A 57,671-nucleotide genomic window follows, 5' to 3' on the forward strand; every position below is an offset into this window, starting at 1 on the left:
GAGCCGGAATCCTGAGGCTCAGGTGACGCTGGGCGACCACCTCTCCCACGAGGCGGACCTGTGAGGTAACCACTGCGACAGAGCATGCCCCAAGTCGGCTACGCGTAGTAAGCGCTTCACTTTTCAAGAGTGAAATGACTCATGTGCAGTACTGCGTCGCATTCCTGACACCCCTCAAATACGTGGATACAAAAAGACAAGCCCAGTTACATAATGACATTGAAGAGACGCTTTTCAGTATTAGATATGTGGTACCTTTGAACCAGTGAAAAGCTTGGTAAAAAAAGCGCAAAGGTCTGGTTTTCATTGCACTCTCGAGAAGGGTCATCATGACCAGCGCTATTTTCATCAGGTTTACGTACTGTTTTTCCTATTCTTTTTCTGGGTCAAATCAGAACTGGAGGGGAAGGATAAACTGGTTATTTTAGCAAGTACTGATTAGAGGTTGCCTTATCCCCACTATCGCGCAATCCTATAAAGGTGCTCAGCGCGTAATGCCCGACGTGAATGAGTGCAGTGCTACACGACTCACCCAACCACACTTCAGATATGGCTCCGCCAAGAAAATCGGTACGACAACTCAGAGGTCTCGCACCATGATTACAGGGAACGCAATGGTGCTGCTGGTGACTGACTGCAATCCGCAGTCAGCGCTTTTCATGGATTACATTCGCCAGCAGCTTGAGTGTCAGGTGGCTTCCGCAAGCCCCGACGAGGATTACACACCCGGGCAGGCAGAAAGAACGATAGTGCTGCTGGACACCGACCACGTCGATGAAGGCACGATGCAACGCTGGGATGCAGATGCCAGCCAGGATGCCAGCGCAGAGCTGGCCGCTATCAACATCAGTGATGAAGAGGAAGCTGCCAGCCTGCTGGTCAGCACCCATCTTCAAGGCGTGTTCTACCGACAGGACAGCCTCTCACTGATCAGCAAGGGCATCGCGAAACTGCTGGAAGGCGACATGTGGATGTCCCGACCGCTGATGACCCGCCTGCTGGATTTCTATCGCCGTCAGCAGCTCAACGCCTATCGCCCGGTCTGTGGTCTGACCCAGCGTGAGGTGGAAATCATCGGCTTGCTGGGCACGGGTGCCTCGAATACCGAGATTGCTGACCAGCTGTTCGTCAGTGAACACACGGTCAAGTCACATCTCTACAACATCTTCCGCAAGATCAAGGTGCATAACCGCATTCAAGCCATGAACTGGGCACGTCAGAACCTGGCAATGCCTGTCTCGCGCACCCCACGCATCGCTCGCAGAGCACAGATGTCGTGAACGGTCGGGGCATGACAAGCCGCCAGGTGGTCGCCTGGGGACTGACATGCTTCAGTCTGTCGCCCGCCTTCGCGCAATCCGCGCCGGAGGCGGTGCGACCCGAGGTATCCGTTGCCAGTGAAGAGCAGCAGGCTCGCCGTCAGGGGGAAGATGGGGTCGCCATCCAGCACGCTCGCCCCACGCTTTCCGACGGTCTAAGTGGGGTGATGATCGATCGCACCATGACCATGATCGGCAAGACCTTCTTCCGCCAGTTCAGTCAGCAACGCCTCGATAGCCCAGCCATCCGCAACACATCCCTCAGTATCCATGAACGCCCCTCAGCACGCTGGGGCAGCCTCATCTGGATCACCGAAGGCAACAACGTTCTGTATGAAGCGACGCTCCCTCCGCGCCTTAATGACGTGGATATGTACGCCAGCGCCGCTGTATCAAACGTCTCCGACCAGTTCCTGCGTCGCAAGGTCATGGAAGCCCTGCGCAATGACCCGGACATGGCCGGTGACGAATTCTGATGTATTGAAGACCGACATAATAAATGGGCTCCGGACACGGAGACCCTGACAATACGCAAGGGAACAGGGGAACATCATGAAGCATCAGACACTCGCGGTGTCGTTGCTGTTATCGGCGATGCCGCTATATGCCGGTGAACTCATCTATCAGCCCATCAACCCGAGTTTTGGTGGCAACCCTCTCAATGGCAGCTATCTGCTTGGCAAGGCCCAGGCCCAGGACACCCACGAGGATCCTGATGCCTACTCCTTCGATAGTCTTTCCGAAACAGAACTTTTCATCAGCGACCTGCGCAATAGCCTGGTATCCGATGCCATCACCGATGCTGTCGATTCCACAGAACCCGGCCGCTCCAGCGTGATCGACAGCGCTCAGCTGCGTGTCGAAGTCATCAGTAACGGCAATGGCGGTTTCTCCATGCAGGTGCTTGATCGCGCCACAGGTGAAACCACCGTCATCAACCTCGGCACATCAGGCAATACATTCTGATCCGCTACTGATGAAAGGTTTCGCTCAATGAAGACACTCACTTCCATGCTGGCCGTCGCCAGCCTGGCGCTTGCTGGCTGTGCACCGATGGTCGCCAATACCCAGGGTCTTGAAGGGGTGCCCAGCACCTTGATGCCAAGAACCTCCACCTATCAGGATCTGATCAGTCTACCGCCTCCTGCCGGCCGTATCCCGGTCGCCATCTACGACTTCCGTGACCAGACGGGCCAGTACCGGCCTGCCCCTGCCAGTACCTTCTCTACGGCGGTCACCCAGGGCGGAGCCGCCATGCTGAGCGCCGCATTGTCGGACTCCGGCTGGTTCATCCCCCTCGAGCGCGTGGGACTGCAGAACCTGCTGACAGAGCGCAAGATCATCCGTGCCAACATGGAGCGCACAGGCCAGAATGATCTTGCCGCGCTGCAAGCTGCCAACCTGCTGTTCGAGGGTGGCATCATTGCCTTCGACTCCAATGTCAGAACAGGCGGGGCAGGCGCGGAATACTTCGGCATCGGCGCCTCTGGTCAGTATCAGGTAGATCAGGTGACGGTCAACCTACGCGCTGTCGATATCACCACAGGGCAGGTCATCGCCAACGTCAATACCAGCAAGACGATCTACTCCCGGGAGCTGAGAGCGGGCGTCTATCGCTTCATCGATTTCAGTCGCTTGCTGGAGATGGAGGCGGGGTATACCAGCAATGAACCCGTACAGATGGCGGTCATGTCCGCCATCGAATCCGCCGTGATTCACTTGATTGCGCAAGGCGTCGAACGCCAGCTCTGGGTTCTCCAGGACCCGGACAGCCTTCAGACATCAGAACTGATGGAGTATCTGCAAGCCCCGACTCCGATGTTGTAGAGCCGACCCACATTCAAGACCCCGAAGAGAGCATCGTGGTATTCGCGGTGTTTATCTCTCCCTTGAAAGGCAGTCACCTCACAAGAGGTGGCTGCCTTTTTCGTATCGGCATAAATATAAGAGATAAATAAAACAACAAAGCATGAAATAGCATGCGTCTAATACCGTCAACAGTAATACCTCCCTGAACGGTGCTGAAAATCTGGCCACCCTTTGTCATTACACACCGCTAATGGGCAAGACATTATGAGTAGCAATCTCTAGCCCTCATAAACCCGAAAATGACTGATGGCGATGGCCTCGATAAAGACCAATAGTTAGTGCACTTAGACGGTCACCTGGATGGACTCACGCCATGGCTTCGGCAAAGCATCAACAAATAAGAATGCTACAGGCCTGCCTTTTCTTTTCATCACTGACACTCAGCTTATGGGTGTTGGCCAATGACCTGGCGACCACCTCCGAATTGGGAAGCAGCCACTCAGTGGCAGTCATCGAGCAATCTGGCACATACAACACAGCGATGATCGCTCAGCATGGCAATGGCAACGCCTCATTGATTGGCCAGAGCGGTGCCCTGAATGAAGCAGGTGTCGACCAATATGGCAATGGAAACACGGCATACACACTGCAAGAGGGTGCCCTGCATGAGGCCAGCATTCTTCAGCATGGCCAATATCATGATGCGCTGATCATTCAGCAAGGTGTTGGGCAAAGCGCCAGCATTCAGCAGACAGGCATCGGGGGAAGCGCCACGCTTCTACAACAGGCCAGTAGCCAGATACCGGCAAGTATCACTCAATATTCACGGGGCCATATGCGTGTCCAGGTCATACAACAGTGATCTTTATCACGATGGCTCGCATGACATCGCTCCATGACAATGATGCTTGTGAAGGTGATGGCTGAACAGCCGCTTTCATCGAATCGCCAATACGAATTTTGCCTGGCCAGGAGAGGTTCTCAGTTACATGTAGTCAAGAGACCTGCATGACGAATACAACCTCCTGGCAAGGCCATAAAAGAGCAGTAGCAGTACAACATGATGTCGCGGATCACGAAAAACCAGACTGTCATCATGTCAGGGGATGCATGACCAGAAGCAAGTCAATAATAAAAACACAACTCAAAAAATGATCTACACAAGGGAACAAACCATGAAAATCCAAATGAGCCTGCTGGCTGTCGCGATTGCCTTTTCCTCTCAGGCCATGGCAGACAACAACACCGCAGATGTCGATCAAACTGGCTTCATGAACATGGCCAATGTTGGCCAGACATCACGTGATGGTGGGTCTCTCGACAGCTCCCACGATAGTGATATTGATCAGGTCGGCCTCTACAACAAGGCGAACAGCTATCAGAACGGCGTCAATCATACGATTCGCATCAATCAGCTGGGTGGCGCCAACAAGGTAGAATCAACCCAATACAGCAGCACCAATACTGGTATCGTCAACCAGACTGGCGTCTACAATTCCGTTGACCTGAACCAGAAAAGCTACAAGCATCTCACCCGTGTCACTCAGGATGGCTTTGCCAACCATTCTGAATCGTGGCAGGGCGCTAGTGGCTCTCCGGCGGGGCGTGAAAATACTCTTGTCGTGACTCAGACAGGAGCATTCAATGACTCCATGGCCACCCAGCAAGGCAGTTACGCCATTGCCCGAGTGACCCAAGGCGGCTATCAGCACGCCTCGGATGTTATGCAGACCGGCGAATACAACCGTGCACGTGTCACTCAGGAAGGCCGCTTCAACAACTCCACAGTGACGCAGACTGGTGAGCTGGGTCTTGCCGTCGTGACCCAGACCGGATCACGTATCGATTCCACCGTCACCCAGGCTGGCGCCAATCAAGTCGCACGGGTCACGCAGGATGGCAGCTCTCATGACTCGCTCGTCAACCAGAGCGATGCGAACAATACCGCGCTGGTGAACCAGTCCGACATGCTGCAGTACTCCGATATCAGCCAGACAGGCAGCGAGAACCTGGCCATCAACAATCAGAGTGGCTACTCCAACTACGCCATCGTCGAACAGGGCGGTACCAACAGTGACTCACTGATTACCCAGACCGGCCTCAACGACCATGCTCGCGTCCAGCAGACGGGATCTGGTCACACCTCTGATGTCCTTCAGCAGTCTGGGGGGTTCCTGAGCTTCGTCGCCAACCGTGCTCACGTCGTTCAATCAGGCGCCATGAACGCTTCCAGCGTGACCCAGACTGGCGGTGGCAACGTAGCCAACGTGATGCAGTATTGATCACGCGCCAGCCAGGATGTCTTACAGAACCCCGCGCAAGCGGGGTTTTCGTTTTTTCGCCCGGTGGATCCCCATAATGAAAAAGGCCGCTGACAGGGTCGTCAGCGGCCTTCCAGTACCAGCCGCGAAACATCTATCGCAGCGGCAAGTTACTTCTTTGGCGCTGTCACGGCACCCTCCGGGAAGGGCTTGCGATAACTCTCAAGGCTTTCATCCACCATCTGGCGGCCCTTGCTGACCTGCCTGTTGCCGCTGGCGAACCCCGCCTTGCCCCATGACAACGATCGCTCACCTCAATGCAGCCTGAGCTGCTCACGAATCAGACGAGCCAAGGTGACATTGGCGTTGGGTGCTGTCGTGTCGATATGGACCAGCTGACCATGCTCTTCTGGCGCAAATGGCTCGCGATTGGCCAATTGCTTGTCGAGCACTTCCAGTCCCGCTTCGGAAGCCTCGCCACTGCGCTGACTACGCTTGATGATGCGCTTGCGCAGCGTCTCGTCATCGGCCTCGAAGCTGATCATCAGTACCGGCAGGCCACGGGCTTCTGCCTCATGACGCAGGCGATCACGCTGCACCTTCTTCAGGCAGGTGGCGTCGATGCAGACGGGGATACCCGATTCCAGCAGCGTGGCTGACAGATTCGAGAGTCGCTCGTAGGTCGCATGGGTAGCCTGGGGGGTATAGATGCCACTATTGAGCCCGGACTCGGTATCGGCATCCGCCGCAAAGCCATACAGGCGCTTGCGCTCCACATCACTGCGAATACGCACGCCGCCCAGCTCGCGCACCATCTCTTCCGTGAAGCGACTCTTGCCACTGCCGGAGACACCCACACCGATGATCATGTAAGGGAAGCGGATCTCGCTATAACGCTCCGCCAGCCCGATATAGCGCTCGTACTCGGCCAGCACATCGGCGCGATCCGCCTCACACAGGTCCGGTTGGTGATAGCGAATCATCGCCACCTTGGCCCGGATCAGTGCGCGATAGATCTTGTAGTACGGCAGCAGACGCACCAGCGAGTAATCACCGGAGAGCTCGAGATAACGGTTGAGTGCATGATGGGCAAAGGCCTGCTCATCACGCGCTTCGAGATCCATCACCAGGAAGGCCAGGTCACAACCGACATCGTTCCAGCGCAATTCTTCATTGAACTCGATGCCGTCAAACAACAGAGCACGGCCTTCATGGCGCACGGCGTTACCCAGGTGGATATCACCGTGAGTCTCACGCACGAAGCCTTCCTGCCAGCGACGCTCGAACTCGGGATTGAGGCGCTGGAAGGTCTCTTCTGTCCACTGCTTGAGCAGCGCGAGTCGCTTGATGGCCTCGGCATCATCGCCGAGGCGGGGACGAATCAGTTCGAACTCGTTGTCGATGGTACGACTGACCATCTGCGGGCTACCCAGCTCGCTATCGCCCTGGATGCGCTCGGCCTGCTCATGGAAGGCCACCAGCTGGTCGACCAGATCATCCAGCAATTCCAGCGACAGCTCGCCACTGGCCTGCAGGGCGCTGAACAGATGGCGATTGGAGAACTGGCGCATCTTGACCGCGTACTCGAAGACAGCACTGTCGTCTCCGATGCGCGGAGCCTCGGGCGTGCCCGAGATCGCCACGGTATCCAGATACAGCGTCGGTGCCAGACGGCGGTTGAGGCGCACTTCCTGTTCGCACAGGAGCTTGCGGCGCTCAAGGGTCGAGAAATCCAGGAAGCTGCCGAAATCCAGCGGCTTCTTGATCTTGTAGGCGTAGTCGCCGGTCAGCACGATCCACGAGATATGCGTCTCGTGCACTTCGATATCCTTCACGGGGTGATCGAAGCAATCGGCTGTGTGAAGGGCTCGAATCAAGGCCTGGCTCAAGGTCGTCTCCGCTAAGGCAAGCTGGCTATAAGGTCATTAGCGCAATCGCTATCGTTGGCGACAAGTGTACCGGATGGCAGCCCGCCCGGCAGCCTGCCGAGCGGGTTCCTGTCTGCGTTGGCCAACCCGCGGACTCAGGTACTGTATTACGTCGCACTCAGTTCGATGAGGACATCTGCGCAAAGACCCGCTCAGCCGCATCCAGCGTGGCCTGGATATCCGCATCGGTGTGCGCCGCGGACATGAAGCCGGCTTCATAGGCGGAGGGTGCCAGATAGACGCCTTCGGCGAGCATCGCGTTGAAGAAGGTCACGAAATCCTGCTGACGGCAGCGCGTGGCGGAGGCGAAATTGCTGACTTCTGCGTCATCGGTGAAGAAGACACCGAACATGCCACCGGCATGCTGGGTGATCAGACGGATGCCTGCCGCCTTGGCACGGCTTTCCAGGCCTTCACACAGCATCTCGACCTTGCGTGAAAGCTCGGCGTGGAAGCCGGGCGCCTTGAGCTTGCGCAGCAGCGCGACGCCAGCGGCCATCGCCAGCGGATTGCCTGCCAGCGTCCCGGCCTGGTAGACCGGCCCCAGCGGCGAGAGGTGGTGCATGATCTCGCGCTTGCCGCCGAAGGCACCCACCGGCATGCCGCCGCCGACGATCTTTCCCAGGCAGGTCAGGTCCGGCGTGATGCCGTAATGCGCCTGAGCGCCACCCAGGGCGACACGGAAGCCCGTCATCACCTCATCGAGGATCAGCACGCTGCCATGGGCATCGCACACTTCACGCAGGCTTTCCAGGAAGCCCGGAACCGGCGGAATGCAGTTCATGTTGCCGGCGACCGGCTCGACGATGATGCAGGCGATCTCGTCACCCAGCTCGGCGAAGCAACGACGCACGCCCTCGGCATCGTTGTAGTCCAGCGTGATGGTGTGCTCGGCCAGCGACGCCGGCACGCCCGGGGAGCTGGGCTCGCCATGGGTCAGCGCGCCGGAACCGGCCTTGACCAGCAGCGAGTCGGAGTGACCGTGATAGTTACCCTCGAACTTGACGATCTTGTCACGACCGGTGAAACCACGCGCCAGGCGAATCGCCGACATGGTGGCTTCGGTGCCGGAGTTGGTCATGCGCACCATGTCGAGGCTCGGCAGCATCTCGCAGATCAGCTCGGCCATCTCGGACTCGATCTCGGTGGGCGCGCCGAAGGACAGGCCACTCTCGAGACGCTCGCGCACGGCGCTAAGCACATCTTCATCGGCGTGACCGGTGATCATCGGCCCCCAGGAACCGACGTAATCGATATAGCGCGTATTTTCCACATCGAACAGATACGCGCCCTTGGCATGGTCGATGAACACCGGCGGACGATGCAGTCCCTTGAAGGCGCGGACCGGCGAGTTGACGCCACCGGGAATATGACGGCTGGCGCGTTCGAACTGGGCAGCGGACGTGGTCATGACATACCTCTTGATAAGCGGCGGGCGGCACATCGGCCGCGAAAATGGAGAAAGGGTGATCAGACACAAAGAGGCTGTGGATAACGTGAGTGCAGCTTGTCCACAGCAAAAAAAACGGCCCGATAGCCTCGGGGCGGCAAAGGGGGGTGTGGATAATCCGAATGCCGTCGATGGCGACAGCTTAACGCGACTCACGGGTGAGTTGCAGCCGCGCGAGCGCAAGGGGTGCCGGCATCGAAAGAGGCAATAGCGCTATCGCCAGGGCAGAAACTGGGCCTCGGGCAACGCACCTTTCCGCCCACGCTGCTGGCCATCGACGAGACTCTGCCAGGTGGCCTGCTGGGCAGCCTGCCATGCCGATGGCAATGTCATACCGCGCGCCAGACGCACCGCCAGGTGCGAAGCCAGCGTGCAGCCGCTGCCATGGAAGCTGCCAGTCAGTCGCGGGCAGTCCAGTGCGAGTGTGGCATGATCTCGGCGATACAGACGATGGATCACCGACGGCTCAGCCAGCGAATCAGCGCCATTTCCCAGCGGGTCAGCATCGCGCTCGACAGGATCAGTACCGGTGACCAGCACGGCCCCGGCGCCTGCCGCCAGTAGATGCTCGGCGAGTTGACCGTCGCCCGTCCCCGCGGGGCAGGCCGCCAGCCGCGCAAGCTCCGCGCGGTTGGGCGTGAGCACATCCACGTGCGGCAGCAAGCTCTCACGCGCCTGATGGATGAGCGACTCGGTGGAAAGCTCCAGCCCGCCGCCCGCTTTCAACACCGGGTCCCATACCACGGGTAGCCCCGGCCAGCGCTGCTGGAGTTCCTCGATCAGCGTCACACACGCCGTGAGCGCCGCTTCGCTGGCGAGCAGACCGATCTTGAGCGCGCCCGGGCGGAAGTCCTCACACAGGGTGCGGGCCATGGCGAGCATCGACTCGCCCGATTGCGGAATCACCGCCTGTACATTGCAGGAGTTCTGCACCGTCAGTGCCGTCGGCACTGTCAGCGCCCAGCCACCACCGGCACGGATCGCCTCGCTGTCGGCGACCAGACCCGCGCCGCCGCTGGGATCATGCCCCGCCAATACCAGCACGTAGGGCAGTTGCGCTGAGCACTCGGTCATGGCTGAACCATCCCTCAGAACGGTTTGACGATGACGCAGATGACGATCACCACCAGCATCAGTACCGGCACTTCATTGAAGAAGCGGAAGTAGCGCGAGGTTCTCTTGCAGGTATCGGCGGCGAACTGCTTCAGATACAGGCCACAGGCATGGTGATAGCCGACCAGCAGCACGACCATGGTCAGCTTGAGGTGCATCCAGCCCATGCTCATGAAGCTCGGCACCAGCGCCAGCAGCCAGATTCCCAGCACCAGGGTCGCGATCATCGACGGCATCATGATGCCGCGATAAAGCTTGCGCTCCATGGTCTTGAAGTACTCGATGGCCTTGTGGTCGCCGGCATCACGCGCCTGGGCGTGATAGACGTACAGCCGCGGCAAATAGAAGAGGGCAGCAAACCAGCACACTACGGCAATCAGATGGAAAGCCTTGATCCACAGATACATGAGGGAGCTCCGTCAGTCAGGGTCGGGAAGGTCAGAAAGTGGACGCGCGGATGAAGCAATCGGATCGCCACGATGGCATGTGACACCGCCAAGGCCCATGCGGTATGCGGTCGCGGCCAGGCGTGCGCAAAGTGAATTCACGCCTGAGAAGCAGGTGCCACGAGGTGCTTCAGGGCGTATAGCGATAGTAGCTCTCTATTGCATCCCGCGTGATGATACCTGAAATCTTGCGAATCATCGGTGCGGTGGTGTGCTCGACATAGAGGGCATCGACATCGCTGGGCAGCAGCCGCTCATAGGCCTCGGACAAGGTAGCCTGCAGGTGGATGGGCGCGAGATCCAGACGCTGCGCGGGGATCTCGAGCAGGTCGAGCTCTTCCTGCTCCCGCCAATGCTCATCCATCAGCACACGCACCAGATCCGCCGCCGGCAGTGCGACCATCGGCTTTTCCGGCGTCGAGCGCGTGACCACCAGCCAGACCGGCTTGCTGTCGAGCAGGGCGCGAGCACGTTCACGCGTGATGCGGCGCGGCACGCTGACCAGCGAGCGCTCCATCACCGCCGGCACCGCCACCCGCGACAGCGCCTGCATCAATGGCTGCTGGAGCGGATGCAGTCCCTGCGCCGTCAGCGTCGAGATGAAGAAGCCCTGGCAGTGACACAGCTGGCGACAGGTCAGGCCTGCCACCACCACCGCCAGCATGCCGGGCAGGATGATATTCGGCGAATGCGTCAATTCGAGCAGTGCCATCAGGGCGGCCAGTGGCGCCTGAAGCACCGCACCCATCATCGCCGCCATGCCGAGCAGGGCGTAAAGCGCGATGTCCGAGGCCTGGTCCGGCAACAGCCAGCCGCCCAGCATGCCCATCAATGCCCCGGCCGCGGCGCCCGCCACCACCACCGGGCCGATGATGCCGATCGGCACGCCACAGGCCACGCACAGTGCCGACAGCACCAGCTTGCCGACCACCAGCGCCAACAGGATATCCAGCGCCAGCTGGCCGTCGAGCAACTGAGCCAGACTGTCATAGCCGATGCCTTGTACCTGGGGATACCACCACGCCACGACGGCCGTCGAGACCCCGACCAGCGCCATGCGCATCCCCCATGACAGGTGTGCCACGCGCGCCTGCTGACGCGCCAGATGCACGAAGCCCCCCGCCAGCAGGCCGATGACCAGCGCCGTGACGATGACCCAGGGCAGATCGAGCAGGGAATGCAGCAGCAGAGACGGCACCGCGAAGGCCGGTGCCGAGCCGTAGACCATCTGCGTGACCACCGCGCCGGTGGTCGAGGCCAGAATCACCGGCATGAACCCCATCAGGGTGTACTCCATCATCACCACTTCCATGGCGAAGATGACCCCGGCGATCGGCGTATTGAAGGAGGCGGAGATGCCCGCCGCCGTACCACAGGCGACCAGCACGCGCAGACTGTTGTTGGGCAGCTTGAGGCGCTCGCCGATCCAGCTCGAGGCACCGGCACCCAGGTGGATCGCCGGGCCTTCACGCCCCGCCGACAAGCCGCCGAGCACGCTCGCGACCCCGACCACGACCTGATTGAGCCAGGCACGCAGCGGCATCTTGCCCTGATGGTAGGTCAGGCGCTCGATGACATGACCGATGCCTAGCTTGCGCTGCGCCGGATGCTGTCGCCCCAGCACGATGCCGATCACCAGCACCGCCAGCAGCGGCAGCGACGCGCGCACCCAGGGGGCAAGTCCCTCGAAGTTCTCCGGGTTGTCATCGGGCATGAAGCCCAGAGCACCGGCACTCAACAGCAGGCGGAAACCGACCATCAATGAGCCGGTCAGCAGCCCTGCCACCAGCCCCAGCAGACACAGTTGCGGGAGTGCATCGACCGCCGCCAGCTTGCGCCGAAAATTGTCGAGACTGGGACGAGGCAGATGCGGACGCGTCAGGCGTGACACTCACGACTCCTTGAAGGCACTGGCAATGACAGAGGACATCCATGTCGGCAGCGCATTACTGCCCGCCTGACACCTGTGTATCATATCGATTGCGAACCGTCGCGACCGTGCGCAATCCGACAACCTCGGCACAGCATGGCGCAACGCCTGTCTCGCGCACAGGCCACCAAAGGTCGCAGCAGCAGATCGGACACAAGATTACATCTCGCATCAACAGGACACCGCCCGAAGGCGGGGAGGCAGCATGATCAAGGTAGGTATCGTCGGCGGCACCGGTTACACCGGAGTGGAACTCCTCAGGCTCCTGGCCAGCCATCCGCAGGTGGAAGTGACCGTGATCACCTCGCGAAGCGAGAAAGGCGTGCGTGTCGACGAGATGTACCCCAATCTGCGCGGCCACTACGACACTCTCGCATTCAGCGAGCCGGATGCCGACGTGCTGGCCGCCTGTGACGCCGTATTCTTCGCCACGCCTCACGGTGTCGCTCACGCCCTAGCTGGCGATCTGCTGGCACGCGGCACGCGTGTCATCGACCTGTCCGCGGACTTCCGCATCAAGGACGCCGACGTCTGGGCCGAGTGGTATGGCCAGCCGCATGGCGCGCCGGAGCTGCTCGGCGAAGCCGTCTACGGCCTGCCGGAAGTCAATCGCGATGCCATCCGCGAAGCACGCCTGATCGCGGTGCCGGGCTGCTACCCGACCTCCGTGCAGCTGGGCCTGATCCCGCTGCTGGAAGCCGGCCTGATCGAGACCGACAACATCATCGCCGACTGCAAGTCCGCCGTCTCCGGCGCGGGTCGCGGTGCCAAGGTCGGCTCTCTGCTGTGTGAAGCCGGCGAGTCCATGAAGGCCTACGGCGCCTCCGGCCACCGTCATCTGCCGGAAATCACCCAGGGGCTGGACCTGGCAGCCGGCAGCGCGGTCGGTCTGACCTTCGTCCCGCACCTGACGCCGATGATTCGCGGCATCCACTCCACCCTCTATCCGCGTCTGAGCGGCTTCAGCGGCACGCTGGAAGATCTGCAGACGCTGTTCGAACAGCGCTACGCCGACCACCCCGCCGTCGATGTCATGCCGCTGGGCAGCCATCCGGAGACGCGCAGTGTGCGGGGCACCAACCTGTGCCGCATCGCCCTGCATCGTCCGGGCAACGGCGACACCCTGGTGGTGCTGTCGGTGATCGACAACCTGGTAAAGGGCGCGTCAGGCCAGGCCATCCAGAACCTCAATCTGATGTTCGGTCTCGATGAGATGATGGGGATCGGTGCGCCGGCGATGATGCCCTGAACCGCCAGCGTACGCCCGCAAGGCTGCACGTCAGACAAAGTTGACCCTTTTGCTCGGATATAGGGATAATAGCCGTCATTCCGTTCTCTATACCGTGCCGGGCGCTGTCTTCAGCGTCCGGCCTCCGACTCCTTCCAGGAGGCCCGCATGAGCGAAGCACAAAGCTTCATCCCCACGCCGTTGTACCTGTCCGAGCGCGCCAGTGCCCGGATTGCAGCGCTGCGCGCGGAAGAAGCCAACCCGGAGCTGCGTCTCAGGGTCTACGTCACTGGCGGCGGCTGTTCCGGCTTCCAGTACGGTTTCGATATCGCCACCGATCTGGCCGATGACGACACCGTGGTCGAGCTGGGCGAAGCCGCCATCGTGATCGACCCGCTGTCCTACCAGTATCTGGTCGGCTCGACGATCGACTATGAGGAAGGTCTGGCAGGCGCCCGCTTCATTATCCAGAACCCCAATGCCACCAGCACCTGTGGCTGCGGATCTTCCTTCATGGTCTGATCATTGAGGATCTGACCGTGAGGATCTGACACGCCCCGCACACGACATTGGCGCCTTGCTGGCGCCTGATCGCCCCCTACCGGTTCCTGGTAGGGGGCGATTTTTTTGTCATCTCAGTGGCTTGCGAGCTTCCCTTCGCGGTATGGCAGCGGCGGCAGACTTGACGGGGCCCGGTGCGCTCGTCAATCTAAAAACGCTATACATCCTAAAATCTAAATATAAAGAGAAATGTAAAATGCGCAGATCCCACCTGCTGGCCTCCCTCTCTGGCCTTGCGGCCGCCACCTTCATGGCCAGCGCTGCCCATGCCGTCACCCTCAAGGCGGCGACCGACCCGAGCTTCGTGCCCTTCGAGATGCTCGATCAGGAAAGTGGCGAGATGGTCGGCTTCGATATCGACATCCTCAATGCCATCGGCGAGCGCGCCGGCTTCGATATCGACCTCAAGACCATGGACTTCAATGGCATCATCCCGGCCGTGCAGACTGGTAGCGTCGATGTCGCCATCGCCGGCATCACCATCACCGAAGCACGCGAGAAGATCGTCGACTTCACCGATCCCTACTATGACTCCGGCCTGCAGATTCTGACCTCGACCAACAACGGCGACATCGAGGATATCGAGGGCCTGGAAGGCAAGAAGGTCGGTACCAAGATCGGATCCACCAGTTACGACTATCTCACCGCCAACCTCGGTGACTCCACCATCACGCCTTATCCGGGCAGCGCCGACATGTACATGGCCCTGATGTCCGGCAGCGTCGATGCCGTCTTCTACGATGCCCCCAACGTCGGCTACTTCGCCAAGACCAAGGGCAATGGACGCGTCAAGACGGTGGGGCCGCTCTATGAAGGCCAGCAATACGGTATCGCCTTCACCGAAGGCAGCGAGTGGACCGAGGCCGCCAACAAGGCGCTGGCCGAGATGAAGTCCGATGGCAGCTATGCCGAGATTTACCAGAAGTGGTTCGGCGCCATGCCCGGCGACAGCCAGTAAGCCGCTTTCGACTCGCCTCGGACGCCCCACATCGCGTAGTGCAGAACGTAGTACAGATCATCATCACGACATTTCGGCAGCGACAGCCTGCCGGAATGTCGGTCGTCTCGAACCTCCGGCGCGCCCAGCGGTGCATGAGAGGTTCGTGCCAAGGAGCCCCCCGTGGACGTTCAGTTCCAGTTTGATTGGCAGGCCGCACTCAATTCGGTGCCCTACCTGCTCGAGGGCATTCCCTGGACCCTCGCCATATCCTTCGGTGGCCTCGCCATCGGCTTCGTGCTCGGCATCCTGTTCGGACTGCTGAGCCTGTCTCCCAGCCGGATCCTGCGCTGGGTCGCCACCGCCTATATCGAGATCTTCCGTGGCACCCCGGTACTCGTCCAGGTGCTCTTCATCTTCTATGGCCTGCCACAGATCATCGGTGGCCCCATCGATGCCCTGACCGCCGGCATCGCCGCGATCGCCTTGAACTCGGCGGCCTATATCTCGGAAATCGTGCGCGGTGGCGTGCAGTCCATCGCCCGGGGCCAGCGGGAAGCCGGCCTGTCACTCGGCCTTTCCACCCCGCAGACCTTCCGCTATGTCATCTGGCCCCAGGCGCTGCGCCGCATGATCCCTGCGCTTGGCAACCAGGGCATCGTCTCGATCAAGGACACCTCGCTGTTCTCGGTGATCGGCGTCGGTGAGCTGGTGCGTCAGGGGCAGATCTACATCGCCACGACCTTCAATGCGCTGGAAACCTACTTCATGGTTGCGCTGCTGTATCTGGTGATCACCCTCAGCCTGTCATTTGGCTTGCGGATGCTCGAGCGCCGCGGGTTGGTGGGCCAATGATGTCTCTCTGCCCCCCAAACGTGACGGATATCGCCGCGCCACCTCTCCTTCTGCCTGATCTCATTTCTCTGACGACCATCCGGCATGCAGCGCCGGTTCGGAGCGCCCCATGACTGCCATCGTGAAGATGCACAAGCTCAACAAGCATTTCGGCAGCCTGCATGTCCTCAAGGACATCGAGCTCGAGGTCGCCCAGGGGGAGGTGGTGGTGATCATCGGGGCCAGTGGCTCCGGCAAGTCGACACTGATTCGCTGCGTGAACGGCCTGGAGGAGTTTCAGGACGGCAACATCGAGGTGGATGGGCACTCGCTGATCCCCCACGGCAAGAGCCACAGGGCGCTCAAGGCGATACGCACCGAAGTCGGCATGGTCTTCCAGCAGTTCAATCTCTTTCCGCACATGAGCGTGCGTGACAACGTCAGCCTGGCCCCCATCAAGGTCCGCGGCACCTCGCGTCCGGCGGCCGAGCAGCAAGCCGATACGCTGCTCGAGCGGGTCAATATCCTCGAGCAGGCCGACAAGTACCCGGGGCAACTCTCCGGTGGCCAGCAGCAACGCGTGGCCATTGCCCGCTCACTGGCGATGGAACCGCGCCTGATGCTGTTCGATGAGCCCACCTCGGCACTGGACCCGGAAATGATCGGTGAGGTGCTCGATGTCATGCGCAAGCTGGCCCGCGAAGGCATGACGATGATGATCGTCACCCATGAAATGAGTTTTGCCCGTGAAGTGGCAGACCGGGTGGTGTTCATCCATCAGGGCAGCATCGTCGAGGAAGGCACGCCAGAGCAGGTCTTCGATACGCCGCAACATCCACGCACCCAGAGCTTCCTGGCCCGCGTACTGTCTCACTGAGCGTCTTCCGGAAAGCTAGCTGAGCCACTGTCCGGACACGCGTTGAGCATGTGATGTCCCACCCGCTGCACGCATGGCAGCGGGCATGCCCCGACCGTCAGGTAGGGGCATTTTTTTGTCCTCAGAGAGGCTTGCGAGCCCTGCGGATCGCCAAACGATGAAAAATCTTCTCCCTCCACGCCTACTGTCGGCATTTCGAGAAGAAAAAAACGAATTTTTTGGCCCCGGCCACCCCCTTGCCAGGTCACGCAAACACGCCTCGACGCTCGAACGAATGTCGCTTTCCCCGCCTGGCAGCCCTCACTCAAGCGTCGCTTTAGCGTGTGAAAAGCAGGGATAAATCAGGGGCCTAGTCGGAAAACCACACGAGGATAACGTGCACCGTGAGCCGCCGGGACAGCGTTCAGGCAATCTCAGCGGCCGATACGGGCAAGACAAGCGAAAAAGTATCCACAGGCTGGGACGCATCGCGTCATTGGCACCATTGGCGAGGGCTGTAGGCATTCACGCACCACTTATCCCATGACTGTCTACAGCTTTGGCCAGCGCAGGAAATCGACATTTGCCTCTGTGGACATTTTCCGGCATTATCCGCGGCCTTCTTGCCGTCAGGCCATGCAGCACTAGGGGTTGTGGGTAACAACGCAACTTGTGCACAGCAGGGCAGAAAAGTCGGGTACCAGCTCGGTATGAATCAGGGGATAATCGGGGCTGTGGACAAGGGCGCATTTCATCCACAGGAAGCGACCGGTGACGTCCTCAGGTACTCCGCATTTTCTCCCCAACTATATCAACATCGTAAGCTTTTGATTTGTAACGGATAAAGTCGATTTCCCACTGATTTTGTCCACAACAGTAGTTACAACATCAACAGAACCCCTTTTTCTTTTCTTTATATAATCTTGTTATCCGGAAACCCGAAGGACGGACCGAGACCTCACGATCGACCTGACGTGAACTCACCGAACCCGAAGTGTTCGGGATAACGAACGGCTGTCGGTCAGCACATCCCTCGGCGGAAAATCGACGTGTCGTATCCGCAAGACTCGTGAATCGTCACGGTGTGGATTGATGCCTGAGTAGAAACAACCCGGGCATTCATTCATGACCTGCCAGGGCACGGCGCTGTGGAAAACTCCTGACGCTTACCCACAGGCGGTTTATACTGTGCGGCCCGGACGTCATCCTGCTGGCTTGCAAGCTCCCTCACCGGTCGAGCACATGCCTTCGGCGACGGACATCATTCGCCATGCCGTCTGGCAGACCTTGATTCATCCAGGCATCGATTCATCGCCCTGCCTGGCCGATTTGCCTGCTTCGCCAACCAGCGAACAGCGCTTCACCCAAGTTTCGTGATACCCCGAGGTGCCAACGTGGATTACCCGAACCGCTTTGACGTGATCGTCATCGGCGGCGGTCATGCCGGTACGGAAGCCGCACTGGCTGCTGCCCGCATGGGCCGTCAGACCCTGCTGCTGACCCATAACATCGAGACGCTGGGCCAGATGTCCTGCAATCCCGCCATCGGTGGGATCGGCAAGAGCCATCTGGTCAAGGAGATCGATGCGCTGGGCGGCGCCATGGGCCTGGCCACCGACATGGCGGGTATCCAGTTCCGTACCCTGAATGCCCGCAAGGGGCCGGCAGTGCGTGCCACTCGCGCCCAGGCTGACCGGGCGCTGTACAAGGCCGCGATCCGCAACGTGCTGGAAAACCAGCCGAACCTGACGCTGTTCCAGCAGGGTGCGGAAGACCTGATCGTCGACGGCGAGACCGTGCGGGGTGTCGTCACCCAGACCGGGATCCGCTTCCACGCCACCACGGTGGTGCTGGCGACCGGGACCTTCCTCGGCGGCGTGATTCACATCGGTCTGGACAACCATGCCGGTGGTCGCGCCGGTGATCCGCCCGCCAATGGGCTGGCGTCACGTCTGCGTGAACTGCCGTTCCGGGTAGATCGCCTCAAGACCGGCACCCCGCCGCGCATCGATGCCAAGAGCGTCGACTTCAGCAAGATGGAAGCCCAGCCGGGTGACACGCCGCGACCGGTGATGTCCTACATGGGCAGCCGTGAGATGCAGCCGGAGCAGGTCAACTGCTACATCACGCACACCAACGAGCGCACTCACGAGATCATCTTCGCCAATCTCGACCGCTCGCCGATGTACTCCGGCGTCATCGATGGCATCGGGCCGCGTTACTGTCCGTCCATCGAGGACAAGGTGCATCGCTTCGCCGACAAGAACAGCCACCAGGTCTTCATCGAGCCGGAAGGCCTGAATACCCATGAGCTGTATCCCAACGGCATCTCCACCTCGCTGCCCTTCGATACGCAGCTCGAGGTGGTGCGCTCGATCCGTGGCATGGAGAACGCGCACATCACGCGTCCCGGCTACGCCATCGAGTACGATTTCTTCAATCCCCAGGACCTGCATCACTCCCTGGAGACCCGTTTCATCAAGAACCTCTACTTCGCCGGTCAGATCAATGGCACCACCGGCTATGAAGAAGCCGGTGCCCAGGGGCTGCTGGCGGGCGTCAATGCCGCCTTGCGCGCCACTGACGACGAGTCCTGGCATCCGCTGCGTGACGAGGCCTACACCGGTGTGATGGTCGATGACCTGATCACCCTCGGCACGCGCGAGCCGTACCGCATGTTCACCTCGCGCGCCGAATATCGCCTGTTGCTGCGTGAGGACAATGCCGATCTGCGCCTGACCGCCAAGGGGCGCGAGCTGGGCCTGATCGATGACGCCCGTTGGGAAGCCTTCGATCGCAAGCGTGAAGCCATCGCCCGCGAGACCGCACGTCTCGAGAGCACCTGGCTGACGCCGAAGAGTCCGGAGCTGGCCCCGTTGAGTGACAAGCTCAGCTCGCCGCTCAAGCGCGAAGCCAGCCTGATGGAGCTGCTCAAGCGTCCGGAGCTCGAGTATCCGGATGTGGCAGACCTGAAAGGGGAAGGGGTCGACGACTGGCGCATCGCCGAACAGGTACAGATCACTGCCAAGTACGCAGGCTATATCCAGCGTCAGCAGGAGGAGATCGACCGCCTGCGCCGTCACGAGCACACCGAACTGCCGACCAGCCTCGACTATGATTCCGTCGATGGTCTCTCCAACGAGATCAAGCAGAAGCTCAACGAAGCGCGCCCGGCGACGCTGGCCCAGGCCGGCCGTATTTCCGGTGTCACGCCGGCAGCCGTCTCCATCCTGTTGATTCACTTGAAGAAGCGTCAGCTGATCAAGGCGGAGACACCCGCAGATGCCGCAACAACTGACACGGGAGTCGCGCAATGAGCCAGACGCTCAACGAGACCCAGCGTGAACGTTGCGCTCAGCTGCTCAGCCGCGGTGCCAGCGCCATGGGCGTAGAGTTGAGCGAGGAACAACATGCTCAGCTGATGACACTGCTGGTGCTGTTGCACAAGTGGAATCGCGCCTATAACCTCACCGCGGTACGTGAGCCGGAGGCGATGGTGACTCGCCATCTGCTCGATAGCCTCAGTGTGCTGCCTTATATCAGCGGGCCACGCCTTCTGGATGTCGGCGCCGGCCCGGGCCTGCCCAGCATCGTGATCGCGATCATGCGTCCCGACATCGCCGTCGTGCCGCTGGATTCGAATGGCAAGAAGGTGCGCTTCCAGATTCAGGCCGGCCATGAACTGGGCCTCAAGAATCTGAGCCCGACCCAGGTCCGTATCGAAGCCTATGATGGCGCGCCGTTCGAACAGATCATCTCGCGTGCCTTCGCCGATACCGATGCCTTCGTCAATCTGTCAGCGGCCGTGCTCGCCGAGGGCGGCGAATGGTTGGCCATGAAAGGGCGCATCCCCAGTGATGAGATTGCCCGCCTGCCGATGGGTGTCTCGCTGGTCGAGACATTGGTGCTGGAAGTGCCAGGCGAGGAAGGGGAGCGCCACCTTCTGCGCCTCAAGCGCGACTGATAAAGCGCCTCAAGGTGTGCGCAGGGATTGTGCCGGGCGCAAAAGGCAGGCAGCCTGATGTTTTCACGAGGGCAGATCATTGATCTGTCCTCGTGAGCATGTGGCTGGTGCCAATGGCCCCGCTTCTCAAGGAACCAAGGAAGTCACTCGTGACCAAGATCATCGCGCTGACCAACCAGAAGGGTGGCGTCGGCAAGACCACCACTGCCGTCAATCTGGCGGCGTCGCTGGCGGCACTCGATCGCCGCGTTCTGCTGATCGATCTCGACCCGCAGGGCCATGCCACCATGGGCAGCGGCATCGACAAGCACGACCTCGAAGGTAGCGTGTTGGATGTGCTGCTGGGCGAGCTGCGTGCCAGTGACGTGATTCTCGATTGTCCCGATGCCGGCTACGCCCTGTTGCCCGGCAATGGCGACCTTACCGCCGCCGAGGTCGATCTTCTCGGTGTCGAGGGGCGTGAGCGCCGCCTCACGGAAGCTCTGGCGCCGATCGCCGCGGAATATGACGTGGTACTGATCGACTGCCCGCCCTCGCTCAACATGTTGACCGTCAATGCCCTGACCGCCGCCCATGGCGTGCTGATCCCGCTGCAGTGCGAGTTCTACGCGCTGGAAGGTCTGTCAGCGCTGCTCGATACCATCGAGCAGATTCAAGGCAACGTGAATCCGGCCCTCGACGTGTTCGGGATCGTGCGTACCATGTACGACGCTCGCAACAGTCTGACCCGCGATGTCAGCAAGCAACTTTCCGATTACTTTGGCGATACCCTGATCAAGGCGACCATTCCGCGCAACGTGCGGGTGGCGGAAGCGCCGAGCCACGGCCTGCCGGTGACCAAGTATGCGCGTCTGTCGCGTGGCAGCCAGGCCTATCGGGTGCTCGCCAAGGAATTGATTCGTCGTCTCTCGCTGTAACTTCACCGAGGAAGGTCCATGACGCGTAAGCGTGCCCTGGGAAGGGGCCTGGATGCCCTGATTGGCGCCGGAAGCCGCCGCCGCCATGTCGAAGCCGATATAGAAACTGTCGATGGCGACGCCATCGATGCGTCACCGGATGCCGCGCTGGCCGCGAATCCGGCCGCTGCCACGGCGGAATTGCCTAGCGAGCGCCTCGAGCGCCTGCCGCTCGGGCAGTTGCAGCGTGGCAAGTATCAGCCACGGCGTGACATTCAGCCGGAAGCGCTCGAGGAGCTGGCGGATTCCATCCGGGCTCAGGGCGTGATGCAGCCCATCGTGGTGCGTCCGGTGGGGGAGGGGCGCTACGAGATCATCGCCGGCGAGCGCCGCTGGCGTGCCTCGCAGCTGGCGGAGCTGGATACCATTCCTGCCGTCATCCGCGAAGGCATCAGCGATGAGATCGCGCTTGCGCTGGCATTGATCGAGAACATCCAGCGCGAGAACCTCAATCCGGTCGAGGAAGCCCTGGCGCTCAAGCGTCTGCTTGAGGAATTCGAGCTGACCCAGCAGCAGGTGGGCGACGCCGTCGGGCGTTCACGCGCCCAGGTCACCAACCTGCTGCGGCTGCTGACGCTGGAACAGGAAGTGCAGACCCTGCTGGAGCGCGGTGAGCTCGACATGGGGCACGCGCGTGCCCTGATCGGCCTGACCCCGGCACGCCAGCGCAAGCTGGCCCATGAAGTGGTCGAGCGCGAGCTGACCGTGCGCCAGACCGAAGCACTGGTGAAAAGCGTGCAAAAGGGTGAACAGTCCAAGCCGGCGCCGGCACGACCGGACGCCGACATCCAGCGTCTGGAAACGCGCCTCTCGGAGCAGCTGGGCGCCGCCGTCAACATCCGTCATGGCAAGAGCGGCAAGGGCAAGGTCACCATCTCCTACACCAGTCTGGATGAGCTGGACGGCATTCTCGGCCATATCCACTAATGGGTGAGCAGGGGAGGGCTGACCGTGCGTCACACCTTCCCTGGCGGCAATTTTCTGCGTGACGGATCACGATCTTCTTTCGCGCCCCTGTGACTCATTGTCGCAGGGGCGCGAAATGCATCTGACATTCAAGATATTGAAGGATGTTGCTGACGTCAGGTTGTGATTCATGCAACCCTGTGTCGCTCGCACCGCAAGCGACTGTCAACGTAAGCAAACTGTCATCGGTTTCCCGCAAGATAGTGAGGCTTTGGTCGTAAGCTTGCGAAAGATCAAGGAATTTAGCTTGTCGTTTGGTTGATGGCGGTGAAGCGCTCCCCTATAATCCGGCGAGTTTGCTCCCGGGCTGTGTCCAGCGCAGCGCCAGAAATGGCGAAGGCCATCATTGCGAGACACAGGTCCAAGATGCACAAGACGACACCCGCTGCTCTACAACGCCCTCAGGTAGCTCGATTGCTCTGGGGCCAGGCGCTGGTCATCGTGATTGCCGTCTTGCTGGCGGGAGTGATGAAAGGCAGTGGTGCGGCGCTTTCCGCGCTGTGTGGTGGGCTGGTCTGCCTGCTGCCCAATCTGTTTTTCGCCTGGCGTTCACTGCGTGTGACCGGTGCACGCTACGCCCAGGCAATGGTCAAGGCCTTCTATCAGGCCGAGGCCGGTAAGTTCGGTTTGACGGCCGTATTGTTTGCGTTCTTCTTCATTGCAGTGCCGCCCTCAAACCCCGCTTTATTTTTTTGCGCTTACGTGGCGGCAATGGCGGTTCACTGGCTGGGCCCCTGGCTGGTGAAGCGAACACCGTACACACGAACCTGAGGCAGAGTCATGGCAGGCACCAACCCGAGTCCCTCCGAATATATTCAGCACCACCTGCAGAATCTGACGTACGGCAACCACCCGGAACACGGATGGTCACTGGCGCACAGCGCTCAGGAAGCGGCCGACATGGGATTCTGGGCCATCCACCTGGACACCATGGGCTGGTCCATCGGTCTGGGCCTGATCTTCCTGTGCCTGTTCCGCAAGGTCGCCAAGTCCGCCACCACTGGCGTTCCCAGCGGTCTGCAGAACTTCGTCGAATTGATGGTCGAGTTCGTCGATCAGTCCGTGCGTGAGACCTTCCACGGCCGTTCACGCCTGATCGCACCGCTGTCACTGACGATCTTCTGCTGGATCTTCCTGATGAACCTGATGGACTTGATCCCCGTCGACTGGCTGCCTGGCGTTGCTGCCAAGGTCGGTGAGATGTTCGGCGCCGATCCGGCTCACGTGTTCTTCAAGGTGGTGCCGTCCACTGACATCAATGCCACGCTGGGCATGTCACTGTCCGTGTTCGCGTTGATCATCTTCTATTCCATTCGCGTCAAGGGCCTCAAGGGCTTCCTGGCCGAACTGACGCTGCACCCGTTCAACACTCCGAACAAGCTGGCACAGATCGCGCTGATTCCGGTCAACTTCCTGCTTGAGTTCGTGACGCTGATCGCCAAGCCGATCTCTCTGGCGCTGCGTCTGTTCGGTAACATGTATGCAGGCGAGCTGATCTTCATCCTGATCTCGCTGGTCGGTATCTGGCAGCTGCCCCTGCACTTCCCGTGGGCGGTCTTCCATATCCTGGTCATTACCCTGCAGGCATTCATCTTCATGATGCTGACCATCGTCTACCTGAGCATGGCCAGCGAAGACCACTGATGCATTTCGCCCCACGCCATCCGTGGCGTGGGGCAAGATTTCCGAGCTCTGCTCACACCCTCAACCCCTTGACTTAAACTTGACTAAAACTGGAGTTCCACAATGGAAGCACAAGTTCTTGGCATGACCGCTATCGCCGTCTCCCTGCTGATCGGCCTGGGCGCCCTGGGCACCGCCATCGGTTTCGGTATCCTGGGTGGCAAGTTCCTGGAAGGCGCAGCGCGTCAGCCGGAAATGATCCCGCAGCTGCAGGTCAAGATGTTCATCGTCGCTGGTCTGCTGGATGCCGTGACCATGATCGGTGTTGGTATCGCGCTGTTCTTCACCTTCGCCAACCCGTTTGTCGGTTAAACATCGGCTGGCCTCCGGCCTACCGTGTTTTTGACCCAACAATCGTGAAGCGAGAGGTGCTGGCGTGAATCTGAACTTAACCCTGATTGGTCAGGCCATCGCCTTTGCGGTCTTCGTTTATTTCTGCATGAAGTATGTCTGGCCGCCGGTCACACAGGCTCTGGCAGAACGTCAGAAGAAGATTGCAGATGGTCTGGATGCTGCCAGCCGTGCTACCCGTGACCTCGAACTGGCGCAGGAAAAAGCCACCGAGACTCTGCGGGAAAGCAAGGATGAAGCAGCACGCATCATTGAGCAGACCCATAAGCGCTCCAACCAGATGATCGAGGAAGCACGTGAAACTGCACGTGCGGAAGGCGAGCGTCTCGTTGCGCAGGCCCGTGCCGAAATCTCCCAGGAGATCAACCAGGCCAAGGACGAGCTCCGTGGTCAGGTCGCTGCTCTTGCAGTGATCGGCGCCGAGCGCATCCTGGAATCCTCCATCGACGAAGCCAAGCACCGCGAGCTGATTGACAAGCTCGCTGCCGAGCTCTGAGGAGACTGATTCCATGGCTGAAACGTCTACCTCCACCGCGGCTCGCCCGTACGCCAAGGCGGCGTTCGAGTTTGCACGCGGCCAGCAGGCGCTAGAGGCCTGGTCCGGCATGTTGTCGACAGCGGCGCTCGTCGCTGTCGACGCAAACGTCAAGGCGGTGCTCGACAACCCCAAGCTCTCCACCGAGCACAAGGTTGGCACCTTCCTGGACGTGTGCGGTGAGGCGCTGGATGACAGCGCCCGCAACTTCATCCGGACTCTCGGTGAGCAGGACCGCCTTGCGGCCCTGCCCTCCGTGGCCGAATTGTTCGAGGCCCAGAAGGCCGAGCAGGAACAGCGTGTCGAGGTGACCCTGGTGTCTGCCTTTGCACTGGAGAGTGAGCAGGAAGAAAAGCTCGCCACTGCCCTGCGCAAGCGTCTGAACCGCGACATCTCCATTACCACTCAGGTGGATAGTACGCTGCTCGGCGGCGTCATCATCCGTGCCGGAGATACCGTCATTGACGGCTCCGTGCGCGGCAAGCTGGCCCGGCTTTCCGAAGCACTGAACTCCTGAGTCCGAGGGACATGGCATGCAGCAACTGAATCCTTCCGAGATCAGCGACATCATCAAGCAGCGTATCGAAAAGCTTGACGTCGCATCCGAAGCCCGTAATCAGGGCACCATCGTCAGCGTCTCCGACGGCATCGTGCAGATCCACGGCCTCGCAGACGTCATGTTCGGTGAGATGATTGAATTCCCGGGTGGCGTCTTTGGTATGGCGCTCAACCTTGAGCGCGACAGCGTCGGTGCTGTCGTTCTGGGTGACTACCTCCAGCTCGAAGAGGGCATGACCGCGCAGTGCACCGGTCGTATCCTCGAAGTGCCGGTAGGCCCGGAAATGGTCGGCCGTGTGGTCGACGCGCTGGGTAATCCGATTGACGGCAAAGGCCCGATCGACGCCAAGCTGACTGATGCGGTTGAGAAGGTCGCTCCGGGCGTCATCGCCCGTGAGCCGGTCGACCAGCCGGTGCAGACAGGTCTGAAGTCCATCGATGCCATGGTGCCGATCGGCCGTGGTCAGCGCGAGCTGATCATCGGTGACCGTCAGATTGGTAAGTCCGCCATCGCGATTGATGCCATCATCAATCAGAAGGGCAAGGGCATTACCTGTGTCTACGTCGCCGTCGGCCAGAAGCAGTCCACCATTGCCAACGTCGTGCGCAAGCTCGAAGAGCACGGCGCGATGGAACACACCATCATCGTCGCGGCTGGCGCTTCCGACCCGGCTGCCATGCTGTTCCTGGCACCGTACGCCGGTTGCACCATGGGTGAATACTTCCGCGACCGCGGTGAAGACGCGATGATCGTCTATGACGATCTGACCAAGCAGGCATGGGCGTACCGTCAGATCTCCCTGCTGCTCAAGCGTCCGCCGGGCCGTGAAGCCTACCCGGGCGACGTCTTCTATCTCCACTCCCGTCTGCTTGAGCGTTCCGCACGCGTCAACGCCGAATATGTCGAGCAGTTCACCAACGGTGAAGTGAAAGGCAAGACCGGCTCCCTGACTGCGCTGCCGATCATCGAGACCCAGGGTGGCGACGTGTCTGCGTTCGTTCCGACCAACGTGATCTCCATCACCGACGGTCAGATCTTCCTCGAGACCAGCCTGTTCAACTCCGGTATCCGTCCGTCCATCAACGCGGGTCTGTCTGTTTCCCGTGTCGGTGGTGCTGCTCAGACCAAGATCATCAAGAAGTTGGGTGGTGGTGTGCGTCTGGCACTGGCTCAGTACCGTGAGCTGGCAGCTTTCTCCCAGTTCGCCTCTGATCTGGACGAAGCGACCCGCAAGCAGCTCGAGCATGGTCAGCGTGTCACCGAGCTGATGAAGCAGAAGCAGTACTCTCCGATGTCCGTGGCCGACATGGCGATCTCGCTGTTCGCGGCCAACGAAGGCTACCTGGATGACGTCGAAGTCGCCAAGGTGCTGGGCTTCGAGAAGGCGCTGCTGGACTTCATGCGCTCCGAGCACGCGGATCTTCTGGACAAGATCAATCAGTCCGGCGGCTACGATGACGAGATCAAGAATGGTCTCAAGGCTGGCGTCGAGAAGTTCAAGGCGACTCAAAGCTGGTAAGTGGCATGGCCCGGCTAGGCCGGGCCCTGTCGTTTCCCTTCGGGTGGCATGAATAAGGCAGATCGCTATGGCAGCTGCAAAAGAGATTCGCTCCCAGATCGGGAGCATCAAAAATACGCAAAAGATCACCAGCGCCATGGAAATGGTGGCTGCGTCCAAGATGCGTAAAGCGCAGGATCGCATGGCGGCCAGCCAGCCTTATGCTCATCAGATCCGCAAAGTTGTAGGACACATCGCCCGGGCCAACCCGGAATATCGCCATCCCTATCTGATGGAACGCGATGTGAAGCGTGTCGGTTATATTGTGGTCTCCAGTGATCGCGGCCTGTGTGGTGGCCTGAACGCCAATCTGTTCAAGGCTGTCACCAAGCATGCGAAGAGCTGGCGCGATCAGGGTGTCGAGGTGGACTTCTGTGCCCTCGGCTCCAAGGCCGGTACCTTCTTCCGCAACTACGGTGGCAACCTGCTTGCCGCCAAGTCCGGTCTCGGGGATTCCCCGGGTACCCAGGATCTGATCGGTAGCGTCAAGGCCATGCTGGACGCATTCGACGAGGGCAGCCTCGACCGTCTGTACGTGGTGTTCAACGAGTTCGTCAACACCATGACGCAGAAGCCGGTCGTGCGTCAGCTGCTTCCTCTCGAAGCTGATCTGAATGACGAAGAAACCGGTCCCACTACATGGGACTACCTGTATGAGCCGGATGCCGTCTCGTTGCTCGACAAGCTGCTCAAGCGCTATGTCGAGGCCCAGGTCTACCAGGCCGTGGTCGAGAACATCGCCTGCGAACAGGCAGCGCGAATGATCGCAATGAAGAGTGCGACCGATAACGCCGGCGACCTGATCGACGACCTTCAGCTGGTCTACAACAAGGCCCGCCAGGCAGCGATCACTCAGGAAATCTCCGAGATCGTATCCGGTGCCGCCGCCGTCTGATGACAGCGTGGCAACAGGCAAGCAGGTTTCAATCGCAGGTTTAAGAGGAACCAGGAATGAGCGGACGTATCGTACAAATCATCGGCGCGGTGATTGACGTCGAGTTTCCGCGGGACGCAGTGCCCAAGGTCTACGACGCCCTGAACGTCGCCGATAGCGAGACCGTACTCGAAGTCCAGCAGCAGCTGGGCGACGGCGTGGTCCGTACTATCGCAATGGGTTCGACCGAAGGCCTCAAGCGCAGTCTCGCAGTTGAGAGCACCGGTGCTCCGATCTCCGTGCCGGTCGGCACGGCGACTCTGGGTCGCATCATGAACGTGCTGGGTCAGCCGATCGACGAAGCTGGCGACGTGGGTGCTGAAGAGCACATGCCGATTCACCGTGCAGCCCCGAGCTTCGCGGAACAGGCAGCGTCCAGCGAGCTTCTGGAAACCGGCATCAAGGTCATCGACCTGGTCTGCCCGTTCGCCAAGGGCGGCAAGGTCGGTCTGTTCGGCGGCGCCGGTGTCGGCAAGACCGTCAACATGATGGAGCTGATCCGCAACATCGCCACCGAGCACAGCGGTTATTCCGTGTTCGCGGGCGTGGGTGAGCGTACTCGTGAAGGTAACGATTTCTTCCACGAAATGAAGGAATCCAACGTTCTCGACAAGGTTGCCCTGGTCTATGGCCAGATGAACGAGCCGCCGGGCAACCGTCTGCGCGTGGCACTGACCGGCCTGACCATCGCCGAGAAGTTCCGTGACGAAGGTCGTGACGTTCTGCTGTTCGTCGACAACATCTATCGTTACACCCTGGCGGGGACCGAAGTGTCCGCACTGCTGGGTCGTATGCCGTCCGCGGTTGGTTATCAGCCGACTCTGGCGGAAGAGATGGGCGTCCTGCAGGAGCGCATCACTTCTACCAAGACTGGCTCGATCACTTCCGTGCAGGCCGTCTACGTCCCCGCGGATGACTTGACCGATCCGTCGCCGGCGACCACCTTCTCGCACCTTGACGCGACTGTCGTACTGTCCCGTCAGATTGCCGAGCTGGGTATCTATCCGGCCGTTGACCCGCTCGACTCCACCTCTCGTCAGCTCGACCCGCTGGTCGTTGGCGAAGAGCACTACAACACTGCCCGTAACGTTCAGGGTGTGTTGCAGCGCTACAAGGAGCTGAAAGACATCATCGCCATCCTCGGGATGGACGAGCTGTCTGACGAAGACAAGCAGACCGTGGCACGTGCGCGCAAGATCCAGCGCTTCCTGTCACAGCCGTTCTTCGTTGCGGAAATCTTCACCGGCGCGCCGGGCAAGTACGTGTCCCTCAAGGACACCATCCGCGGCTTCCAAGGTATTCTGGACGGCGAATATGACGCACTGCCGGAGCAGGCGTTCTACATGGTCGGCACCATCGACGAAGCTGTCGAGAAAGCCAAGGGCATGTAATTTCCCTGTTCAGGCATGAGGAAACAGGTATGGCTATGAGCGTCCATTGCGACATCGTCAGCGCTGAGAAAGGCATCTTTTCCGGCCTGGTCGAGCGTCTCGTGGCTGCCGGCAGCGAAGGTGATCTCGGCATCATGCCGGGCCACGCTCCGCTGCTGACCGAGCTGCAACCCGGCCCGATTCGCGTTCAGCGTCAGGGTGGGGCCGAGGAAATCTACTACGTCAGTGGCGGATTTCTCGAAGTGCAGCCGAACCTCGTTTCAGTCCTCGCCGACACCGCAGTACGTGCCGACGATCTGGATGAGGCGGCAGCCCAGGAAGCCAAGGAAGTGGCCTTGAAGGCCATGAACGACCAGGCTTCCGAACTGGAATACTCACGCGCCACGGCCGAACTGGCCGAGGCGATGGCCAAGCTGCGCACCGTGCAGCAGATGCGTCGTCACACGCGCTGAGATGCACTGGGCCATGACGGCCAGTGACAGGAAAGAGGCGACCTTCGGGTCGCCTTTTTTTGTGCTTGGCACAATGGGACGGCCGGTCTGACCGGCGAGGCAGCCTGGCGTGATCCAAGGCTGAGCATACTCATTCGCCAGCGCCTTGAGTGCTGAGCCTATAGGCTCAAGCCTCTTGCGGGAGTACTGCTACTTTCTCGGGTCTGTTCTCGGCGACAGCCCCGTGGGTAAACCTCGTCACTGGCAGGTCACGGATCAGCTGCTATCATGGCGCCACTATTTTCAGGGCTTCAGGTATGAAGACCCGCTTTCTACAGGAGTTCACCGATGAGCAGCGCAGAGCGTACCGACGTCGTCATTCTTGCCGCAGGCCAGGGCACCCGCATGCGTTCCAGATTGCCGAAGGTGCTGCACCCGCTGGCAGGCAAGGCGATGGTGCGTCATGTGGCTGACACTGCTGCAGGTCTGAACGGTGCGCATCTGAATGTCGTCATCGGTCATGGTGGTGAGCGCGTCCAGCAGCAGCTGGCCGATACCGGTGCCAGTTTCGCGGTACAGGCAGAGCAGAAGGGCACAGGGCATGCCGTGGCCCAGTCACTGGACGCCATCGGTGATGGCAAGGTACTGATCCTGTATGGCGATGTGCCGCTGATTCGTCGCGAGACCCTCGAGGCGCTGCTGGCCGAAGTCAGTGAGCAGACCCTGGGGCTGCTGACGGTGATTCTGGAAGACCCGACAGGCTATGGCCGTATCGTGCGTGACGCCGAAGGCCGCGTCAGCGCCATCGTCGAGCACAAGGATGCCACGCCGGAGCAGCTGGCCATCCAGGAAGGCAACACCGGTATCCTCGCCACCACCGGTGCTCAGCTCAAGCGCTGGCTGCCGGCGCTGTCCGCCGACAATGCCCAGGGTGAGTACTACCTGACCGACATCATCGCCATGGCAGCCAGCGAAGGCGTCAACATCGCCACCGCCCAGCCGGCGGCAGTCGAGGAAGTGCAGGGCGTCAACAACCGCCTGCAGCTGGCCGATCTCGAGCGTGCCTTCCAGCGTCGTGAGGCCAACCGCCTGATGACCGAAGGCGCCAGCCTGGCCGATCCGTCACGCATCGATGTGCGCGGCAAGCTGACCATCGGCACTGACATCAGCATCGATGTCGGCTGCATCTTCGAAGGCGACGTCACCCTGGCGGATGATGTGGTCATCGGCGCCCACTGCGTGATCCGCAACGCCACCATCGGTGCCGGTGCCAACATCGCGCCGCACAGCGTCATCGACGGCGCCGTGCTGGAAGGCGACAACAACGTCGGTCCGTTCGCGCGTCTGCGTCCGGGCACCGAGCTTGCGCGTGGCGCACGTATCGGCAACTTCGTCGAGACCAAGAATGCCCAGGTCGGTGTCGATGCCAAGATCAATCACCTGAGTTATGTCGGCGATGCCACCCTCGGCGAGGCCGTCAATGTCGGCGCCGGCACCATCACCTGCAACTATGATGGTGCCAACAAGTTCCGCACCGAAATCGGCGCCAATGCCTTCATCGGCTCCAACTCGGCGCTGGTGGCACCGCTCAAGATCGGTGCCGGTGCCACTGTGGGTGCCGGTTCTACCTTGAGCCGCGATGTCGCCGAGGGCGCGCTGAGCGTGGCGCGCGGCAAGCGTATCGACAAGCCGGAATGGCCGCGTCCGACCAAGAAGTGATCGGCTACAGTGATCGGCAGTAGTGGTAGTGATGCTTGCCCCTGAGGGGAGATGAGCATCACCGGCGGGGAGGCACCGACAGGTGTCTCCCCGTTTTTTCGTCACGGCCGATTGTGCTGGTTGACCGGCCGGGAGCGAATCGTCTCATCCTCTAGCGTCTTTCACTTGATGTTTCGATTAATCTCTCTTATCTTTCGGTTCGAAACTTTATGGGAGTTCCCGATGTCAAAGCGACTGACACCACAACGGCGTCACCAGATCCTTGATCAGCTGGCGCGTGACGGTGAGGTCAGTGTCGAGGCACTGGCGCGGGAGCTTGCCACCTCGGAGGTCACCATCCGCAAGGACCTGGCCTTCCTCGAGAAGAGTGGCCTGCTGCTCAGGCGCTATGGCGGCGCCGTGGCCATGCCGCGTGAGCTGCTGGTACATGACGAGCCGGTCAGCGCCGCCAAGCAGGCCATCGCCCGCCTCGCCGCGAGCCGTATCCGCGCGCACCAGCGCATCATCATCGACAGTGGCACCACCACGGTGGTGTTGATTCCCGAGCTCAAGGGTCGGGATGACCTGATCGTGATGACCAACTCGCTGAGCGTGGCCAATGCCATCCGCGAGCTGGAAAACGAGCCGGTGCTGCTGATGACCGGCGGCACCTGGGACCCGCACTCGGATTCCTTCCAGGGTCAGGTGGCGGAGCAGGTACTGCGCAGCTATGACTTCGATCAGGTGTTTCTCGGCGCGGATGGTCTCGACCTCGAGCGTGGCACCACCACCTTCAACGAGCTGATCGGCCTGTCGCGCGTGATGGCCGAGGTGTCGCGAGAAGTGGTGGTGATGGCGGAATCCCACAAGCTGGGCCGTCGCATTCCCAACCTGGAGCTGGCCTGGACCAGCGTCAGTACCCTGATAACCGATGACGCGCTGCCTGATGCCGCGCGTGACCAGATTCGCGCTCATGGCGTCGAGGTGTTGATCGCCCCGCTCATCGAGCCAGCAACTGCATAAGGAGATCGCTCATGTGTGGCATCGTCGGCGCCGTCGCCAGTCGTAACGTCCAGAACATCCTGCTCGAGGGCCTGCACCGCCTCGAATACCGTGGCTACGACAGCGCAGGCATGGCCGTCCTCTCCGAAGAGGGGCGCCTGAACCGCGTGCGTGCGCTGGGCAAGGTCGCAGCGCTGCAGGAGCGTCTCGAGGAAGCGCCGCTCAAGGGGCGTGTCGGCATCGCGCACACCCGCTGGGCCACCCATGGTGCACCGAGTGAGGCCAACGCCCACCCGCACCAGTCCGGTGACAGTCTGGCCGTGGTCCACAACGGCATCATCGAGAACTACGAGACCCTCAAGCGCGAGCTGGAAGGTCAGGGTTATGTCTTTACCTCCGAGACGGACACCGAGGTCGTCGCGCACCTGCTGGCGCGTGAATACACCCTGAGTCAGGACCTTCTGACCGCGGTGCAGAAGGCGGTGGCGCTGCTCGATGGCGCCTTCGCGCTGGGCGTGGTGCATCGTGCCCAGCCGGACGTTCTGATCGGCGCGCGTCAGGGAAGCCCGCTGGTGATCGGTGTCGGGATCGACGAGCACTTCCTGGCCTCCGATCAGTTGGCGCTGCTGCAGGTCACTGATCGCTTCATCTACCTGAAGGAAGGCGATCTGGTGCGCATGACCGCCGAGCAGATCGAGATCTTCGAGCAGGGCGAGCGCCTGGTCACCGAGGCCAACGAGCGTCCGGTGCAGACCTTCGAGCACGCGCAGGATGCCGCTTCCAAGGGCGATTACCGTCACTTCATGCTCAAGGAAATCCACGAGCAGTCGCGTGTGCTGGCCGCCACGCTGGAAGGCCGCCTGAACGGTGACCACGTGCTGGTGCGCAGCTTCGGCAGCGAGGCGGAAAACCTCTTCCGTCAGGTCAAGCAGGTGCAGATCGTCGCCTGTGGGACCAGCTACCACGCCGGCATGGTCGCGCATTACTGGATCGAGCGTCTGGCCGGCATTCCGGCGGCGGTCGAGGTCGCGTCCGAGTTCCGCTACCGTCCGGTGGTGGTCGCCGATGGCACCCTGTTCGTCACACTGTCCCAGTCCGGCGAGACCGCCGATACGCTGTCCGCGCTGCGCTATGCCCAGTCGCTGGGTGGCTTCCTCGGTAGCCTGGCGATCTGCAACGTCCCGGGCAGCTCGCTGGTGCGGGAATCAGACCTCAGCCTGATGACCATGGCCGGCCCGGAAATCGGCGTCGCCTCCACCAAGGCCTTTACCACCCAGCTGATCGGTCTGATGCTGCTGACACTGTCGCTGCGTCGTGTGCGTGGCGGTGATGAGGCGGGGGAAGCCGAGGTGGTGCGTGAGCTGCGTCAGCTGCCGTCGCTGGTCACCAAGGCACTGGCCATGGACAGCGAGATCGAACGTCTCTCCGAGGCCTTCGCCGACAAGCACAATGCGCTGTTCCTCGGGCGTGGCACCCAGTTCCCCATCGCACTGGAAGGCGCGCTCAAGCTCAAGGAAATCTCCTACATCCACGCTGAGGCTTATCCGGCGGGTGAGCTGAAACACGGCCCGCTGGCACTGGTCGATGCCGACATGCCGGTAGTGGCGGTGGCGCCGAACGACGAGCTGCTCGAGAAGCTCAAGTCGAATCTGCAGGAAGTGCGTGCGCGTGGCGGCGAGCTTTACGTGTTCGCTGACGAGAACATCAGCCTTGAAGAGAGCGAAGGCGTGCGTGTGCTGCGCATGCCGCATGTCAGTGAAGTGCTGGCGCCGATTCTCTACACCCTGCCGCTGCAGCTGCTGTCCTATCACGTCGCCGTGCTCAAGGGCACTGATGTCGATCAGCCGCGCAACCTGGCCAAGAGTGTCACGGTCGAGTGATCCGCGCTGCAGGACGGCTGCGCCCTATCTGGCGCAGCACTGGATGAGCCCAGTCTCATTGTGCCAACGGCAGCCTTCGGGCTGCCGTTTTTGGTATCCTGTGCGCCTGCCTTCTTATCCCCTTCCGTCCGCTGCGCGTTCATCGCCCGGCGCACGCACGTGACCTGCCATGACTGATCGCGACGCATCGCTTACCCGCCTCAACAAGTTCATCAGCGAAACGGGCTTCTGCTCGCGGCGCGAGGCGGACCGCTACATCGCCGAAGGACGCGTGACCATCAATGGGGACGTGCCCGAAATGGGTACCAAGGTCGCGCCGGGCGATGAAGTGCTGGTCAACGGCAAGCCATTGAAAGCCAAGCAGGAAGCGGTCTACCTGGCCTTCAACAAGCCGGTGGGCATCACCTGTACCACCGAGCGCCATGTCGATGGCAACATCATCGATTACATCGGTCATCCCAAGCGGATCTTCCCGATCGGCCGCCTCGACAAGCCCTCCGATGGCCTGATCTTCCTGACCAGTGACGGCGATATCGTCAACAAGATCCTGCGTGCCGGCAATGCCCACGAGAAGGAATATGTGGTGCGGGTCGACAAGCCGATCAACGCCGACTTCCTCAAGCGCATGGCCGCTGGCGTGCCGATTCTGGACACCATCACCCAGCCGTGTCGCATCGAGCAGATCTCGACCTATGTGTTCCGCATCATCCTGACCCAGGGCCTCAACCGTCAGATCCGTCGCATGTGTGAGGCGCTGGGCTATGAGGTCTTCAAGCTCAAGCGGGTGCGCATCATGAATGTCAGCCTGGACGGGCTGGGAGTCGGCGAATGGCGATATCTCACCCAGCGCGAGATGGCGGATATCCAGCAGATGATCGAGGGCTCCAGTGGAACCGAAGAAGCCTCGCGCCTGGCCGCGGCACCGCCGCCTTCCCAGCATGCGACGGCCGCGCGCCATCAGCGCGCCGCCCAGGGTACGGACGCTGGCCGGCGTAGCGGGACTCGACGTCATGAAGGCGGCAATAGCGCTGTCGGTCAGCGTGACACACGTCGGCGCAGTCCGGGTCAGCGCAGCCCTGATAAGCGCGACACAGGTCAGCGCGGTGCTGATCAACGCCATCCGGGCCAGCGTTCAGGAGCCAAGCAGGAGAGTACAGGGCGTCGTGAGCGTTCTGATGAGCGCACCCCGGGGCGTGGCAATCAGGAAGGCAGAAGTGACGGTAAAAGTGCCCGCAGGAATACCACCAAGAGTTCGGGAGGCGCCGGCAAGCTCGCCGGCGGCCTCAAGCCGCGCACGCGTGGCAACGCCAGCGATGGTCGCAATGAGCGTGGCGCGGCCAACAGCAAGGGGGCTGTTAACAAGAGCTCTGCCAACAAAGGCTCTGCCAACAAGGGCGGTAGCAGCAAGAGTTACGGCAACACGAGCTCGGGGAAAAACAGCCCGGCTGGCAAGGGCGCCTCGTACAAGGGCGGCGGCTCTTCCAGCGGGGGACGCGGTCGCCGCTAGTGAGCCGTCTGTACCTGCTTGTCATGTGCCGGTGAAGCAGGCTGTGCGGTCTGGGGCGTGCGGCGATGGTAGCGGCCCAGCACGAAGGACAGTGTCGCGAATGCCAGTGCTGAACAGATGACCTGTGGCCAGGGGTAGACCAGCGCGGCGATCGCGATCAGCAGCAGGTCGAAGGCGAAGGTGGTGCGACCGGCATGGATGCCGAAGCGTCGCTCCAGATGCAGCGCCAGAATGTTCAGGCCGCCCAGTGAGGCGTTCTCGCGAAACAGCAGCGTGATGCCCAGGCCGATCAACAGGCCTGCGGCTATCGCCGCGACCGGCAGGCTGACAGCGCCCAGCGGCAAGCTGACCGCCAGCACATCGGACAGCACGGAGAGCAGGGTGACGCAGCCCAGCGTGCGCAGGGTGAAATTCAGCCCCAGCTGTTTCCAGGCCAGGCCGTAGAAGGGCAGGTTGATCAGGAAGAACAGGCTGCCGAAGCTCAGTGCTGTCAGGTCGGCACCCAGCAACGACATGCCGGCAGTGCCACTGACCAGCAGGCCACCGGCCTGCAGCAGGCGTACGCCAAGCGCCACCAGCAGGCAGCCCTCGATGAGCGTGATCAGGCTGCGCAGGGTGATGGCATTTGCCGCGCGTGAGCGGCTGCCGCTGGCGCGCAGTATGAGTCGTTGGAAAGCAGTCATGACAGGCTCCGGGGTATGGGCAGTCAACAAGAGTGTCTTCCGGCGCGGCTTGTGGCTGGCAGGAAGCGGAGTCAGGGCGGTGGGTGGACCGCCTGCTGACGTGTCATGCAGGATGCGGACCATAGCACGCCGTGATGACAGTTTTTATTGTGCTTACGTCGCTCTGGCAGACGATATTCTTCGGCTTGTTGGCTCTTTGACCCTTATATTCCTCTAGTTCTGGCCTCTTCATGCACCATTTTCATGCAGCCTCCGAACCGCCGGATACCTCGCACTCGGCGGGACATCTTCATCTCGGGCTCGCGATGTGGGCCAATGACGACTGGCGCGGCAGCCTGTTGCCGGGCAGCGGCCCGCGGGAACATCTGGCGGATTACGCCAGGGTCTTCGATAGTGTCGAGGGCAATACCAGTTTCTATGCCCAGCCCACGGCTGCTGCCATCGCCAGCTGGGCACGTCAGGCACCGGCCAATTTTCGCTTCTGCTTCAAGTTGCCGGGCCGACTGACTCATGAATTGCGTCTGCAGGGCATCGAGCAGGAATTGGCGGCATTTCTAGATTGCCTGGTACCGATAAAGGACCGCCTCGGTCCGATCATGATTCAGCTACCACGTGACCTCGGGGCGGACGTCCTGCCACGCCTCGAGCAATTTCTGCAGTCGGTGAAGGGAACAGGGCTTGCCTGGGCGGTGGAGCCCCGCGACCCGATATTCTTCGCCAAGGGTGAGGTGGAACGACAGTTGAATCGCTTGTTGATAACTCACGCAGTCGATCGCGTGATGCTGGATGTGCGTCCACTCTTCAGTGGCCCTACCACCGCGCATCCGGGCCTTGCGGTGGCGCGCTCGGAAAAGCCTCACCGCCCATTGCATGTGTTCTCCAGCGGACAACATCCCGTGGTGCGTTTCATCGGGCATTACGATGAATCCACCAATCGGGCACTGTTTGCCCCCTGGGTAGAGCGTCTTTCCTTGTGGATAAGTCAGGGGAAAAGCCCGTTCCTCTTCGTGCATACACCGGACAACAAGGCAGCGCCCGCACTGGCACGCCTGTTGGCCAATCAGGTGCTGGCGAAACTGGGCCGCCCCTTGGTCGGGGCCTTTCCGGGCGAGGGGCAGGGCAGTCTGTTCTGACGCTCCATCAGGGCGTGATGTTTCTCCTGTGAGGCCATGGTCTGATGGTGGCTTGCTGGCAGATGGCCCCTCAATCGAGTAGCTTTAGCCACATGTTGCCGTTACCGCGGCGATATTTACCGGAGATGGGCAGTCTGCCCGTTCCGGCGTGCCTATCGGCACTTGCCTGTCATTCCCCACGACCTACCCGGTCAGCGTGAATGCCGGGAGCACCACAGCAGTGATCCTGCGACGCCATCGTGTTGGCCACGGATGATCCGTCCGCATTGGCAGCATGATGCAACAAGCACAACAAGGTGCCCGAAGTCGCTACCAGCGACAGGCGCCCTCGCGACGAATCAGGGATTCACATGTCATCCAAACCGCATTCCCACGCACAGTGGTCTTCTCGCCTGGCCTTTACCCTGGCTGCCGTCGGTTCTTCCGTCGGTCTGGGCAATATCTGGAAATTCCCCTACATGACAGGTGAGAGCGGCGGCGGTGCCTTCGTCCTCGTCTATCTGATCTGCATCCTGCTGATCGGCCTGCCGATCCTGATGTCGGAATGGCTGCTGGGTCGCTTGGGGCAGAAGAACCCCATCTCGACCATGAGCCACATCAGTGCCCGGCTCAAACGCAGTCCCGCCTGGGTCTTGATCGGGGTAGCCGGCGTGCTCGGCGCCTACCTGATCCTGTCCTTCTACAGCGTCATCGGCGGTTGGGCGCTGGCCTTCATCGCCGACGCGGCCAGCGGCAGTTTCGAAACCCTGACCTCTGACACGGCCGGTAGCCTGTTCGGCGGTCTGCTGGGGGACCCGACCACGCTGCTGGCCTGGCACAGTGCCTTCATGCTGATGGTGATCCTGGTCGTTGCCGGCGGGGTCGCCGGTGGCCTGGAGCGTGCCGCCAAGATCCTGATGCCGCTGCTGGCGGTGATGTTGATCGTGCTGGTCGGCTACGCCGCCACCACCGATGGCTTCGCTGATGCGGCCGCCTGGCTGCTGACGCCGGACTTCTCCAAGCTCGACAAGGATGGCGTGCTGGCGGCCATGGGGCATGCCTTCTTCACCCTGTCACTGGGCATGGGCATCATGATGGCCTACGGCTCCTACCTGTCCGATGACGTCAATATCGGGCGTACCGCGCTGGTCGTGGTGGTGCTGGATACCGTCATCGCCCTGCTGGCCGGTCTGGCCATCTTCCCGGTGGTGTTCTCCAACGGCCTCGACGCCGCGGCGGGCCCGGGTCTGATCTTCCAGACCCTGCCGCTGGCCTTCGGTCACATGCCGGGCGGTGAAGTCTTCGGTGTGGTGTTCTTCGTACTGCTGGTATTCGCGGCCTGGACCTCAGGCATCTCGCTGCTGGAGCCTATCGTCGAATGGCTGGAAGAGAAGACGCCGATGTCGCGCGTCGGCTCGGCCTGGGTCGCGGGTATCGCCACCTGGCTGCTGGGCATCGCCACCATCCTGTCCTTCAACCTGTGGAGTGACGTGGCGCCGCTGGGCATGTTCGCCAAGTTCGAAGGCATGACCATCTTCGACCTGCTCGACTACGCGACCAGCAAGCTGATGCTGCCGCTGACCGGTCTGGCGACCATCGTCTTCGTCGGCTGGTTCATGGGCCGTGACGAAGTGCGCAGCCAGCTCAACATGAGCGACTCGGCCTTCTCGCTGTGGAGCTTCGTGGCGCGCTATATCGCCCCGATCGGTGTGGTCGTGGTGTTCGCGTCAAGCCTGTAACTACCTCCGTCCTCGCTGACCCCAGCAGAGGCACGTCACACTCAGCACGAAGATGCAGTACCTCAAGAGGCTCGCCTATCCGGCGGGCCTCTCGTGTTTCTGACGAGGCAAGAGGCGGATTCTCTGAGGTCAGATAGGGTCAGTGAGCGCTCGCACTGTAATGGTGCGTCATTGGTCGTAGGGTTTTGCAATATGAGGCATGAATATCACGACCTTTCGGCGAGATATCTTCAGGCCTTGTGTAGAAAACACGCCATTTCAGGAGATTTCAGACGCAACAGGGGCCGCAACAAGAAGTGTTTGTCGGGAGGATCTGACGAGAAATACCGCGAGAGGGGGGTACGACCATGCTCGAAAGAGATGGTGGAAGGTGTCGCATGGAGCCCGAACCCTGGCGGATCAGAGCGTGAAAACATCACTGATCGGCGGGGAGCGTATCGCCTCCCCGCCTGGAATCAGTGGGTGTCGATATCGCTTTCAGTATCCATTTCCAGCACTTCGATGTCGCTTAAATCCTCGCTTAGGCGCTTGATTTCGTTGTGCAATTCTATTCCACGACGGGCGCGGAGATGGCGGACTGCGCTTTGTTTCTTGCGGGCCTGATGTTCGTCGGCACCGAGAGTCATGAAAATATCGAGAAGCTCTTTCTTGAGCGTATCTACCTGCTCTGAATTACGCATGATTCGACCTCCATGGCATCCAAAGGATGTGGGCTTTCACTGGCGCCACACCGTTTTACTATAGCTCACTTGACAAAATTGTGACTATAGCCTGCCTGTGCAGGCGACACCCCCGGGGGGATGACGTAAGCTCAGGCATGCCCATGAAGTCTGCAAGGAGTGTGCCGTGAGCCATGCCATCTTCGACGACCTGAGGAGCCGGATGGAGAATTTCCGCCGCTCTGAACAAAAGGTCGCACGCTATGTCCTTCGTCATCCGGAGGAAGTGATTCACATGCGGATCGTCGATCTGGCCAGCGAGTCATCGGTCAGTGAGCCGACGGTCGTGCGTTTCTGTCGGGCAATGGGCTTTGCCGGCTTCCAGGATTTCAAGCTGCAGCTGGCGCAACGCCTCGCCACCGGCACCCAGTTCGCCCAGTTCTCCATGAATGACTCCGACAGCGTGGCCGAGTTCTCGCACTCGCTGTTCGATTCCACCATCGGTACCCTGCTGTCGGTGCGTGACCGCCTGGATGCCGAAGCCGTCGCGCGTGCCATCCACTCGCTGGCCTCCGCCAGCCGGGTCGAGTTCTACGGCTATGGCGCCTCGGGCGCCGTGGCTCACGATGCCCAGCACAAGTTCTTCCGCCTGCAGATCTCCACTGCCGCCTACACCGACCCGCACATGCAGAACATGTCAGCGGTGACGCTGGGGCCGCGTGACGTGGTGGTGGCCATCTCCCAGACCGGCCGCACCAAGGCACTGATCGCCAGCGTGCGGCTGGCGCGTGACGCCGGCGCGACCGTCATCGGGCTGTGCCCGAGTGGTTCGCCACTGGCGGATGAAGTCACGCTGCCGCTGCACATCGATGTGCACGAAGACACCGAGATCTACACCCCGATGAGCTCGCGTATCGCGCACCTGGTAATCGTCGATACGCTGGCGGTCGGTGTCGCCAAGGCGCGTGGCCCCAAGCTCAAGGAGCAGCTGGAGGCAGTCAAGAAGAGCCTCGCCACTCTGCGCATCGACGACCACGACTTCGATACCCACTGAGCATCACTTGGGCATCCTCTGCCTTGAAGGCAAGTGCAAGGCACGTATGTGCAAGGAAGGCCGGCGCGGGGAAGAGCAGGGCAGGCCGCTGTGATAAGGTGGATGCCTGAACAGGGGCAGCGAATCTCACGCTGCTCCGCTCCTCGACTCCTCTGCCCTGTGGTGAGCCCTGCATGACCGAATCGCCCCTCCTCGATCACCTCAACACGCATCAGCGTGAGGCCGTGTCCGCGCCGCCGGGCAACATGCTGGTACTGGCGGGGGCCGGTTCCGGCAAGACCCGCGTGCTGGTTCACCGCATCGCCTGGTTGATGGACCAATATCAGTTCTCGCCCTACGCCATCCTGTCGGTGACCTTCACCAACAAGGCCTCGCGGGAGATGCGCACGCGTCTCGAGGCGCTCAATGGCAGCAGCCTGCGCCACATGTGGGTCGGTACCTTCCACTCAATCAGTCACCGTCTGCTGCGCACCCATTGGCAGGAGGCGCGCCTGCCCGAGCACTTCCAGATCATCGACAGCGATGACCAGCTGCGCATGGTCAAACGGCTGCTCAAGGAGCACAACGTCGATGATGAGCGCTGGCCGCCCAAGCAGGTCCAGTACTTCATCGCCGGCTGCAAGGAGGAAGGTCTGCGCGCCCATCAGGTGCAGACCCATGGCGATGCCTACATGGGCAAGATGGTCGAGATGTATGAGCTCTATCAGCTCGCCTGTGAACGCGGCGGCCTGGTCGATTTCGGTGAGCTGCTGCTGCGCTCGCTGGAACTGCTGCGTGATACGCCGCATCTGCTGGCGCATTACCGCGAGCGCTTCGCCCACCTGTTGGTCGACGAGTTCCAGGATACCAACACCCTGCAGTACGCCTGGCTGAAGCTGTTGGCCGGTGATCGCGAGTGCATGACCGTGGTCGGCGATGATGACCAGTCCATCTACGGCTGGCGTGGCGCGCGGGTCGAGAACATCCAGCGCTTCACCGAGGAGTTCGCCAACACCCGCGTGGTGCGTCTGGAGCAGAACTACCGCTCCTCCAGCGCCATTCTGGAGGCCGCCAACGCCCTGATCAGCCACAACGGCGGGCGCATGGGCAAGGAGCTGTGGACCGATAGCGGTCGTGGCGAGCGCATTCGTGTCTATGCCGGCTTCAATGATATCGACGAGTCGCGTTATATCGCCGATACCATCCGTGAGCTGGTCAATGAGCATGGCTACAGCCGCGACGAGATCGCGATCCTGTATCGCTCCAATGCCCAGTCACGCGTGCTGGAGGAGACGCTGATCCGCCAGGGCATGCCCTATCGCATCTATGGCGGCCAGCGCTTCTACGAGCGTCTCGAGATCAAGAACGCGCTCGCCTATTTGCGCCTGATGAACAACCGCGAGGACGATGCCGCCCTGGAGCGCGTGATCAACGTGCCGGCGCGTGGCATCGGAATGCGCACCGTCGAGCAGCTGCGCGAGCGCGCACGCTACGGCAACCTGACCATGTGGCAGGCGATGAGCGATGCGGTCTCCGATGGCGCCCTCAAGGGACGCGCCGCGACTGCCGTGCGAGCCTTCGCCGACATCATCGATGGCCTCGACAACGACACCGCCGGCATGGCGCTGCATGAGCTGGTCGAGCACGTCATCCACGCCACCGGCCTGCGTGAGCATCACGCCGCCGAGAAGGGCGAGAAGGGCCAGGCACGCCTCGAGAACCTCTCGGAGCTGGTCAATGCCTGCCGTGCCTTCAGTCAGGGCGAGCGCATGGACCCGGAAGCCCCCAGCGAAGGTGCCGAGGCGCTGGAACCCTTCCTCGCCGAAGCCGCACTGGATGCCGGCGACCATGAAGCCGCCGAAGGCGAGGAATGCGTGCAGATGATGACGCTGCACTCCGCCAAGGGACTCGAATTCCCGGTGGTATTCGTCGCCGGGGTCGAGGAGGGACTGTTCCCGCACAAGATGTCGCTGGAAGAGCCGGGGCGTCTCGAGGAAGAGCGTCGCCTGTGTTATGTCGGTGTCACCCGCGCCATGCAGCGCCTCTACCTGACCTACGCCGAGCTGCGGCGCATGCACGGCAAGGAGACTTTCCAGCGGCCGTCGCGCTTCCTGCGTGAGCTGCCGGAAGAGCTGCTGGAAGAGGTGCGTCTGCGTGGTCAGGTCTCGCGTCCGGTCTCGACCCAGCGCGCCACGCCGAATCGCCGTCCATCCGGTCCGCGTCAGGAGAGTGTCGAGGCCAATGGCGACATGCCGGCACTCTCGCTTGGCAGCCTGGTGCGCCATCCGCTGTTCGGGGAAGGCGTGGTCATCAATGCCGAAGGCCAGGGTGAGCGCGCGCGCGTGCAGATCAGCTTCGAGGGCGAAGGCGACAAGTGGCTGGTGCTGGGCTTTGCCAAGCTGGAAGTGCTGAGCTGACAGCAAGTCCTGATAGCAGGCGCTGATACGAGGCGCTGGCAAGAGGTGAAGAGTGGCGCAGGGGGCGCGGTATTCGTGCGCCATTACGGCCTTGGTGCAGTTGTGGGCCATCCATGGGTCGCGGCATAGTGGCAGACAATCTGCTGTCTTGATGCCGTGTCATGCATTGCCCACAACTCGAACAAGGAAAGTCCCATGCAACGCCGCCGTTTTCTCTCTGCTCTGGGGGCCGGTGCTGCCGGTCTCGCCGCCGCGCCTTTCGTGTCCACCGCCAATGCCTCCGAGGGCGAGACCATCCACTGGAAGATGGTCACCTCCTGGCCGAAGAACTTCCCGGCACTGGGCACCGGTGCCAATGAGTTCGCCAGCCTGATCGGTCAGCTCTCCGGTGGTCGCCTGCAGGTCAAGGTCTATGGCGCCGGCGAGATGGTGCCGGCGCTGGAAGTCTTCGATGCCGTGTCCTCCGGCACTGCCCAGATGGGCCACTCGGCCTCCTACTACTGGAAGGGCAAGGTCCCTGCGGCCCAGTTCTTCACCGCCGTGCCCTTCGGCATGAACACCACCGAGACCAACGCCTGGCTGTATCACGGCGATGGCATGAAGCTGTGGGACGAGATCTACTCGCGCCACAACCTCAAGCCGCTGGCGGTGGGCAACACCGGCACCCAGATGGCTGGCTGGTTCAACAAGGAAGTGAACAGTCTCGAGGACATGAAGGGCCTGAAGATCCGCCTGCCGGGGCTGGCGGGCGAAGTGATGAATCGCATCGGCGCCAGCGCGGTCAATCTGCCGGGCAGCGAGATCTTCACCGCGATGGAAACCGGCGTGATCGATGCCACCGACTGGGTCGGCCCCTACAATGATCTGGCCTTCGGCCTGCATCAGGTGGCCAAGTATTACTACTCACCGGCCTGGAACGAGCCTTCCGCCATCCTCGAAGGCACCGTCAATCTCGAGGCCTGGCAGGCATTGCCGGAAGATCTGCAGCAGGTGGTGATCCAGGCGGCCAGAATCGCCAATCACGCCATGGTGGATGAGTTCGCGCTGCGCAACGCTACCGCGCTGACCTCGCTGGTCGAGGAACACGGTGTGGAACTGCGTGAATTCCCCCAGGACGTCTATGCGGCGCTGTTCGATGCCTCCAACGAGGTGCTGGACGAGTTCATCGCCAAGGACGAGGACGCCAGGCGCGTCTATGAGTCCTATCGCGCCTTCCAGCAGCAGGTCGCGCCCTGGTCACGTATCGGCGAGCAGGCCTATCTGGATGCGCGTGGACGAGTGCTGGGCGAAGCCTGAGCGAGTCTCTTTCGGGCTACCTGACGGACTGTCTGACTGCGTGACTGACTGTTGACGAAAAAGCCGCCCCTGAGGGCGGCTTTTTCTTGGCGTGTGGCTGACAAGAAGAGGGGCGAGGCGCTTGGCTCAGTCCTGCTCCCCGGTGATGGCGGTGCTGGCCTGCTCCGGTACGGCACGGATGCGGCCATTGTCATCGAGTGCCACCATCACGTAGCAGGCTTCGGTCACCTTGGTCAGCGCATGTTGATTGCGCTCCTGCGGCGGGCGGATCCAGACCTCGACGGAGAGTCTGATCGAACTGCGCCCGACCTCTGCCACCTGAGTGAAGATATTGACCACCGAGCCGATACGCACCGGCGACAGGAAATCGAGACCCTCGACGGCTACGGTGGCAGTGCGCCCGTGGGCGACGCGCCCGGCGGCCAGCTCACAGGCCTCGTCCATGCGGTGCATCAGCCAGCCGCCGCTGATGTCGCCATAGAGATTGGTGTCCTGGCGCTGGGCGATCAATTTGAGCGTCAGTGTGCCGTTCGGCGTCGGGATATCATCCAGAGCTTGCATGTCATGACTCGCTATCTTGTTGTTATAAAATGGCCATTTCATTTCTGCACCCTTCCATCTGAAAAAGGTGCGTCTTTTGGCGCAGTGCGCTTCCTTGCCTAGGGCACTTCCTTGCGCAGGGCGCTGCCTTGCAAAGGAGGCTTCGGCAATGGCCGAAGGACGTCATCGGGTGCCATCGGTGGTAGCAGCGCGACGCAGGCCATGGCGGATGAGCCGCAGCGGCTTCATCATCTCCTGTATCCTACTCTGGCGGACAAAGCACTGTCCTCACTGACAAGGGACTGTCAGGAAATTTTTTTGCGCTGCAGCATGGAGTATCGTTCCTCAACGCAGCAATGGCGGATACTCGCAGTGTTTCGTCATGCTACATGGGCCATCCTGAGCTACCGTCGCATGCCCGTCACCACGGGCATGGCAAGCAGTGGCCAGCTCCGTGTCGCATCGTCATCTCGTTCATTCTCTGGTGGGAAGTCGCCATGTCAGTTTCCGTCGGGACGCTTGTCCGTACAGGGTTTCGCGCCGTGTTCGCTTCGCTTCGCGGGTCATCCGTGCCTTCCTCTTATGTGCCCTCCGCAGGTGCGCCTCGTCTGCGCTCAAGCCCACCGTCGCTGCGACTGATGTCGCTTGCCTGCCTGCTGGGGCTCTCGACGCTCTCGGCTCCGGCGCTGGCCGACAAGGTGCCCGAATATCGCCCGGTGTCCGGGGTAGTGGGCAACCTGACGGCGGTGGGCTCCGATACCCTGTCGGTGCTGGTGACGCGCTGGGCTGCCCAGCTGCGCCGCTATCATCCGGGGGTGCGCGTGCAGCTGCAGGCCGCGGGCTCCTCGACGGCGCCACCGGCATTGATCGCCGGCACCACTCGCATCGGCCTGATGTCGCGCCCGATGAGTGACCAGGAGCGTCAGGACTTCACGCGTGAATTCGGCTATCCGCCGCTGGGGGTGCCCGTGGCACTGGATGCGATGGGCATCATCGTGCATCGCAGCAATCCGCTGGAGGAGATCAGCATCGCGCAGCTGGATGCCATCTTCTCCGCCACGCACAACTGTGGTGGGCAGGCGGCCAGTCGCTGGGGCCAGCTCGGGCTGAGCGATGAGTGGGATGACCGCCAGCTCACTCGCTTCGGGCGCAGTGCCACCTCGGGCACCTACGGCGCCTTTCGCCGAATCGCGCTGTGCGATGGCGATTTCCGTCTCGATGTCAGCGAACAGCCGGGCTCGGCCTCCATCATCGGTGCGGTGGGCTCCTCGCCCAATGGCATCGGCTATGCCAGCTTCAGCACCTCTTCGCCGCTGGTGAAGCAGCTATCCGTCAGCCGTGAGGCGGGTGGCCACGCTGTCTTCCCGAGCCGGGCCAGCATTCGCGACGGCCGCTATCCGCTGACCCGTGCGCTGTACATCTACGTCAATCGCGTGCCGGACGAGCCGCTCCCGGCGCTGGAACAGGCCTTCCTGTCATTGATCATGTCGCGTCAGGGCCAGCAGGCCATCCTGCGTGGTGGCTATGTGCCATTGCCGGAAAAGCAGCTGTTGCACTGGCGTCAGCAACTGGGGCTCTAGGATGTTGATGCCCTCTGATTCGCCTTTGTCATCTTTCTGTCATCACCTGGACATAATCTCGGTGCCATACCTGCTTCATGCGTCTGCGGAGTCGACACTCCCGGGCGCGAATCCTTTCGTGGTGATATTTCATGTCGGCAGTTGATGCCTCCCGAATGCAGCGTCGTCGTCTGCGGCATGACCGTCTTGCCAGTCTGTGGCTGACAGCGGCCGGATTGGGCGTGATGGTCATCGTCGTCGTGATGCTGGCCTATCTGGTCAGCGTGTCGTGGCCGCTGCTCAAGCCCGCCAGCGTCAAGCCGCTCGAACAGCAGGCGATCGACCAGCAGATGCCTGCCGCTCAGACCGACCTTGACTGGCTGAGCGACCCTGATTGGCTGAGCGCCTTGCCTGGCATGCGGCTATTCGCGCGTGACGGGCTGCCTCCCGTGCTGGCCAGTGATGATTCGACGGCGGACTTGCGCACCTCGCCGCTGGCGGGTGTCTGGCTCGCGGATGATCGTCTGCAGGTGGTACAGCAGTCCGCCGCGGGCATTCGCCTGCGCGGCAGTGCCATCGAGGTTCCCGCAGGACTTGAGCGCCGCCAGGCAAGCCTGGTGCTCAGTCGCGACCAGCTGTGGCTGCGTATTCCGTTCGAGGATGGCGATGGCCTGTGGCTGGCACGCCTGACGCTGTCGGCGTCGCACGCCACCGCAGGCGCGCTGGATGGCGATGCGGCAAGTCAGCCCCGGCACTCCGAGTGGCAGCAGCAGTGGTTGCCGGGCACGGCCAGACTGTCTTCGCAGCAGGGGCGTCTGCTGGTCACCGCTGACCGCGATGGCTTCACCCAGTGGCAACTGAGCGAGGCCTCCAGCGGGACCGGGCCGCTGGCACGCAAGCTGGCACATCACGCTGTGAGCTCTTCTGCCTCCGCGTCATCGCCGGCGATCACCGCGCTCAGCGTCCTGCGTGGCGGCAGAAGCCTGATCGTCGGGGACGCGGCAGGCGGCCTGACCCATTACTTGTTGCCGGCGCACGCGCAGCCGCTGGTCAAGGCCGGCGTCTTTGACAGTGGCCTGTCGGCGCCGGTGGTGACGATGGCTGCCGCCCATCACAGCCTCGGCTTTGCCGCGCTGGACGCCAACGGCCGCCTTGGCCTCTATCTGGCCACCAGCGAGCGTCGCCGTCAGGTGCTGGACTGGCTGGATGCCTCCCGGGTCGCGACAGGCGTGGCGCTGGAATTCGACAATGATGACCGCCGCTTGCTGGCATCGGCGGTCCGGGAGGCAAGGTTGCCCGGTCAGCTCGCTCAGGACGCGCCGCTGGGGGCGCTCGGCAAGGCCTATGCCGGGCTTGCGATACATGACCCGCATCAGGCCGTCGGGCTCGACGCCATCTTTGGCAAGGTCTGGTATGAGGGACGCGCTGCGCCGGAGTGGATCTGGCAGCTGGAGAGCACCGGCACCCACGAACCCCGTCTGTCGCTGGTGCCCATCATGTGGGGCACGCTCAAGGCGGCGCTGGCCGGGCTGCTGTTTGCCGTGCCGTTGGGGCTCGGCTGTGCCATCCATGTCGCCTGCTTCATGGCGCCGCGCCAGCGTTCCCGCATCAAGCCGCTGCTGGAGATGATGGAGGCACTGCCGACCGTGGTGATCGGCTTCATCGCCGCTCTGGTGGTCGCGCCCTTTGTCGAGCGTGAGCTGATGGCGGTGTTGCTGGGACTGGTCCTGATTCCGCTGGGCACCATGGCGGCCGGCTTCCTGTGGACCCTGGCGCCGCGCGCATGGCGCAACCTGCTGCCGGAAAACATGGCGGCCTTCGGGCTGTTGCCACTGCTGTTCGTGCTGCTGTGGCTGGATGTGACAATCGCCGGCCAGGTCGAGCAGTGGTGGTTCGACGGCGACCTCCGTCAATGGCTGTTCAGCCACTACGGCATCGATTATGCCCAGCGCAATACCCTGGTGACCGGCATGGCGTTGGGGCTGGCGGTGATGCCGACCCTGTTCACGCTCAGCGAGGATGCCCTCTCGTCGGTGCCGCGTGGCCTGGCCGCCGGCTCTGCGGCGCTGGGCGCGACGCCATGGCAGAGCCTGCGCCGCGTCATCCTGCCAGCCGCTGCGGTCGGGCTGTTCTCGGCGATGATGATCGGCATGGGGCGCGCTGTCGGTGAGACGATGATCGTGCTGATGGTGGCCGGCAATACGCCGCTGGTGGATGCCAGCCTGTTCGAGGGCCTGCGCTCACTGGCCGCGACCCTGGCCATCGAGCTGCCGGAGGCCGAGGTCGGCAGCAGTCACTACCGCTTGCTGTTCCTCGCTGCCCTGGCATTGTTCGTCTTCACCTTCGTGGTCAATACGCTGGCGGAAGTGCTGCGACAGCGCTTCACGCCGCCCAATCAGGGGAGCTGGGGATGAGACGCCCTGACACGAATCGCGCCAGCTCCTCACTGCTGCGCCCACGCGAGCCGCTGGTCGGACGCCTTCAGCGATACTGGCGTGATGGCGGCCCGTGGGGCTGGCTGAACGCCATGGCGGTCAGTGTCTCGCTGGTGCTGGTGCTGGGCCTGCTCAGCCTGCTGGTGGTGGGCTCCTTCAGTCACTTCTGGCCCTCCCGGCTGGTCGAGGTGGAGCTGACGGCGCAGCCGGGGGAAAGTCCCACGGCCCTGACCACCACGCGCGGAGAGCCGGCGGCCGACAATCGCCATCTGCTCGGCGAGCTGATGCACGAGGAGATGCGCCGTGTCGCCTCGGGCGAGGGGGACGACGCTCGCCAGCAATGGTGGTTGCTGCAGACATCCTCGCGTGACGGGGCCGCGGCCAGCTGGCAGTGGCTGCCGGAGACGCTGCTCGACAGGATGACCTTCCCCCGCCAGGCGCTGATGCTGGAAATGCGCGACGGCCGTACTCTCTACGGCATGCCACGGGCGCTGAGTGACCCGATGACAGGGGAGATGGACCACACGCCCGATGTTGGCGACGGGCCTGCCCGGCCCCTGGCCGAAGACACCGAGCCACTGTTTGCCCGCCTGAAGATGATCGAGAGCGAGCGCCGCCAGCTGCAGGCGCTGCGCCTGGACAGTGAAGCCTTGAGCAGTCGCTATCAGGCGCTGCAGCAGTCTCTGGCATCCCGGCGCAGCCCCTCTGCTGACGTTGCAGCGGCGCAGGCTCATGAGGACGCTGAGCTCGAGCGGGAGATACAGGAGGAGTTGGAAGAGGTGCGCAGCGCCTTCATCGAGCGTGAAGGTCAGCTGAGTGCCCTGCGTGATGCCTTGGCGGGCGGACAGTTGCTGCTGGGCGGCAATGGCGGCTACGAAGGCCGCATCGCGCTCGATGATATCCGCAATGCCTGGCAGCCCAATGCGATGGGCTTCAGCGGCCGGCTGATGATGACGTTCCAGCGTTTTCGCGACTTCGTGGCCGGTGCCTCCACCGAGGGCTTCGGTGGCGTCTGGCCCGCCATCTTCGGCACCGTGCTGATGGTGGTGCTGATGTCGATCATGGTGATGCCCTTCGGCGTGATGGCGGCGCTCTATCTGCACGAGGTGGCCCATCAGGGGCGCCTGACGCGCCTGACGCGCATCGCGCTGCGCAATCTGGCCGGGGTACCCTCCATCGTCTACGGCGTGTTCGGTCTCGGCTTCTTCGTCTATGGACTGGGGGCCGGGATCGATGAGCTGTTCTATTCCGAGCGGCTGCCGACGCCGACCTTCGGGACCGGCGGCATTCTGTGGGCCTCGCTGACGCTGGCTCTGCTGACCTTGCCGGTGGTGATCGTCGTCACGGAAGAGGGGCTGGCGCGCGTGCCGCGTCGTCTGCGCGAAGGCGCGCTGGCGCTGGGAGCGACCCGCCTGGAAACGCTCAAGCGCGTGGTGATTCCGGCCGCCTCGCCGGCGCTGATGACGGGGCTGATTCTTGCCGTGGCGCGTGCGGCGGGTGAAGTCGCGCCGCTGATGCTGGTCGGGGTGGTCAAGCTGGCCCCGGACCTGCCGCTGGATGACAGCTTCCCGTGGCTGCATCTGGACCGGAAATTCATGCATCTGGGGCATCAGGTCTATGATCTGGCCTTCCAGAGCAGCGACGCCTTCAGCAGTCGGCCGCTGGTCTATGCGACCGCGCTGGTGCTGGTAGTCGTGATTCTATGCCTCAATCTGAGTGCCATTCGCCTGCGTCACATGCTGGCACAACGTTACAAGGGAGCCACCGAATGAGGCGTGACTCTGAACAGCCCAAGCCCCAGTTGTTTCTTCAGGAGACGCCTGCGCGGCCAGCTGAGGACATCTGCCTGGAAACCCGCCACCTGAGCCTCGATTATCAGGCGCGTGTCGGCAAGGAGAACCAGACGCGACGCGCACTGGAGGATGTCAGCCTGCAGATCGCACGCAAGCGCGTGACGGCCTTCATCGGCCCTTCCGGCTGCGGCAAGTCGAGCCTGTTGCGTACCTTCAATCGCATGACCGATCTCGACGAACAGTCACGTCTTTCCGGCAAGGTATTGCTCGAGGGCGAGGACATCCATGCGCGCGGCGTGGACGTGCCGATGCTGCGCCGCCGGATCGGCATGGTCTTCCAGACACCCAACCCCTTTCCGATGTCGGTCTACGAGAACGTGGCCTTCGGGCTGCGGCTGGTCGGCGAGAATGACAAGCGCCACCTCGATGACAAGGTCGAATCCTGTCTGCGCTCCGCGGCACTCTGGGAAGAGGTGAAGGATCGCCTGCACGACAGCGCGCTGGGGCTCTCGGGTGGCCAGCAACAGCGGCTGGTGATCGCGCGGACACTGGCGGTCGAGCCGGAGGTGCTGCTGCTGGATGAGCCGGCCTCGGCGCTGGACCCCATCTCGACGCTCAAGATCGAGGAGCTGATCCGTTCGCTGCGCTCACGCCTGACGCTGATCATCGTCACGCACAACATGCAGCAGGCCGCGCGGGTCTCGGACGATACCGCCTTCCTGCATGAGGGCCGCCTGGTGGAATTCGCCCCGACCGATCAGCTGTTCACCAACCCGCGCCGCCGCCAGACCGAAGACTACATCACGGGGCGTTTCGGTTAGCGCGCTCATGCGCGAACGTGCAGCCAGGTAGCCTTTTCGCCCTGATATTGCTGACGATGTAGGCCAGATAGCGCCTTTGAGTCATGGGTGAAACATAACTGCAATCAAGTGTCGGCATGCTGAGGGGGAGCCCGCTGTGTCAGTCAGCAGTGGGCCATACTTGTCACGTCATTCATGTCACGCCCCCTGACTCGGTGGGCGACTTTCCGGGAGAGGGAAATGGATATCACCAGCGATTCGCACGGCAAGCATATCTCAGAGCAGTTCAATCACGAGCTGGATGCACTGAAGACACACCTGCTGGCCATGGGCGGACTGGTAGAGAAGCAGCTGCAGGATGCCGTCACGGCATTGCTGGAAGGCGACAGTGAGACCGCCACACGGGTGCGCGACAACGACAAGGCTGTCAACGACATGCAGCTCAAGATCGATGACGAGTGCACCCGGGTGCTGGCCCGCCGTCAGCCGGCGGCCTCCGACCTGCGTCTGGTGCTGGCCGTCATCCGCGCCACCTCCGATCTCGAGCGTATCGGTGATGAATCGAGCAAGATCGCACGCAACGCCATCTCGCTGGTCGAGAACGGCCAGAGCCCGCGCGGCATGGTCGAGGTGCGACACCTCAGCCAGCACGTGCGCAGCATGGTGCGTGACTCCCTGACGGCCTTTGCGCGCTTCGATACCGACCTTGCCCTCAAGGTACTGCGTGAAGATGCCTCGGTGGATCTGGAATATCAAAGTGCCATGCGCTCGCTGATGACCTTCATGATGGAAGACGCGCGCCAGATCACGCCGGTGCTCAATGTGATGTGGATTCTGCGTGCGCTGGAGCGTATCGGTGACCACGCCGACAACCTGGCCGAGTACGTCATCTTCCTGGTCAAGGGCGTGGACGTGCGTCATACCGACACCCATGACCTGAAGCCGCAGGACCTGGACAAGAAGTGAGCTGAACTCCCGGGTGTGACGCAACGCCCGCAGACTTCTGCACGATGCTTCGCCCCGCACCTGCCCATCGGCAGGCCGCGGGGCGATTGCGTCATGGGAGCGCGAGCAGTCTCATGCGGCCGACAGCTGCGCTGCGCAGGCGGGAGTGCTAGGGTGTGGCTCCGGTCAGTCTGCTGGCTGGCCGGTTCTTTTGAGATGACGAGGACGTCGCATGATTGATGCCGTATCGGCGCTGGTCCGCGGGACCCGTATGGTCTATACCCCGGGGCTGCGCCGCTTCGTATTCGTACCGCTGGCGATCAACCTGGTGCTCTACAGCATCACGCTGTGGGTGTTGTTCAACCAGTTCGGTGGCTGGATCGATTACTGGATGCTCAAGGTGCCGGCCTGGCTGGACTGGCTCAGCTGGTTGATCTGGCCGCTGCTGGTGGTGAGTCTGTTGCTGGTGGTGTTCTTCACCTTCAGCCTGGTGACCAACCTGATCGCCGCGCCCTTCTACGGCATTCTGGCCGAGAAGGTCGAGCATCGCCTGGATGGCACACTGATTGACGATGACCGTGGGCTGATGAAGATCGGCGTCGACTCGCTGGGACGTGAAATGGCCAAGCTGGGCTATTTCATCCCGCGCATGATCGCGCTGTTCATCATCGGTTTCATCCCGGGTCTGAACCTGCTCTCGCCGCTGTTGTGGGGGCTGTTCTCGGCCTGGAGCATGTCGATCCAGTACCTCGACTACCCGATGGACAACCATCAGGTCAGCTTCGGTGACATGAAGCAGCGCCTCAAGGCGCGCTGGTGGCCCTCACTGACCTTCGGCGCCGCGGTGTTCGTCATGACGCTGGTGCCTCTGGCCAATCTGCTGTTCATTCCGGGCGCTGTCGCCGGGGCGGTACTGATGTGGCAGAGCCACTACCGTCAGTTGCCGGCGCCGCGTCGTTGAGACAGCCTGTCGCAGCTGGTTCATCGCTGTACTGGTTTGTCGTTGAGGTAGCCGCAGCGTCGTCTGGCGGACCAAAAGAAACGCCCCGCAGTCGCCTCCTTTCGAGGTGGCTGCGGGGTGTTCCGCGTTGGGCTGGCCTCCGGCTCAGCTCATCACGGAGTCAGCACATCACCGGGCTAGCGCACTGCTGGTCCGGGGAGCGCTCGTCTGACAGGCGCGCTCGTCGGGGAAGTGACAGCGGAAGCGCGCACCCTCGCCGGGGTGGCTGTCGATCTCCAGATGGCCCTGATGGCGAATCAGCACATGCTTGACGATGGCAAGCCCCAGACCGGTGCCTCCCGTGGCGGTGCTGCGGCCCTTGTCGATGCGGTAGAAGCGCTCGGTCAGACGCGGCAGGTGGACCGGGTCGATGCCATCCCCGTCATCTTCCACCTCGACCAGCAGGCCCTGGTCATCCGCCTTCCAGCGCAGGGTGATATGGCAGTCTTCGGGAGTGTAGCGCACCGCATTGAAGACCAGATTCGAGATCGCGCTGCGCAGTTCCTGCTCCTCACCGCGTAGTGACAGGCTGGCATCGGCCTCGATGGAGAAGGTGTGGCGTCCCTGGGACAGGCCTTCGGCGTCGTCGCGGATATGGCCGAGCAGGGCACTCATGTCGATGCAGCGGCCGTTGTCGGACAGCTCGTCGGTTTCCAGGCGTGACAGGGTCAGCAGGTCCTCGACCAGGTGCTGCATGCGGTCGGTCTGGCTCTTCATCTGGCCCAGCCCACGCTGCCAGCGCGGTGGCAGGTCATCGGCGTAATCGGAGTAGGTCTCGAGATAGCCGGCCAGTACCGTCAGCGGCGTGCGCAGTTCATGGGAGACATTGGCCACGAAGTCGCGGCGCATCTCTTCCAGGCGATAGAGGCGGGTGACGTCACGCAGCATGACCAGACGTTCGTTGTCACCGAACAGGGTGATGGAAATCTGCAGCGTCAGGTTGTCAGACAGCGGCGACTGCAGCGTCAGCGGCTCGCGGTAGGCCAGCCGATTGAAGTAGTCGATGAAGGCGGGGTCACGCAGATAGTTGGTGATGTGCTGGCCGCGGTCGTGGCTGGCCTTGAGACCGACCAGCTGCTCGGCAGCGCTGTTCCACCATTCCATGTCACCGTGGTTGTCCAGCATCACCAGGCCGTCGCGCATGGCCTCGGAGGATTCCTGGATACGGTTGAGGATGCTGCGCAGTCGCTCCTGAGTCTGACGCTGGCCCTTCTGATAGCGGTAGAGACGATCGAGCAGGTCTCCCCACACGCCATCGCCGGGCGGTGGCTCTTCATGGGGATTGGTGATCAGCCAGGTATAGAGGCTCTTCAAGTGCTTGAGATGGACGAACAGATACAGCGCCAGACCCAGCGCCAGGCCCCAGCCCAGATGGCCCAGCAGGCCACCGATCAGGCCGAAGCCACCGGCAAGGTAGCCGAGGCGCCATAGCTCGTTGGTCCAATAGCGCATGAATCCCTCAGGCCTGAGCGCTGAAGCGGTAACCGGTGCCACGGACGGTCTGGATCAGATGCTGATGGCCTGTGCCCAGCGCCTTGCGCAGGCGGCGGATGTGCACGTCCACGGTGCGCTCCTCGACATAGACGTTACCCCCCCATACCTGGTCGAGTAGCTGGCTGCGGGTGTAGGCACGCTCCTGATGCGTCATGAAGAACTGCAGCAGGCGATATTCGGTCGGGCCGACATCCAGTGAGTTGCCGTGGGCGGTGACGCGGTGGCTGGCCGGGTCGAGCATCAAGCCTTCGACTTCCACTGCCTCCTCGACCCCCTTGGGGGTGGTGCGACGCAGCACGGCCTTGAGACGGGCGACCAGCTCGCGTGGCGAGAAGGGCTTGGTGATGTAGTCGTCGGCACCGGCTTCCAGGCCTTGAATCTTGTTGTCTTCCTCGCCCTTGGCGGTCAACAGGATGATCGGCAGTTCCGAGGTGGTCTCGTCTCGCTTGAGACGCCGCGCGAGCTCCAGGCCACTGGTGCCCGGCATCATCCAGTCCAGCAACAGCAGATCGGGCTTTTCATCGACGACGATGGCGTGGGCGTCCTGGGCATTGTCTGCCTCCAGCACGCGGTAATCCGCCATTTCGAGGGCGACGGCGATCATCTCGCGAATCGAGGATTCATCGTCGACAATCAGTACGGTCTTGGAGCTCATCGCTAGATCCCATGCAGCAGTCGGCGCACGCGCCAGAATGACAAGTCGATGACGATTACAACCCGCTTATATGACAACCAGATGACAACTGCCAGCATGGCAGCTTGCACGCAAGCCTGCCAGCCGCCTTGGAGGCGCGGCAGGCAGGCATGAATCGTGGGCTGGGGAGCAACCGGGGGCAGGGATAGCTTTAAATTAAATAATGCGAATATTTATGCAGGAGTCAGCTCATCGGCCAGGTCGCCAGGGCGATACCGGCGAAGATCAGCAGCCCCGTCCAATGATTGTTGAGGAACGCCTGGAAGCAGGGCGCACGCTCACGCTCACGGATCAGACGTTGCTGCCAGACGAAGGTGACGGCGGCGGCAGCCAGCCCCAGCCAGTAGAAGATGCCCAGCGCCAGCTGCAGGCCGATGCCGATCAACACCACCAGCATGCCCAGCTGCAACAGGCCGATCATCAGCTTGTCGGCACGCCCGAACAGCACGGCGGTGGACTTGATGCCCACCTTGAGGTCGTCGTTGCGATCGACCATCGCATAGGCGGTGTCGTAGGCCACCGTCCACATCAGGTTGGCCGCGAACAGCCACCAGCCGTAGGTCGGCACCTCCTCCAGCGTCGCGGCGAAGGCCATCGGAATCGCCCAGCCGAAGGCGGCGCCCAGCACTACCTGGGGCAGATGATGGAAGCGCTTCATGAATGGGTAGCTGGCTGCCAACAGCACGGCGACGATCGACAGCAGCACCGTGGTCAGGTTGGTGAAGCACACCAGCACGAAGGCGGCCGCGACCAGCCCCCCGAACAGTGTCAGCGCCTCGCGCTCCGAGATGCGGCCCGAGGTCAGCGGTCGGTCACGCGTGCGCTCGACATGCTTGTCCCAATGCCGATCGGCGTAGTCGTTGATCACGCAGCCGGCGGCGCGCATCAGGTAGACCCCGGCGATGAAGATCAGCAGGGTCGTGCGCTCGGGGATGCCATCTGCCGCCAGCCACAGTGCCCATAGGGTCGGCCACATCAGCAGCCAGGTGCCGATGGGGCGGTCCAGCCGTGTCAGGGCGAGGTAGTCGGCCAGTCTGGAAGGACGCGAAGCGGCGGAAGTGGATGACGCGGTCATCGGGGCTCCTGGGCGGGTGGTAGTGGGCAAGGGAAGAGAGGGAAACGAGGCCAGTCGGCCGCACGGCTCAGGTCAGTTGCAGCGCGTGCTGGAAGGCTGGCGTGAAGCCCTCCTGCACCAGCACCTTGAAGCGACCATGCGAGAACATCGAGCGGCGCATCCACAGGCTGGTGGTGCGGGCCAGCGGCCTGGAGCTCGAAAGCACCAGCGGGGCGCGGCTGATATCGATGGCGCTGCGTATCAGGTCGGGCTGGCGAAACAGCCAATGGCCCAGCGAGCGCTCGCCCAGCGTCGAGAGGCGATGACCGTG

The 57,671-nt window shown here is 61.9% G+C and carries 52 protein-coding genes (2 of these 52 running past the window's edge); 40 read left to right on the forward strand and 12 right to left on the reverse strand.

From position 1 onward, the window contains the following. From MKZ40_RS10525 to MKZ40_RS10555, 7 genes are all read left to right on the forward strand, one after another. Nucleotides 1-15: the final stretch of a LuxR C-terminal-related transcriptional regulator gene (locus MKZ40_RS10525; RefSeq protein WP_052384307.1), read on the forward strand. It extends 624 nt beyond the left edge of the window; 15 of the gene's 639 nt are visible here — the last part of the coding sequence; its start codon lies beyond the left edge, outside the window; it ends in the stop codon at nt 13-15. Nucleotides 16-596: 581 nt separating this feature from the next. Then, nucleotides 597-1,280, forward strand: coding sequence for a LuxR C-terminal-related transcriptional regulator (locus MKZ40_RS10530; protein WP_043331668.1), 684 nt, complete (start codon nt 597-599; stop codon nt 1,278-1,280). Between the two features lie 11 nt (nt 1,281-1,291). Beyond that, nucleotides 1,292-1,795: a CsgE family curli-type amyloid fiber assembly protein gene (locus tag MKZ40_RS10535; protein ID WP_175088916.1), complete on the forward strand. Its 504-nt coding sequence runs from the start codon at nt 1,292-1,294 to the stop codon at nt 1,793-1,795. Nucleotides 1,796-1,871: 76 nt separating this feature from the next. Beyond that, complete coding sequence (locus MKZ40_RS10540; protein WP_054556371.1) at nt 1,872-2,285, forward strand: curli assembly protein CsgF; 414 nt, start codon at nt 1,872-1,874, stop codon at nt 2,283-2,285. Nucleotides 2,286-2,312: 27 nt separating this feature from the next. Continuing rightward, nucleotides 2,313-3,146 (forward strand): CsgG/HfaB family protein, encoded by an 834-nt coding sequence (locus tag MKZ40_RS10545; protein ID WP_175088915.1) that lies wholly within the window; start codon nt 2,313-2,315, stop codon nt 3,144-3,146. A gap of 355 nt (nt 3,147-3,501) precedes the next feature. Further along, complete coding sequence (locus MKZ40_RS10550; protein ID WP_175088914.1) at nt 3,502-3,990, forward strand: hypothetical protein; 489 nt, start codon at nt 3,502-3,504, stop codon at nt 3,988-3,990. A 244-nt stretch (nt 3,991-4,234) separates the two neighbouring features. After that, a complete protein-coding gene (locus MKZ40_RS10555) occupies nt 4,235-5,410 on the forward strand; it encodes a hypothetical protein (RefSeq protein WP_175088913.1) in 1,176 nt (391 codons plus the stop codon). A gap of 293 nt (nt 5,411-5,703) precedes the next feature. Here the strand turns inward: MKZ40_RS10555 and MKZ40_RS10560 are convergent, their stop codons facing one another. The 5 genes from MKZ40_RS10560 to MKZ40_RS10580 all read right to left on the reverse strand — a co-directional run bounded on the left by MKZ40_RS10560 (nt 5,704) and on the right by MKZ40_RS10580 (nt 12,208). Next, complete coding sequence (locus MKZ40_RS10560; RefSeq protein ID WP_282627861.1) at nt 5,704-7,224, reverse strand: bifunctional aminoglycoside phosphotransferase/ATP-binding protein; 1,521 nt, start codon at nt 7,222-7,224, stop codon at nt 5,704-5,706. A 211-nt stretch (nt 7,225-7,435) separates the two neighbouring features. Continuing rightward, nucleotides 7,436-8,728 carry a glutamate-1-semialdehyde 2,1-aminomutase gene (gene hemL, locus MKZ40_RS10565; RefSeq protein WP_175088911.1) on the reverse strand — a complete coding sequence of 431 codons (1,293 nt, stop codon included), beginning with the start codon at nt 8,726-8,728 and terminating at the stop codon, nt 7,436-7,438. A 252-nt stretch (nt 8,729-8,980) separates the two neighbouring features. Next, nucleotides 8,981-9,841 carry a hydroxymethylpyrimidine/phosphomethylpyrimidine kinase gene (locus tag MKZ40_RS10570; protein ID WP_175088910.1) on the reverse strand — a complete coding sequence of 287 codons (861 nt, stop codon included), beginning with the start codon at nt 9,839-9,841 and terminating at the stop codon, nt 8,981-8,983. A 14-nt stretch (nt 9,842-9,855) separates the two neighbouring features. Then, nucleotides 9,856-10,287, reverse strand: coding sequence for a protoporphyrinogen oxidase HemJ (gene hemJ, locus MKZ40_RS10575; RefSeq protein ID WP_043331686.1), 432 nt, complete (start codon nt 10,285-10,287; stop codon nt 9,856-9,858). 169 nt (nt 10,288-10,456) lie between these two features. After that, entirely contained in the window at nt 10,457-12,208 is a 1,752-nt protein-coding gene (locus tag MKZ40_RS10580; RefSeq protein WP_175089065.1) for a chloride channel protein, read from the reverse strand. Between the two features lie 253 nt (nt 12,209-12,461). Here MKZ40_RS10580 and argC point away from each other — a divergent pair, with 253 nt between their 5' ends. The 22 genes from argC (at nt 12,462) to rluF (ending at nt 36,087) form a co-directional block, all read left to right on the forward strand. Continuing rightward, complete coding sequence (gene argC, locus MKZ40_RS10585; RefSeq protein WP_175088909.1) at nt 12,462-13,505, forward strand: N-acetyl-gamma-glutamyl-phosphate reductase; 1,044 nt, start codon at nt 12,462-12,464, stop codon at nt 13,503-13,505. A gap of 147 nt (nt 13,506-13,652) precedes the next feature. Next, nucleotides 13,653-14,006 (forward strand): iron-sulfur cluster insertion protein ErpA, encoded by a 354-nt coding sequence (erpA, locus tag MKZ40_RS10590; RefSeq protein WP_175088908.1) that lies wholly within the window; start codon nt 13,653-13,655, stop codon nt 14,004-14,006. Nucleotides 14,007-14,295: 289 nt separating this feature from the next. Beyond that, nucleotides 14,296-15,003 (forward strand): transporter substrate-binding domain-containing protein, encoded by a 708-nt coding sequence (locus tag MKZ40_RS10595; RefSeq protein WP_254627036.1) that lies wholly within the window; start codon nt 14,296-14,298, stop codon nt 15,001-15,003. 162 nt (nt 15,004-15,165) lie between these two features. Beyond that, nucleotides 15,166-15,837, forward strand: a complete 672-nt coding sequence (locus MKZ40_RS10600; protein ID WP_043331697.1) for an amino acid ABC transporter permease — start codon at nt 15,166-15,168, stop codon at nt 15,835-15,837. Between the two features lie 109 nt (nt 15,838-15,946). Next, nucleotides 15,947-16,693, forward strand: a complete 747-nt coding sequence (locus MKZ40_RS10605) for an amino acid ABC transporter ATP-binding protein (RefSeq protein WP_054556363.1) — start codon at nt 15,947-15,949, stop codon at nt 16,691-16,693. A gap of 1,373 nt (nt 16,694-18,066) precedes the next feature. Next, nucleotides 18,067-19,989, forward strand: a complete 1,923-nt coding sequence (gene mnmG / locus MKZ40_RS10610; RefSeq protein ID WP_175088906.1) for a tRNA uridine-5-carboxymethylaminomethyl(34) synthesis enzyme MnmG — start codon at nt 18,067-18,069, stop codon at nt 19,987-19,989. Next, nucleotides 19,986-20,636, forward strand: coding sequence for a 16S rRNA (guanine(527)-N(7))-methyltransferase RsmG (gene rsmG, locus MKZ40_RS10615; RefSeq protein ID WP_175088905.1), 651 nt, complete (start codon nt 19,986-19,988; stop codon nt 20,634-20,636). The genes mnmG and rsmG overlap by 4 nt, the downstream gene beginning before the upstream one ends. A 149-nt stretch (nt 20,637-20,785) precedes the next feature. Beyond that, entirely contained in the window at nt 20,786-21,553 is a 768-nt protein-coding gene (locus tag MKZ40_RS10620; protein WP_175088904.1) for a ParA family protein, read from the forward strand. Nucleotides 21,554-21,571: 18 nt separating this feature from the next. Continuing rightward, nucleotides 21,572-22,519 (forward strand): ParB/RepB/Spo0J family partition protein, encoded by a 948-nt coding sequence (locus MKZ40_RS10625; protein WP_175088903.1) that lies wholly within the window; start codon nt 21,572-21,574, stop codon nt 22,517-22,519. A gap of 405 nt (nt 22,520-22,924) precedes the next feature. Next, nucleotides 22,925-23,329, forward strand: coding sequence for an ATP synthase subunit I (locus MKZ40_RS10630; protein ID WP_043331819.1), 405 nt, complete (start codon nt 22,925-22,927; stop codon nt 23,327-23,329). Between the two features lie 9 nt (nt 23,330-23,338). Next, a complete protein-coding gene (gene atpB / locus MKZ40_RS10635) occupies nt 23,339-24,202 on the forward strand; it encodes a F0F1 ATP synthase subunit A (protein ID WP_043331706.1) in 864 nt (287 codons plus the stop codon). 102 nt (nt 24,203-24,304) lie between these two features. Continuing rightward, nucleotides 24,305-24,553 (forward strand): F0F1 ATP synthase subunit C, encoded by a 249-nt coding sequence (gene atpE, locus MKZ40_RS10640; protein ID WP_011508579.1) that lies wholly within the window; start codon nt 24,305-24,307, stop codon nt 24,551-24,553. Between the two features lie 64 nt (nt 24,554-24,617). Next, the gene (locus tag MKZ40_RS10645; protein ID WP_175088902.1) at nt 24,618-25,088 is read left to right on the forward strand and encodes a F0F1 ATP synthase subunit B; all 471 of its coding nucleotides are present in this window, start codon (nt 24,618-24,620) and stop codon (nt 25,086-25,088) included. A gap of 13 nt (nt 25,089-25,101) precedes the next feature. Further along, on the forward strand, nt 25,102-25,644 hold the full coding sequence (locus tag MKZ40_RS10650) for a F0F1 ATP synthase subunit delta (protein ID WP_043331710.1): 543 nt from the start codon (nt 25,102-25,104) through the stop codon (nt 25,642-25,644). Nucleotides 25,645-25,660: 16 nt separating this feature from the next. Next, nucleotides 25,661-27,205, forward strand: coding sequence for a F0F1 ATP synthase subunit alpha (gene atpA, locus MKZ40_RS10655; protein WP_175088901.1), 1,545 nt, complete (start codon nt 25,661-25,663; stop codon nt 27,203-27,205). 67 nt (nt 27,206-27,272) lie between these two features. After that, complete coding sequence (atpG, locus tag MKZ40_RS10660; RefSeq protein ID WP_043331714.1) at nt 27,273-28,139, forward strand: F0F1 ATP synthase subunit gamma; 867 nt, start codon at nt 27,273-27,275, stop codon at nt 28,137-28,139. Nucleotides 28,140-28,195: 56 nt separating this feature from the next. After that, complete coding sequence (atpD, locus tag MKZ40_RS10665) at nt 28,196-29,569, forward strand: F0F1 ATP synthase subunit beta (protein WP_175088900.1); 1,374 nt, start codon at nt 28,196-28,198, stop codon at nt 29,567-29,569. A 29-nt stretch (nt 29,570-29,598) separates the two neighbouring features. Next, nucleotides 29,599-30,021: a F0F1 ATP synthase subunit epsilon gene (locus MKZ40_RS10670; protein ID WP_054556360.1), complete on the forward strand. Its 423-nt coding sequence runs from the start codon at nt 29,599-29,601 to the stop codon at nt 30,019-30,021. Between the two features lie 327 nt (nt 30,022-30,348). Next, on the forward strand, nt 30,349-31,719 hold the full coding sequence (gene glmU / locus MKZ40_RS10675; RefSeq protein WP_175088899.1) for a bifunctional UDP-N-acetylglucosamine diphosphorylase/glucosamine-1-phosphate N-acetyltransferase GlmU: 1,371 nt from the start codon (nt 30,349-30,351) through the stop codon (nt 31,717-31,719). A 222-nt stretch (nt 31,720-31,941) separates the two neighbouring features. Further along, a complete protein-coding gene (locus MKZ40_RS10680) occupies nt 31,942-32,721 on the forward strand; it encodes a DeoR family transcriptional regulator (RefSeq protein ID WP_175088898.1) in 780 nt (259 codons plus the stop codon). A gap of 11 nt (nt 32,722-32,732) precedes the next feature. Next, complete coding sequence (gene glmS / locus MKZ40_RS10685) at nt 32,733-34,580, forward strand: glutamine--fructose-6-phosphate transaminase (isomerizing) (protein ID WP_175088897.1); 1,848 nt, start codon at nt 32,733-32,735, stop codon at nt 34,578-34,580. Between the two features lie 169 nt (nt 34,581-34,749). Beyond that, entirely contained in the window at nt 34,750-36,087 is a 1,338-nt protein-coding gene (rluF, locus tag MKZ40_RS10690) for a 23S rRNA pseudouridine(2604) synthase RluF (protein ID WP_175088896.1), read from the forward strand. On the opposite strand, the gene MKZ40_RS10695 is transcribed toward rluF, so the two are convergent. Continuing rightward, on the reverse strand, nt 36,084-36,770 hold the full coding sequence (locus tag MKZ40_RS10695; protein ID WP_175088895.1) for a YitT family protein: 687 nt from the start codon (nt 36,768-36,770) through the stop codon (nt 36,084-36,086). The genes rluF and MKZ40_RS10695 overlap by 4 nt on opposite strands. 230 nt (nt 36,771-37,000) lie before the next feature. On the opposite strand from MKZ40_RS10695, the gene MKZ40_RS10700 reads away from it, so the two are divergent. Then, nucleotides 37,001-37,903, forward strand: coding sequence for a DUF72 domain-containing protein (locus MKZ40_RS10700; RefSeq protein ID WP_175088894.1), 903 nt, complete (start codon nt 37,001-37,003; stop codon nt 37,901-37,903). 350 nt (nt 37,904-38,253) lie between these two features. Further along, nucleotides 38,254-39,621, forward strand: coding sequence for a sodium-dependent transporter (locus MKZ40_RS10705; RefSeq protein ID WP_043331727.1), 1,368 nt, complete (start codon nt 38,254-38,256; stop codon nt 39,619-39,621). Nucleotides 39,622-40,076: 455 nt separating this feature from the next. On the opposite strand, the gene MKZ40_RS10710 is transcribed toward MKZ40_RS10705, so the two are convergent. Then, the gene (locus MKZ40_RS10710) at nt 40,077-40,301 is read right to left on the reverse strand and encodes a hypothetical protein (protein WP_043331728.1); all 225 of its coding nucleotides are present in this window, start codon (nt 40,299-40,301) and stop codon (nt 40,077-40,079) included. Nucleotides 40,302-40,467: 166 nt separating this feature from the next. On the opposite strand from MKZ40_RS10710, the gene hexR reads away from it, so the two are divergent. The 3 genes from hexR to MKZ40_RS10725 all read left to right on the forward strand — a co-directional run bounded on the left by hexR (nt 40,468) and on the right by MKZ40_RS10725 (nt 45,026). Continuing rightward, complete coding sequence (gene hexR, locus MKZ40_RS10715; RefSeq protein WP_043331730.1) at nt 40,468-41,334, forward strand: transcriptional regulator HexR; 867 nt, start codon at nt 40,468-40,470, stop codon at nt 41,332-41,334. A 173-nt stretch (nt 41,335-41,507) separates the two neighbouring features. Then, a complete protein-coding gene (uvrD, locus tag MKZ40_RS10720; protein ID WP_175088893.1) occupies nt 41,508-43,730 on the forward strand; it encodes a DNA helicase II in 2,223 nt (740 codons plus the stop codon). A 195-nt stretch (nt 43,731-43,925) separates the two neighbouring features. Next, nucleotides 43,926-45,026 (forward strand): TRAP transporter substrate-binding protein, encoded by a 1,101-nt coding sequence (locus MKZ40_RS10725; RefSeq protein WP_175088892.1) that lies wholly within the window; start codon nt 43,926-43,928, stop codon nt 45,024-45,026. Between the two features lie 126 nt (nt 45,027-45,152). Here MKZ40_RS10725 and MKZ40_RS10730 read toward each other — a convergent pair whose 3' ends face one another. Next, nucleotides 45,153-45,587: an acyl-CoA thioesterase gene (locus MKZ40_RS10730; protein ID WP_175088891.1), complete on the reverse strand. Its 435-nt coding sequence runs from the start codon at nt 45,585-45,587 to the stop codon at nt 45,153-45,155. A 548-nt stretch (nt 45,588-46,135) separates the two neighbouring features. Between MKZ40_RS10730 and MKZ40_RS10735 the strand changes: the two genes are divergently transcribed. From MKZ40_RS10735 to cysZ, 6 genes are all read left to right on the forward strand, one after another. Next, complete coding sequence (locus MKZ40_RS10735) at nt 46,136-47,146, forward strand: phosphate ABC transporter substrate-binding protein (RefSeq protein WP_175088890.1); 1,011 nt, start codon at nt 46,136-46,138, stop codon at nt 47,144-47,146. A gap of 131 nt (nt 47,147-47,277) precedes the next feature. Then, nucleotides 47,278-49,539 carry an ABC transporter permease subunit gene (locus MKZ40_RS10740; protein ID WP_175088889.1) on the forward strand — a complete coding sequence of 754 codons (2,262 nt, stop codon included), beginning with the start codon at nt 47,278-47,280 and terminating at the stop codon, nt 49,537-49,539. Continuing rightward, the gene (pstA, locus tag MKZ40_RS10745; RefSeq protein ID WP_175088888.1) at nt 49,536-51,332 is read left to right on the forward strand and encodes a phosphate ABC transporter permease PstA; all 1,797 of its coding nucleotides are present in this window, start codon (nt 49,536-49,538) and stop codon (nt 51,330-51,332) included. Before MKZ40_RS10740 ends, pstA begins: the two co-directional genes overlap by 4 nt. Beyond that, the gene (gene pstB / locus MKZ40_RS10750) at nt 51,329-52,174 is read left to right on the forward strand and encodes a phosphate ABC transporter ATP-binding protein PstB (RefSeq protein ID WP_084589238.1); all 846 of its coding nucleotides are present in this window, start codon (nt 51,329-51,331) and stop codon (nt 52,172-52,174) included. The genes pstA and pstB overlap by 4 nt, the downstream gene beginning before the upstream one ends. 219 nt (nt 52,175-52,393) lie before the next feature. Then, nucleotides 52,394-53,119: a phosphate signaling complex protein PhoU gene (gene phoU / locus MKZ40_RS10755; RefSeq protein WP_043331737.1), complete on the forward strand. Its 726-nt coding sequence runs from the start codon at nt 52,394-52,396 to the stop codon at nt 53,117-53,119. 211 nt (nt 53,120-53,330) lie between these two features. Continuing rightward, complete coding sequence (cysZ, locus tag MKZ40_RS10760) at nt 53,331-54,059, forward strand: sulfate transporter CysZ (protein ID WP_175088887.1); 729 nt, start codon at nt 53,331-53,333, stop codon at nt 54,057-54,059. 168 nt (nt 54,060-54,227) lie between these two features. Here cysZ and phoR read toward each other — a convergent pair whose 3' ends face one another. From phoR to MKZ40_RS10780, 4 genes are all read right to left on the reverse strand, one after another. Continuing rightward, nucleotides 54,228-55,550: a phosphate regulon sensor histidine kinase PhoR gene (gene phoR, locus MKZ40_RS10765; protein ID WP_175088886.1), complete on the reverse strand. Its 1,323-nt coding sequence runs from the start codon at nt 55,548-55,550 to the stop codon at nt 54,228-54,230. A gap of 7 nt (nt 55,551-55,557) precedes the next feature. Beyond that, nucleotides 55,558-56,247, reverse strand: coding sequence for a phosphate regulon transcriptional regulator PhoB (phoB, locus tag MKZ40_RS10770; protein WP_043331741.1), 690 nt, complete (start codon nt 56,245-56,247; stop codon nt 55,558-55,560). 223 nt (nt 56,248-56,470) lie between these two features. After that, complete coding sequence (ubiA, locus tag MKZ40_RS10775) at nt 56,471-57,361, reverse strand: 4-hydroxybenzoate octaprenyltransferase (protein ID WP_175088885.1); 891 nt, start codon at nt 57,359-57,361, stop codon at nt 56,471-56,473. 67 nt (nt 57,362-57,428) lie between these two features. Continuing rightward, nucleotides 57,429-57,671, reverse strand: partial view of a chorismate lyase gene (locus MKZ40_RS10780; protein ID WP_348994698.1) — the 3' end only. Its footprint extends 366 nt past the window's final position; 243 of the gene's 609 nt are visible here — the last part of the coding sequence; the start codon falls outside the window, past its right edge; its stop codon occupies nt 57,429-57,431.

It is taken from the genome of Cobetia sp. BMC6 (assembly GCF_029991385.1).
Classification (GTDB): Bacteria; Pseudomonadota; Gammaproteobacteria; order Pseudomonadales; family Halomonadaceae; genus Cobetia.

What these genes read in the sequence shown, in the direction of transcription:
- MKZ40_RS10530 (WP_043331668.1), top strand. Translation starts at nt 597, where the DNA reads ATGATTACAGGGAACGCAATGGTGCTGCTGGTGACTGACTGCAATCCG.
- MKZ40_RS10535 (WP_175088916.1), top strand. Translation starts at nt 1,292, where the DNA reads ATGACAAGCCGCCAGGTGGTCGCCTGGGGACTGACATGCTTCAGTCTG.
- MKZ40_RS10540 (WP_054556371.1), top strand. Translation starts at nt 1,872, where the DNA reads ATGAAGCATCAGACACTCGCGGTGTCGTTGCTGTTATCGGCGATGCCG.
- MKZ40_RS10545 (WP_175088915.1), top strand. Translation starts at nt 2,313, where the DNA reads ATGAAGACACTCACTTCCATGCTGGCCGTCGCCAGCCTGGCGCTTGCT.
- MKZ40_RS10550 (WP_175088914.1), top strand. Translation starts at nt 3,502, where the DNA reads ATGGCTTCGGCAAAGCATCAACAAATAAGAATGCTACAGGCCTGCCTT.
- MKZ40_RS10555 (WP_175088913.1), top strand. Translation starts at nt 4,235, where the DNA reads ATGCATGACCAGAAGCAAGTCAATAATAAAAACACAACTCAAAAAATG.
- hemL (WP_175088911.1), bottom strand. Translation starts at nt 8,728, where the DNA reads ATGACCACGTCCGCTGCCCAGTTCGAACGCGCCAGCCGTCATATTCCC.
- MKZ40_RS10570 (WP_175088910.1), bottom strand. Translation starts at nt 9,841, where the DNA reads ATGACCGAGTGCTCAGCGCAACTGCCCTACGTGCTGGTATTGGCGGGG.
- hemJ (WP_043331686.1), bottom strand. Translation starts at nt 10,287, where the DNA reads ATGTATCTGTGGATCAAGGCTTTCCATCTGATTGCCGTAGTGTGCTGG.
- argC (WP_175088909.1), top strand. Translation starts at nt 12,462, where the DNA reads ATGATCAAGGTAGGTATCGTCGGCGGCACCGGTTACACCGGAGTGGAA.
- erpA (WP_175088908.1), top strand. Translation starts at nt 13,653, where the DNA reads ATGAGCGAAGCACAAAGCTTCATCCCCACGCCGTTGTACCTGTCCGAG.
- MKZ40_RS10595 (WP_254627036.1), top strand. Translation starts at nt 14,296, where the DNA reads ATGGCCAGCGCTGCCCATGCCGTCACCCTCAAGGCGGCGACCGACCCG.
- MKZ40_RS10605 (WP_054556363.1), top strand. Translation starts at nt 15,947, where the DNA reads ATGACTGCCATCGTGAAGATGCACAAGCTCAACAAGCATTTCGGCAGC.
- rsmG (WP_175088905.1), top strand. Translation starts at nt 19,986, where the DNA reads ATGAGCCAGACGCTCAACGAGACCCAGCGTGAACGTTGCGCTCAGCTG.
- MKZ40_RS10625 (WP_175088903.1), top strand. Translation starts at nt 21,572, where the DNA reads ATGACGCGTAAGCGTGCCCTGGGAAGGGGCCTGGATGCCCTGATTGGC.
- MKZ40_RS10630 (WP_043331819.1), top strand. Translation starts at nt 22,925, where the DNA reads ATGCACAAGACGACACCCGCTGCTCTACAACGCCCTCAGGTAGCTCGA.
- atpB (WP_043331706.1), top strand. Translation starts at nt 23,339, where the DNA reads ATGGCAGGCACCAACCCGAGTCCCTCCGAATATATTCAGCACCACCTG.
- atpE (WP_011508579.1), top strand. Translation starts at nt 24,305, where the DNA reads ATGGAAGCACAAGTTCTTGGCATGACCGCTATCGCCGTCTCCCTGCTG.
- MKZ40_RS10650 (WP_043331710.1), top strand. Translation starts at nt 25,102, where the DNA reads ATGGCTGAAACGTCTACCTCCACCGCGGCTCGCCCGTACGCCAAGGCG.
- atpA (WP_175088901.1), top strand. Translation starts at nt 25,661, where the DNA reads ATGCAGCAACTGAATCCTTCCGAGATCAGCGACATCATCAAGCAGCGT.
- atpG (WP_043331714.1), top strand. Translation starts at nt 27,273, where the DNA reads ATGGCAGCTGCAAAAGAGATTCGCTCCCAGATCGGGAGCATCAAAAAT.
- atpD (WP_175088900.1), top strand. Translation starts at nt 28,196, where the DNA reads ATGAGCGGACGTATCGTACAAATCATCGGCGCGGTGATTGACGTCGAG.
- MKZ40_RS10670 (WP_054556360.1), top strand. Translation starts at nt 29,599, where the DNA reads ATGGCTATGAGCGTCCATTGCGACATCGTCAGCGCTGAGAAAGGCATC.
- glmU (WP_175088899.1), top strand. Translation starts at nt 30,349, where the DNA reads ATGAGCAGCGCAGAGCGTACCGACGTCGTCATTCTTGCCGCAGGCCAG.
- MKZ40_RS10680 (WP_175088898.1), top strand. Translation starts at nt 31,942, where the DNA reads ATGTCAAAGCGACTGACACCACAACGGCGTCACCAGATCCTTGATCAG.
- glmS (WP_175088897.1), top strand. Translation starts at nt 32,733, where the DNA reads ATGTGTGGCATCGTCGGCGCCGTCGCCAGTCGTAACGTCCAGAACATC.
- rluF (WP_175088896.1), top strand. Translation starts at nt 34,750, where the DNA reads ATGACTGATCGCGACGCATCGCTTACCCGCCTCAACAAGTTCATCAGC.
- MKZ40_RS10695 (WP_175088895.1), bottom strand. Translation starts at nt 36,770, where the DNA reads ATGACTGCTTTCCAACGACTCATACTGCGCGCCAGCGGCAGCCGCTCA.
- MKZ40_RS10700 (WP_175088894.1), top strand. Translation starts at nt 37,001, where the DNA reads ATGCACCATTTTCATGCAGCCTCCGAACCGCCGGATACCTCGCACTCG.
- MKZ40_RS10705 (WP_043331727.1), top strand. Translation starts at nt 38,254, where the DNA reads ATGTCATCCAAACCGCATTCCCACGCACAGTGGTCTTCTCGCCTGGCC.
- MKZ40_RS10710 (WP_043331728.1), bottom strand. Translation starts at nt 40,301, where the DNA reads ATGCGTAATTCAGAGCAGGTAGATACGCTCAAGAAAGAGCTTCTCGAT.
- uvrD (WP_175088893.1), top strand. Translation starts at nt 41,508, where the DNA reads ATGACCGAATCGCCCCTCCTCGATCACCTCAACACGCATCAGCGTGAG.
- MKZ40_RS10725 (WP_175088892.1), top strand. Translation starts at nt 43,926, where the DNA reads ATGCAACGCCGCCGTTTTCTCTCTGCTCTGGGGGCCGGTGCTGCCGGT.
- MKZ40_RS10730 (WP_175088891.1), bottom strand. Translation starts at nt 45,587, where the DNA reads ATGCAAGCTCTGGATGATATCCCGACGCCGAACGGCACACTGACGCTC.
- MKZ40_RS10740 (WP_175088889.1), top strand. Translation starts at nt 47,278, where the DNA reads ATGTCGGCAGTTGATGCCTCCCGAATGCAGCGTCGTCGTCTGCGGCAT.
- pstA (WP_175088888.1), top strand. Translation starts at nt 49,536, where the DNA reads ATGAGACGCCCTGACACGAATCGCGCCAGCTCCTCACTGCTGCGCCCA.
- pstB (WP_084589238.1), top strand. Translation starts at nt 51,329, where the DNA reads ATGAGGCGTGACTCTGAACAGCCCAAGCCCCAGTTGTTTCTTCAGGAG.
- phoU (WP_043331737.1), top strand. Translation starts at nt 52,394, where the DNA reads ATGGATATCACCAGCGATTCGCACGGCAAGCATATCTCAGAGCAGTTC.
- cysZ (WP_175088887.1), top strand. Translation starts at nt 53,331, where the DNA reads ATGATTGATGCCGTATCGGCGCTGGTCCGCGGGACCCGTATGGTCTAT.
- phoR (WP_175088886.1), bottom strand. Translation starts at nt 55,550, where the DNA reads ATGCGCTATTGGACCAACGAGCTATGGCGCCTCGGCTACCTTGCCGGT.
- phoB (WP_043331741.1), bottom strand. Translation starts at nt 56,247, where the DNA reads ATGAGCTCCAAGACCGTACTGATTGTCGACGATGAATCCTCGATTCGC.
- ubiA (WP_175088885.1), bottom strand. Translation starts at nt 57,361, where the DNA reads ATGACCGCGTCATCCACTTCCGCCGCTTCGCGTCCTTCCAGACTGGCC.